The sequence below is a fragment of the Undibacterium sp. GrIS 1.2 genome (assembly GCF_040544435.1).
GTDB lineage: Bacteria > Pseudomonadota > Gammaproteobacteria > Burkholderiales > Burkholderiaceae_D > Undibacterium.
On sequence record NZ_JBEONP010000012.1, the window covers coordinates 57,672 to 113,329 of the forward strand.

A 55,658-nucleotide genomic window follows, 5' to 3' on the forward strand; every position below is an offset into this window, starting at 1 on the left:
GATCAGAAATCATTTCTTTCCACTGCGCGATCCAGCCAACTGTACGAGCCAAGGCAAAAATACCCGTAAATAAGGACGTCGGAATACCGAGTGCACGTTGGACGATGCCGGAATAGAAATCGACATTTGGATACAATTTACGAGAAACGAAGTATTCATCTTCCAGCGCAATTTTTTCTAACGCCATCGCAAGTTTAAACAATGGATCATCTTGCAAACCGAGTTCTTGCAGTACTTCATAGCAAGTTTCACGCATTAATTTAGCACGTGGATCATAGTTTTTATAAACACGATGACCGAAGCCCATCAACTTTACACCAGAGTTTTTATCTTTTACTTGGGCGATAAATTCAGAAATATTATCAACGCTTCCAATCTCTTCTAGCATGCTCAAAGCTGCTTCATTAGCACCGCCGTGTGCAGGGCCCCACAAACAAGCAATACCAGCAGCGATACACGCAAATGGGTTTGCTCCAGACGAACCCGCTAGACGAACTGTGGAAGTAGATGCATTTTGCTCGTGATCAGCATGCAATATCAAAATACGATCTAAAGCACGAACCAAAACTTCATTTACCTTATATGGCTCACATGGCGTAGAGAACATCATGTGCATGAAGTTAGCGCTATATGACAAGTCATTACGAGGATAAACAAAAGGCTGCCCAATGGAATACTTATAAGCCATAGCAACAAGAGTTGGCATTTTTGCGATCAAACGAATTGCAGATACTTCACGGTGACGCGGATTATTAATATCGAGGGAATCGTGGTAGAACGACGCTAAAGCGCCTACTGTGCCCACCAGAACAGACATCGGATGTGCATCACGACGGAAGCCGCGGAAGAAAAATTGCATCTGCTCGTGCACCATAGTGTGATTCGTTACAGTAGCAACAAATTCAGCCTTTTGCTCAACTGTTGGCAACTCACCGTTCAATAGCAGGAAACAAGTTTCTAAAAAATCACCACCATTAACCGCTAGTTGTTCAATGGGGTAGCCGCGATACAGCAGTTCGCCTTTGTCGCCATCAATGTAAGTAATCGACGAGTTACATGCTGCCGTTGACATGAAGCCTGGATCATAAGTAAACATCCCTGTTGCGCCATACAATTTACGGATATCGATTACGTCAGGACCAACTGTACCTTTGTAAATTGGCATTTCTAATGATGCAGAACCATCAGAGAAAGATAGTGTGGCTTTTGTATCAGAATTCGTCATGGCTCTTCCTTCAACATAGAGTTGAGTCGTTAATCAAAAAAACGAGAGAAAATTTTTATCAATAAATCTCTATCAACATCAGGCAATCTGCAAGCGAGCCAAAAGTGCGTGCACGTGCGGCAAATCAACTTCAGCTTCTGGTTGCTTTTTAGCCAGAATAAGGTCCATCAAAGTATTATCAGGCAATTCCATCAATCGACCAAAAGCATCCACTTCATCATCTGTAAGAGATGTCTCATGTAAATCTAAAAAACGAGTGAGTATGAGATCATTTTCCAAAAGACCGCGTCTGGAGCGCCACCTTAGGCGAGCTCGTTTTACGGGGTCACTTTGATGGGATACGATTTTAGTTTCAGACATAATTGCTTTCAATACTGAATTCATATTTCATGCAATTCTTGAGACTGCCGTTTGAAGCAAAACAAAAATTACATAAAATAAGAGCTCCAAATTCAACATTCGTGGAACAACGAACTTGTAGCTCTCGATTGTTTTACTCGATTAAATTCTGCAACGACTAGACAGCTCGCCTAACCATTAACTCTTTAATCTTGCCAATCGCCCTGGTCGGATTAAGACCCTTAGGGCAAACATCAACGCAATTCATGATCGTGTGGCATCGAAACAAACGATACGGATCTTCTAGGTTATCCAAGCGCTCATTTGTCGCCTCATCGCGTGAATCTGCGATAAAACGATAGGCTTGCAATAAACCGGCAGGGCCAACGAATTTGTCTGGATTCCACCAAAACGAAGGGCAAGATGTAGAGCAGCAAGCACACAAAATGCATTCATACAAGCCATCTAATTCTTCACGTTCTGCAGGCGTTTGCAGGCGCTCTTTTTCAGGCGGAATCGACTCGTTCATCAAATATGGTTTGATGGAGTTGTATTGCTTGAAGAATTGCGTCATGTCCACGATCAGATCACGAATGACTGGCAAACCGGGTAAAGGACGCAAAACAATAGGCTCAGTCAACTCGTTCAAATTAGTGGTACAAGCCAAGCCATTTTTTCCATTAATATTCATTGCATCTGAACCACACACACCTTCGCGGCATGAACGACGCAAGGCAAGAGAATCATCAACGTCAGCTTTGATACGTTGCAATGCATCCAGCAACATTTTGTCTGTGTCTTGCAGCTCAACTGTAAGGTCTTGCATGTAAGGCTTTGCATCCTTGTCAGGATCGTAGCGATAAATTTTAAATTTGAGTGTACGTGCCATTTTATTCTCTTCGCAATTCTTAGAAAGTACGTGCTTTAGGCTTGAAGGTCTCTACAGTCAGCGGCTTGGTAACAACTGGTTTGTAATCCAGACGATTAGCCTCCGAATACCATAGCGTGTGTTTCATCCAATTTTCATCGTCGCGCTTCTCATAATCACGATGCGCATGAGCACCACGCGACTCTTTGCGTGCAGCAGCAGATGTGATAGTTGCTTTTGCGGTTTCAATCAAATTATCCAATTCTAAGGCTTCAACACGCGCTGTATTAAACACCTTAGATTTGTCTTTGAACGAGACGTGCTTACGACGTTCATCCAACTCCATGATTTCCTTGACGCCCTCTTGCAGCAACTCATCAGTACGGAATACGCCACAGTGGTACTGCATTGTTTTACGAATCGCATTCGCGACGTCCTGTACACGCTCGGTACCCGTGCTAGTTTCCAGTTTGGCCAAACGAGATAATGCAAGATCTGCTGCATCCGCTGGCAGATCCTTATTGCTGCGAGCCTTCAAATTGCTGGCAACGATATGATTACCTGCTGCGCGACCAAATACTAGTAAGTCCAACAGCGAATTGGTACCTAAACGATTAGCGCCATGCACTGAAACGCATGCACACTCACCAATCGCATATAAACCATTCACTATTTCATTAGGGTTACCGTTTTTAGGGGCAACAACCTGACCGTAAATATTAGTTGGAATACCACCCATTTGATAATGGATAGTTGGCACTACCGGGATCGGTTCTTTGGTCGCATCAACGTTAGCAAACTTATGTGCGATCTCCAGAATCGATGGCAATCGTTTCTGAATGGTATCCGCTCCGATATGACGCAAATCCAGCATAACGTGATCTTTATTTGGACCGCAACCGCGACCTTCTTTTATTTCCTGATCCATAGAACGGGAAACGAAATCGCGAGGAGCAAGATCTTTTAGTGTCGGTGCATAACGCTCCATGAAACGCTCGCCCTGGCTATTGACCAGAATACCTCCTTCACCACGGACGCCCTCTGTAATCAAAACGCCAGCACCGGCAACACCAGTTGGATGGAATTGCCAGAATTCCATATCTTCCAGAGGCAAACCAGCGCGTGCGGCCATACCCATACCGTCACCAGTATTGATAAATGCATTCGTTGAGGCAGCCCAGATACGACCTGCACCTCCGGTTGCAAAGATGGTTTGCTTGGCTTCTAACATCATCACTTCGCCAGTTTCCATTTCCAAGGCAACTACGCCCAAGACATCTCCATCAGCATCACGAATTAAATCAATTGCCATCCACTCGACGAAGAAATGAGTACGAGCACGAACGTTACGCTGATACAAAGTGTGCAATAACGCGTGACCAGTACGATCTGCAGCCGCACATGCGCGCTGTACTGGTTTTTCACCGAAATTTGCAGTGTGGCCGCCAAACGGGCGCTGGTAAATAGTGCCATCAGCGTTACGATCAAATGGCATACCGAAATGTTCTAACTCATAAACTACTTTAGGTGCTTCACGGCACATAAATTCAATTGCATCTTGGTCGCCCAAATAATCTGATCCTTTTACGGTATCAAACATATGCCAGTACCAATTATCCTCGGACATATTACCTAGTGATGCGCCAATACCACCTTGTGCCGCAACTGTGTGCGAACGCGTCGGAAATACTTTAGACAATACAGCGACGTTCAGGCCAGCTTCTGCCAATTGCAAGGAAGCACGCATGCCAGAGCCACCTGCGCCAACGATCACCGCATCGAAGCGGCGGGATGGAATTGCGGGTTTGATTGCTGCCACGGTTATACTCTCCACAAAATCTGTGCCGCATATCCGACACAAGCGATCAGCCACAAAATAGTGGCGACTTGAAACACCAGACGCAATGCAACGCTGTGCGTCACATAATCCATCCAGATATCACGCATACCTACCCAAGCGTGATAAAACAAACACATAAAGACAGCAAAAGTCGCCAACTTAAACCACTGTTGCGCGAAAATACCTGCCCAGCCTGCATAACTAAAGTCGTTTGCCGTTAAAAACAACCCAAGTAACAACAGGGTATAGAGCGCCATTACGATAGCTGTGACACGTTGCGCCAACCAATCGCGCAAACCATAATGCGCACCAGTGACAAACCGATTAGGCCCAATATTGTTATTTGCCATTTAAAATACTCCAAATAATTTAAGAGCAATCAAAGCAGCCAAAGACAGGCTCACCGCGAATACACCAACGGCAGATTGACGTGCAGAGTCTTTATTCAATCCAACATGAAAATCCATGAACAAATGACGAATACCAGCACAAAAATGGTGCAAATAAGCCCACGACAGCGCCAAAATAATCAATTTAACAAAAATACCCGAAGTGAAATTTTTAAGCACTGCAAATGACAGTTCTGAAGTAATGCTTTTATCCAATAAATACAAAATGAATGGTAAGAGCAAAAACATCAGCATTCCGCTTGCGCGGTGCAGAATAGAAACGAATCCAGCTAGTGGCAGCCGATATCCTGTGGCATCAATCAGCCGCATCACCCCGTAGCGAGGTTTGGCTTTTACTACTTCAGACATAAATAATCTCCCCATTAACTAGTCTGTACATGAACTTTATAATTTTCGCCTATTTTGGTGCATTGCACCAACCAAAAAGACATTTTGCTACAAAATAGTCATATTTTACTGCGAAATCTGAATACGTATTTTGACACGTAATGCCAATAATCGTCTTAGATGACCCGCATTAACTCAGTTCATTACGATAATGGTGCTGGTCGGTCAGATAGAGCCCACGTCGTAACTCGACAGGCTTATCGCCATAGGTAAACGAAATTCGTTCCACCTTTAACAAAGGTGCACCAACATCTAACTGAAGCAAATTAGCGGAAACCTCATCAGCACAAACCGCTCGAATTTCTTCGGACGCTCGGATCATGTGAGTACCAAACTCAGTTTCAAATAAACCGTACATCGGGCCTTTGTATTCATTAAGGCGCTCAGCAGTCAATCCCTTAAAGATCACCCCTGGCAACCACAATTCATCCAAAATGGTGGGTACGTTAGAAAAAGATTGAACTCTGCGGATAAACACAACAGAGTCACCTGACTTGATATCTAGTGCACGCGCAACATCAGCTGGTGCACGGAGCCGCTTGACCTCGATAATTCTGTTCTCAGGATAATGTGGAATGCCAACATCTGGCACCAAGCGCAAAAAACGGAATTGGGAACGCGCCTCATGATGAGTTGCGACAAATGTACCCTTCCCCTGTCTGCGTACAACCAAATTTTCTGCAGATAGCTCATCGATCGCCTTGCGAACAGTACCCTGACTTACCTTAAAACGACTAGCCAATTCCATCTCACTAGGGATCAACTCACCAGGCTTCCACTCGCCCGACTGCAAACTCTGTGTAATCAAAGCTTTAATTTGCTGATATAAAGGGCTAAAAGTAGGAGATGCGCCAGATGTCACATAACCAGGCGCAGCAACACCTACAGTCGAGCTATTAGGATTATTACCCTGATTATTGGCGGTTGGCACAGTAGAATTCATAGACCACAATTTCACCACAGAAAGTAGCATTCCGTCCACAACAAATTAACAAGTAATATGTCTTATATAAGACATAAGATATTGATTGACACTTCGTTCCAGCCAACCTAAACTCCCGTACGAACGAGTTGACAAGAACCAACACCAAAGTCGTCAAGCAGTATTAGTTCTTATAGATTCAAAGTAAAGTAGAAATCCACAAACACCGTAGATTGATATAAAGATTGAAGCTTAATATTGATAGATTAAGAAATTAGAGGTCGCTTGTGAATTTGGCTGACGCGCCCTACTTTCAACGGTATCATTGTGTGCTTTTTATGCCTAATAATCGAGTTTGAAATAATTGATTATAAAGCGTTAAGTCGACATAATTTTCACACCACTTCGGAGATGCATCATGGCAAAATCCCCTATGCGCGTAGCTGTAACAGGCGCTGCTGGCCAAATTGGCTATTCCCTTTTATTCCGCATTGCCAATGGCGACATGCTTGGCAAAGACCAACCGGTTATTCTGCAATTATTAGAGATTCCTGACGAAAAAGCGCAAAAAGCACTTAAAGGCGTCATGATGGAAATCGACGATTGCGCATTCCCATTGCTCGCCAGCATGACCGCTCATAGTGACCCGATGACTGCGTTTAAAGATATCGATGTTGCCCTGTTAGTTGGTGCGCGTCCACGTGGACCGGGAATGGAACGCAAAGATTTGTTGGAAGCGAATGCACAAATTTTTACAGTTCAAGGTAAAGCATTAGATGCAGTTGCTTCGCGCAATGTAAAAATCTTGGTGGTTGGTAATCCTGCAAACACTAATGCGTACATCGCAATGAAATCGGCACCAAGCTTACCGTCCAAAAATTTCACTGCAATGTTGCGCTTGGATCACAACCGTGCGTTGTCACAAGTAGCCGCAAAAATTGGTAAACCAGTTGCCGCAATTGAAAAGCTTTGCGTATGGGGTAATCATTCACCAACCATGTATGCTGATTATCGCTTTGCAACTGCTGATGGCGCATCGGTTAAAGATTTGATCAACGATCAAGAATGGAATAAAGACGTATTTTTGCCAACAGTTGGCAAACGCGGTGCAGCCATCATTGAGGCACGGGGCTTGTCTTCTGCTGCATCTGCGGCAAACGCAGCGATCGATCATGTTCGTGACTGGGTACTTGGCACTAACGGCAAGTGGACAACGATGGGCGTTCCTTCCGATGGATCTTATGGGATTCCTGAAGGTACTATGTTTGGTTTTCCTGTCACAACAGAAAACGGCGAATACAAAATTATTCAAGGTTTAGAAATCGATGCATTCTCTCAAGAACGTATCAACCTTACGCTTAAAGAATTGCAAGAAGAGCGTGACGGCGTAAAACACCTGGTTGGCTGATTTTTATCAGAGGCAAGTTGGTCGTAGTCTATGTCCAACTTGCCAAATCACTTCCTCTCTCATAGCGTGAAGATGCACCCTTCCCAAGTTTTATTTCAGGATCAGGAACAACCGACATTTTTGCCGGTATGTGATCACTATGCCGGATCTGAAAAACTCATGCTTAAGTCTATGGCGCTGCAAAATGCGCTGGGTGCTGTATTTGATATTACATTTGATTGTGAAGATGGCGCCGCAGCAGGCAATGAGGTCGCACATGCAAAACTTGTTGGCAATCTGATTGCATCAGAGAGTAATTATCTGCAGCGAATTGGCGTACGCCTACATGATGTCAACAGCCCTTATTTTGAACAAGATATTGATCTGATTGCACCTGTTGCCGCAGAAAAAATTGCCTATTGGGTACTGCCAAAAGTTGATGGCGTAGAGCAAGTCATCAAAGCCATACAGAAAATTAACCAGTACGCGACGAGTTCTCGACAAAGTCCCGCACCCATTCACGTCTTAATAGAAACTCACGGCGCGTTGGCCAACGCTCATCAAATTGCCGCTTTACCTCAAGTCGAGTGCCTGTCATTTGGCATTATGGATTTTATTTCATCGCATTATGGTGCTATTCCGACTAGTGCAATGCGATCACCAGGACAGTTTACGCATCCATTAGTCATGCGCGCAAAGTTAGAGATTGCCGCAGCTTGCCATCGTTTCGGCAAAGTAGCGTCACATAATGTAACCACTGAAATCAAAGACACTGCAATTGTCGCAGGTGATGCTAATCGTGCAGGCATCGAATGTGGTTACACTAGAATGTGGAGCATACATCCTGATCAAATTAAGCCCATCGTCAAAGCATTGTCACCAAGAACTGCAGAAATTAACGAGGCAATTACAATTTTGATTGAGGCTCAACAGAATGACTGGGGACCGATACAGATCAACGGACGACTACATGATCGAGCCAGCTACCGATATTATTGGACTTTGTTAAAAAAAGCCCAGCGCTGCCAGTTAGCATTACCAGATTCTGCGCTGATATTATTGTGATTTATCGTAATCGTTATAAAACTCAACAACGTTCCAAGAACTTATGTAATCAGGAGATATGAATGAAGAAAATTATCTACATCGTCAGCTTTATGGCGCTCACGTCCAGCATTTTGTGTTCGCCACTTTTGTCACAAGCGCAAACAACAAGTACCAGCAAAAAAGCAACTGCCAAAACAAATAAAATTGCGGAAAAACTATCTCCAGTAAAAGCTGTACCTGATGAAGATGATTTAGAACCAGACATCACCGAAAATAAAACTTTCGATTACAAATGTGAACTCGGCAATTTCTTCACTATTTATACCAACGCAGACGATGATAAACACGTTGCGATACGTTGGAAAAAACGTCTATATCGTCTTAGCAGAATTGATACGACAACCGGTGCTAACCGGTTTGAAAATAAAAAAGCTGGATTTGTATTTATCGGTATTCCGTCTAAAAGTATGTTGTTAGATTCACGTCATGGCCAACAGTTAGCCAATGAATGTAAAACACCAGATCAAGTTGTAGCAGAAACCGAACGACTCTCGACCGCATCGCAAGCGAAATAAACAAGCGTTTTGTACATTTCGTATTTAACTGAAGTGATTTAATAAGTAGATTTTTTTGATCATTGATTTTTGTAAAAAAAGGAATAGCCATGAGCCAAAATGCGTATAAAGATGCATTCAAAACCCTGAAAGATTTCAAGATTTCAGATTCTAAAAAAGGCAAATTCTACTCATTGCCAGCACTAGAAAAAAATCTGGGTGTAAAGATTTCGCGCTTACCAATTTCCATCCGTATTGTGCTGGAATCTGTCCTGCGCAATTGTGACGGCAAAAAAGTCACTGACGAACACGTTAAGCAGCTCGCTAACTGGAGCGCTACTGGCGACCGTACTGACGAAATTCCTTTCGTCGTGTCTCGTGTAGTTCTGCAAGACTTTACCGGCGTCCCGTTGCTGGCTGACTTGGCAGCAATGCGTAACGTCGCTGCGAAACAAGGTAAAAATCCAAAAAATATCGAACCTTTAGTACCAGTTGATTTAGTAGTCGACCACTCTGTTCAAATTGATCATTTCCGTGAAAAGAAAGCCTTGGATCTGAACATGAAATTGGAGTTTCAACGCAATAACGAGCGTTACCAGTTCATGAAATGGGGTATGCAAGCTTTTGATACCTTCGGCGTTGTACCTCCAGGTTTCGGCATCGTCCATCAAGTTAACCTGGAATACTTGGCACGCGGCGTACATAAAGTAAAAGACGCAAAGAAAAATGATATCTACTATCCAGACACACTGGTAGGTACAGATTCACATACAACAATGATCAACGGTATTGGCGTCGTTGGATGGGGTGTGGGCGGCATTGAAGCTGAAGCGGGCATGCTTGGCCAGCCAGTTTATTTCCTGACGCCAGACGTAGTTGGCGTCAACCTGACAGGCGCGTTGCGTGAAGGTTGCACCGCAACCGATTTGGTATTAACTATTACAGAATTGCTACGTAAAGCAAAAGTTGTAGGCAAGTTTGTTGAGTTCTTTGGCGAAGGTACACGCACATTATCTCTGACAGACCGTGCAACTATCGCCAACATGGCACCAGAATATGGCGCGACAATGGGTTTCTTCCCTGTTGATGAAGCAACGATTGATTACTTTAAAGGTACTGGTCGTACTAAAGCTGAGATCGATGCATTTGAAGGCTATTTCAAAGCCCAGAAAATGTTCGGCATTCCTAAAGCTGGTGACATTGATTACACAACGGAAGTATCGTTGGCACTGGACACCGTTGCACCATCTTTGGCAGGTCCAAAACGTCCGCAAGATCGGATTGAAATCGGTAACGTCAAATCAACCTTCGCTGATTTGTTTGCTAAACCAACCTCAGAGAACGGCTTCAATAAAAAAGCTGAAGATCTGGATGCGGTATACACCAATGCAGACGGCGTTAAAGTAAAAAACGGCGATATCCTGATTGCCGCAATTACGTCTTGCACAAATACCTCCAACCCAAGCGTACTATTGGCAGCTGGTTTGTTAGCTAAGAAAGCTGTCGAAGCTGGCTTGAAAGTTGCTCCACATATTAAAACATCGCTGGCACCAGGATCGCGTGTTGTTACCAAGTATTTGGAAGCCGCGGGTCTGTTGCCATATCTGGAAAAACTCGGCTTCGGCGTAACAGCTTATGGCTGCACGACATGTATTGGTAACGCTGGTGATTTAACACCAGCCATGAACGAAGCCATCGTAGCAAATGATATCGTGGCATCTGCAATTCTCTCCGGCAATCGCAACTTTGAAGCCCGGATTCATCCGAATATTCGCTCCAACTTCTTGGCTTCCCCTCCTTTGGTTGTTGCCTATGCAATCGCAGGCAATATGACCAGAGATTTGATGACTGAACCAGTTGGCCGCGTAAAAGGTAAAGATATTTTCCTTGGCGACATCTGGCCAACCAGTGCAGAAATCCAGAAGTTAATGAAGTTCGCGATGAACTCAAAAACATTCAAAGAGAACTACGCTGACGTCAAAGGTGCACCTGGCAAATTGTGGGAAAACATCAAAGGTGTGGCAGAAGGTCAAGTCTACGACTGGCCAACCTCTACCTACATCGCCGAGCCACCGTTCTTCGCTGACTTTACGATGGAGCCAAAAGCTGCTGCTACTGGTATTACTGGTGCACGTGCATTGGGTGTGTTTGGTGATTCAATTACAACCGATCATATCTCCCCTGCCGGTTCAATCAAAGAATCTAGCCCAGCAGGTATTTGGTTGAAAGCAAATGGCGTACTGAAAGCAGATTTTAATTCCTACGGCTCACGTCGCGGCAACCACGAAATCATGATGCGCGGTACTTTTGCCAACGTGCGTATCAAAAACTTGATGATTCCAGCGAAAGAAGACGGCTCTCGTGTTGAAGGTGGCGAAACGCTGTTCCAGCCAACTGGCGAGCCAATGGCGATCTACGATGCCGCGATGAAATATGTTGCTGAAGGCACGCCAACGATGATCTTCGGTGGCGAAGAGTATGGCACGGGCTCATCCCGCGACTGGGCAGCTAAAGGCACGCAATTACTGGGCGTTAAAGCTGTAATCGCTCGTTCATTCGAGCGTATCCACCGCTCTAATCTGGTCGGCATGGGCGTATTGCCATTGCAGTTCTTGGGTACTGACAGCGTTGATTCTTTGGGTATTACAGGCACAGAATCCTACGACCTGAAAGGTATCGAAGATGACATCAAGCCACAACAGCAAGTGACACTGGTGATTAACCGTGCCAATGGTGACAAACAAGAAGTCAAAGTCTTGTTGCGTATCGATACACCAATTGAAGTTGACTATTACAAGCATGGCGGCATCTTGCCATTTGTATTGCGTCAACTGTTAGCGGCTTAAGGGTTGAGAAACTGATATTCATCACCTTAGTTACCGACTTAGGCCGGTAACTAAGGAGTGAAATGAAAAGAGGGCTGGATCAAAATCCAGCCCTCTTTTTTTGCGTAGTCAAAAATCAAACAAGCTACAATTGGACTAGGGAGTTTCATATACTCCCTATTTTTTATACTAATTATGCCCGATCACCCAAAGAATCATTGGACAACTAAAATATACTAGCCAGCAGTATATTTAAAATAAATACTGAAAATCAATCATTACTCGTCGATTTGCGGTAAAGCAATACTCCGTAATTGAAAGCGGCCGTCATCATTAAACAACCAAGTTTCAATAATTTCTAAGCGTCCATTACGCACCAGATGTGGTAGAGGCTTGGGGAATGGTGCACTGACTCGCAGACTATTCAAAGCAGTCGCCTCTGTCACTTTGTCGTGATTACTGCGCATAATTTCGCTTTTGATCAACTTACCATCTGACGCCAAAATAAATTTTAAAACGATGACAGACCGCAACAACGCTTGCGGCTGCTCTGAATACGATTTATCCGCATTGTGCTTTGTAATATATTGAGCAAGATCGCGTTTGTATCCATTGATCGTAAAAGCAGTCGAAGAACTGGGAGCGGTCACAGGTTTTGGGGCCGCGGCTTTGCCTGCGTCTGGAGTTTGACCACGCGGGGCTGGCTCTTCTAACGAGCGCGTAGCACAGCCGGTCAATACAAATACAACGAGCATGACCAGTTTTGATTTTTTCATCATGGATACGCCTTTCCAGCAGAATTTACGTCTTTTAAATAATTGAGAAAAGCTGAGTGCTATAAAGCAGACATCGCTTGCGCAATATCAGCAATTAAGTCATCGGCGTCTTCCAATCCAATATTAAAACGCACCAGCACACCTTGATTTGGCCATGTCGTCCGCATCTGCTGAATACGATAGGGTACGCATAAACTATTCGCACCGCCCCAGCTAAAGCCAATTTTAAACAGCTTCAAGGCATCGACAAAGCGGTCCGTTTGCTGCTCGGTATAAGCGCTATCAAATAACACAGAAAACAAACCGCCAGCACCACTAAAATCGCGCTTCCAAATATGATGTCCGGGACAGTCTGGCAAAGCTGGATGCAAAACCTTATCGATCTCCGGACGAGTTGATAACCAAGTCGCGACTTTACGGGCGCTGGCATCATGCGCATCAAAACGTAATTTCAAGCTAGGCAAATTACGCAATATCAGATAGGCATCATCCATACCGACGCCAAAACCCAAACGCATATGGGCTGATTGCAGACGTTGATTCAATAATTTGTCTTTGGTAATAACAGCACCCATCAAGACATCAGAACCGCCACTTTGATATTTGGTTAATGCCTGCATAACAATATCCACACCATGCGCAAAGGCGGGGAAAGCCAATCCACCAGACCAGGTATTATCTAGCGCCACCACCACACCTTGCGCATGCGCTGCGGCACAAATGGCTGGGATGTCTGGCACTTCCATCGATACAGAACCCGGCGCTTCGGTCCAAATCAACTTGGTATTTGACTTGATTAGTGCCGCAATACCAGCGCCAATGAGCGGATCGTAGTAACGTACACTCAACCCAAAACTACTTGCCAGCCAATCACCTAATTCACGATTGGGATTGTAGACATTATCTGGAATCAAAACGTCGTCACCGCTTTGCAACAAAGCCAGATCGATCAGCGTAATTGCAGCCAAGCCACTAGGTGCCAGCAAACAATGGTCGCCCTGCTCTATCTCAGCTAATCGCGCCTCTAAAGTAAAACTTGTGGGCGTTCCATGCAGACCATATGTATAGGCTGATTTATCTTGCCAACTGCGAGCACGCATTGCAGCAACATCTTTAAATAACACCGTAGAAGCGTGATGAATCGCCGTAGGAAAAGCCGCAAATCCATCTGGTGCTACATAATCAGAATGAATTAATGTCGTGTTTGTACCTGGGATTGTCATCATGAACGCTCGCGGAAATTTAGATAGAAGCGCCCAGAGATTAATATAAACTCTGACGCGATGTTGAACCTATTGTTACAGATCACGCGATTACTTGGAAGCACAGCAAGAGACAATTTTATAAGTCCGTTATCTGAGGCTCAGTGCTGGGCAATGCAAATTTTAATATTCTGAGCAGACAGGAAAGCCAGCTTTGACTAGGAATTATTGTGCAGTCTTCAAATGCAACGGAGATGCTCTCTTAGATTTACCAGCCTTACTTACTGCTGGCGGCATTAATTCGAGAATAAAATCTTTGATAGTCTTACCGTCATCGGACTGCCATTTGCCACGCAGAATTTTGCCCTCTAACTTACCATCCCATTGACCAGAAACGTCGACACCATCTTCAGATTCTTCCATAGTCAAGGTGGTCCCATTGACCTCGCCGGCCAACAAGATTTTATTGCCTTTATTTCTGTTTCCACCAAAGACAATGTAGTCACCTTCGACACTGTCAATATCTTCTAGCTTAGGCTGTAGGCGCATTTCAACAACATCTTCTCCCAACTTACCACGCCATCTTTGTGCTTCTTTAAAAATGGACGTGGTAACTCGTGTAGCTGCCGCGTTGGTGACCGTATTAGCAACGTCTTGCTGCGCGTGAACAACAGAGACTGATAAAAACAGCGGCACAAACACTAAGGCTAGGGATAAAGTTCTAAATTGAATATGCAGAGCCGGCATAGATTTAAATCGCCTCGCCCCACAAATCGTGAGCATCAGCTGCCGTGAGTTTGACATCGACAAAGTCACCTACTTTAAGTTTGCGATGTGGCTCGAATGGCGGTTTTACATAGACTACACCATCGATCTCTGGCGCATCTGCAGAGGAACGTCCCACACCACCACTACGATCAAGAGAGTCAATCAACACGCGAATCGTTTTACCAACTTTCGCTTGCAGACGTTTTTTGGAGATACCTTCTTGTAATTCCATGACGCGACGACGACGATCTTCACGGATATTTTCTGGAACTGGATTCGCCAGTTCATTCGCAGTAGCGCCGTCTACGGGCGAATAGGCAAAGCAGCCTAAGCGATCAATCTCAACTTCTTTTAAGAAATCTAACAGGTATTCAAACTCTTCTTCAGTTTCGCCAGGAAAACCGGCGATGAAAGTTGAACGTATTGTAATTTCAGGACACATTGCGCGCCATGCTTTAATCCGCTCAATATTTTTTTCACCGCTAGCCGGGCGCTTCATGCGTTTTAGCACGTCTGGATGGGCATGCTGTAATGGCACATCAAGATACGGTAAAACATGTCCGTTGTTCATGAAGGGAATAATTTGATCAACATGCGGATAAGGATAAACATAATGCAAACGTACCCAGGCATCATATTGTTTTGCCAAATCACCCAATGCCTCGACTAACTGTGTCATATGGGTTTTGACTGGTTTGCCATTCCAAAAACCAGTACGAAATTTCACGTCTACCCCGTAAGCACTGGTATCTTGTGAAATAACGAGTAATTCTTTTACTCCGGCTATGAACAGATTTTCTGCCTCCAGCATAATGTCGGCAATCGGACGAGATACCAGATCACCACGCATGGATGGAATAATGCAGAAACTGCAACGATGATTGCAGCCTTCAGAAATTTTGAGATAAGCGTAATGCTTAGGTGTCAGTTTAACACCTTGAGCCGGTACCAAATCAATAAAAGGTTCGTGTGGTTTAGGCAAATGCAAATGGACAGCATCCATCACTTCACCCAAGGCATGTGGCCCCGTCACCGCCAATACTTTGGGATGGATAGACATAATCATGTCGTTACCATTGGCGTCTTTTTTGGCCCCTAAGCAACCTGTGACGATAACTTTGCCATTTTCGGCCAGTGCCTCGCCAATTGCATCCAGAGACTCTTGAACTGCGGCATCAATAAAACCGCAGGTGTTTACGATCACCAGATCGGCGCCATCATAAGATTTAGCGGTATCGTAACCTTCGGCACGCAATTGCGTTAGGATTTGTTCGGAATCAACCAGCGCTTTTGGGCAGCCAAGAGAGACGAAACCGACCTTAGGATTAATTGCTGAAGGTTTGGCGGAAGTGATAAGAGTATCTGTGGACATAATAAAAAGAGGTACAAAGGAGGGTAGGAACAGGTCATTACTGACCCATTCCCCCCTAAGAACCGTGCTTGCGACTTTCATCGCACACGGCTCAAGCCTACTATAAAAGTTCCCTAGAAAGGAAACGCTATATTACAAAGCAACCCATAAGGGAGCCGGCTTTACTACTTTCAAACTCTTGCTATGCACTTGGGCATGACAGTTTGGGTGCAATAATACGCGATTTCCTAGTGCATCAGAACCTCCATGCACACGATATTCTATGTGATGGTCATGCCAGCCTGTCGCTTTGGTCATCTTGCATTTGCACACAGCACAAAGTCCCCCCTGATCAATGTACATACGAATAAATTGCTTTTTGTGACGCATATTTTCCAACATGCGTTCCTGTTGCAACTGCTCGCCATACATCTCCCATTCGGGATCAAAAGGGTTATACGCCCCTTTAATTTTCTTATGCCGCTTAATTACTGTACCTGACAACTGGTACAGTTCTATCAAGTCTTTACTGCCTTCATCGCTTACTACAGGAACCGCAAACACCCAATTTCGTTCGCCTATGGTATGGAAATATTTCTTCCTAATCCATCCAGTATTCTTCTTCGGATGTCTCCGTTTAGACCACTGCCATAATGCGTCAAAAATTAAATGTTCCATTCGGCTATACGTCATTTTGGCTACTACAGGACTGTGATATTGCGCCCAGCCTCGTAATATCGGATTCAACAAATAAATTAAGTCCATTTGTTTTATCGTCTTATGTTTGTTGATGATTTCCTTTACCTTGCGATAAAACGTTTGCACGTTTTTCTTACTTGGTTTGATGAGTAGTTTCTCCTGATATTTACGGAAATTCCACCCCAGAAAATCAAAGCCTTGATCCATGTGAACAATGCGCGTCTTTTCCTCCGATAGTTGTAGTCCCCGAACTGCAAGAAAATTTTCTACCCAAGGCTTGATCTCATTTTCCAGTATCTCTTTCGAGCTACCTGTAATAACAAAATCATCCGCATATCGAACTACATTTACTTTCAGCCTGAGAGCTTTCGTCGCACCAAACTTCATACCTAAGTATTCAATCAAGCCAGACTCAAGTCCATTCAACGTTACATTCGCCAATGTTGGAGAGATAATTCCTCCTTGCGGCGTACCAGCTTCTGTCTCCTGAAACTGACTTTGATAAATCAAGCCAGACTTTAACCATTTATGAAGAACCGACTTATCCATAGGAACATTGTCGCTCAACCATTCATGGTTAATGTTATCAAAACAGCCTGCTATATCTGCTTCCAATATCCATTGTGCCGAAGCCTTACTGGACAAAGAAACAAACAATTGGGACATCGCATCTGCAGTCGAACGATTACTTCTAAACCCATAAGAATTCGGGTCGCTCGTCGATTCAGATACAGGTTCCAATGCTAACAAGAATAAAGCCTGCATAGCCCGATCTCGCATAGTGGGTATCCCTAAAGGGCGTTTTTTCCCATTCGCTTTCGGTATATAGATTCTTCGCAAAGGCAAAGGTCTATATCCACGCTGCTCCATCCTGCTAACTGCTAACCATTTCTTTTCAGGTGACTCCCACAGCTCACCATCTACACCTGCCGTGCGTTTACCTTGATTTTCAGTAACACGCTTCACCGCCAATAACTTTGCGGATAACGTGCGGGTCAACATCCGTTGCAGGGCTTTCACCTTGCGCCATTTGCCTTCCCGTGTTGCCTTCGCAATTCGTATCTGCATCCCTTTCACGTTCCGTTCAACTTGTCGCCAACTTACAGCGTGCCAGTCTTGCGGTACATGAGAAAGCGCAGACACATCCGTATGGATATGCACTTTCATGCTGCTTTCCTCCTTGTAAATTGAAATTAGAACTTCAATTTCCCAAGTGAAAACTCATAACGCTCCTTGTGGGAGCGTCCATAGCTCCCACAAGTAAAAATATCCGTTCGGTAAGTACCATATCTTGATACTTACCCTTCATCTCATCCAAGATAAAGGGTTGGTCAGCCGTCTTGCGACGATAGACCAGATAGAAGTCTGCCCGCTTTCACGTGGAATAATGTTTCAATTCCTATCTGAACCATTACAGCCCAGCATTCGCTTTCTCTATCCTCCCATGCCCACACCGCCTACAGTGTTCCTTACGGTTCACCTGCCCGACTACAACAACTTGGGCGACGATTTGGGTTTTCCACGTTCCCTACTTATCACACGACTGGGTTAGGGTCTGTCTTTTCTCCGATGGTCTGATGACGACGTATTTCGAAATTGCAACGAAATATCCGACCATACACCTTTTGGTTAATGCCTAACAGCAGTTTTGGCATTTCAATAGTCACGAAGTTTATCGACAATTCACATATGTTACCCATACCAATCAGCCTAGCCTCTCAACCCCATCACCGCTAGGAGTCTCCATACTTTATCTCACGATAGAAGCACGCCCATTAATGGGGAGATACATTGTCAGGAGAGCTTCACACGCTGCCGTTACCAGCAACGCATGTCTCCTTAGGCTACTGTTAGCCGTATAACAGGTTCACTATTCACCAAACCTTACGGCATGATGAATCGAACAATGACAAATAGAGCTTTTTGTCCCTTTACAACTGAACTCAACATCGATAAATTAATGCTTCCCTTCTTTGACAATATCCAATCAAATGACTTCAAGTACAAACTTAAACCACTTACCTTCTATATCGCCCACAGAATTAAAAACTCTGTGCGCGACTCCGGGTACACTTAAAGTCATCGTCGAAGAGATCGACGGTTATTTCTTGCCTATCATTCATTACCTACAACCGAATGGTCATACAAAGTTACTCGGCTTTATTGTGGACAATGAAAATATTTTGGCAACCGTGGAGTTAGCTGATATTGTTACCGCTTTGGAGGAAATACTAGGTGTTGAGCAATGCATATTGACACCTGAAATACCAAATGGCACAACCATGCATTGATACCCCCCTCCTCTACTTAATCCCGAGTTAAACATGGGATAAAACAGCAGACGCCCTCAAAGGACAAATGAGGACAATTTTATTTAAAAGAGTTATTTCTCTTTACACGGGGACAAGTGTCGTGTCGCACGCAATCCGCTATTGTACCTCTTACTCACCTGGCCACCTCAAAAGTGACTGGTTATCACCATTTAATTGGTGAGTTTATTAAATTTATAGCAATTTACTTTGGCTTACCGTCTGGATTGAAAGGAAATGTGCCGAATATATTCTTAGTTTGATTTTGCATTTGCTCTTGCATTTGTACAAATAAGCTTTTGCTTTGTTCAATATAATTACCCATCATTCCCTGCATCATTGGGCCCTGGACACTCATAAACTGCGCCCACATCTCGGGACTAAACGGTTTCCCTTCATAAACTCCCTTAGAGTTTTCTGTCAGTTTATTCTGGATATCGATAAAAGCTTGGATGTTTTTCTCAAGATACGAACCCATCATGCCTTGCATAGCGTGACCGTAGTAGCGAATAATCTGGGACAAAGCAACACTGGAAAACATGGGCGTGCCACCAGCTTCTGCCTCAAGAATGATTTGCAACAAAATACTCCGGGTTAAATCTTCTCCCGTTTTAGCATCTATTACTGCAAAATCATTATTCTCTAAAACGAACTGTTTTACATCAACCAAAGTAATGTAGCTACTTGTTTGGGTATCATAAAGACGACGATTAGGATATTTTTTGATCAAATGCTGCGTCGATTTTTTTGCACTATTCATTGAAGTCTCAATTAACAAATCGTTAAGCTTTTTGGCAAACGAACGAGGCATTACCCGTCGTTTGCACTTATGCCCAATCTAAGCAAACAAATAATGTATTCATTGCAAGTAATGCAAAACATTAAATTTGTTTGTCACCTATTTTCGATAGTACAACTATTTTTGTTTTAAATGACAATGCCTATCGAAATCAATGATTCCGACAGGCATTATTTCGCCGCAATGCGACAAAAGACAAAAACCAACTAGCCCATATGCAAACCACCGTTAATTGAAAAGTCTGATCCAGTGGCGTAGCCACCTTCGTCAGAAGCAATCCAAGCAACGATAGAAGCAATTTCAGACGGTTCAGCTAAGCGCTTGACTGGAATGCCAGAAACGATCTTCTCCAGTACATCGGGACGTATTGCACGTACCATATCAGTACCTACGTAGCCTGGAGAAACCGTGTTAACCGTCACTCCTTTAGTCGCTACCTCTTGCGCCAATGCCATAGTAAAACCGTGAATACCGGCTTTGGCCGTGGAATAATTTGTCTGACCAAACTGACCTTTTTGGCCATTAACAGAAGAAATATTAATGATGCGCCCCCAACCACGATCGGCCATACCATCAATAATTTGTTTGGTTACGTTGAATAAAGAATTCAGATTGGTATCCATTACAGCATCCCAATCCGCCTTACTCATCTTACGGAATTGACCATCACGCGTAATGCCTGCGTTGTTGACCAGAACATCGACCTCACCGATTTCCGCTTTAACTTTATCAAAAGCTGCTTTAGTAGACTCCCAATCAGACACATTGCCCTCAGAGGCATGAATATCATGACCTTCTGCCAGCATATCAGCTAGCCATTTGTCTTTGCGCTGAGAGTTTGGACCACATCCGGCAACAACGATAAAACCCTCCTGGCATAAGCGCTTGCATATTGGAGTTCCAATTCCACCCATACCACCAGTTACATAAGCTATACGTTTTGACATACTAAATCTCCAATTTTTTTATTTAATCTGCTCTTACTTTGACATATCGCCCAGGTGCAGGCTCTATTGGTTTAAAACTGGCATTTCCTGGCTTTACCGGGGCTTTCACCATCTTGCCGCCGTGCTCACTCAAAAAAATTGCCCACTCTGGCCACCAACTACCAGGATGTTCTCTTGCACCATCAAACCAGGTTTGTGCATCTGATCCGATGTTAGAATTAGTCCAGTAACTTCTCTTCTTTTTCGCTGGAGGATTTACCACTCCGGCAATGTGACCAGACGCCCCCAAAATAAATTGATTACGTGATTTCTTCTTGGGGTTAAGCAAAACGCAGGAAGCGTATGCAGCCTGCCAAGGAACAATATGATCCTCGCGCGAACCATAAATAAAGACAGGCGCATCAATTTTACCGAGATCAATCTTGTTTCCAGCAACCGTCAGTGCATTTGGTTTTTTTAATTTATTTTCCAGATAAGTATTTCTCAGGTACCAGCAAAACATTGGTCCAGGCAAATTAGTGCTATCTGCATTCCAGTACAACAAATCAAACGGAGGTGGACTATCCCCCTTCAAATAATTAGTCTGAACATAATTCCAGACCAAATCATTCGCGCGCAAACTGGAAAAAGTACTCGCCAGATCACGCCCGGGCATCAGACCGCCTTGACCAATCGTTTGTTCACGCATGCTTACCTGCATTTCATCGACAAACACATCCAAAATACCTGTGTCTGAGAAATCCAATAGCGTAGTAAGTAACGTTAGACTACTAACGGGATGCTCTCCACGATCAGCCAAAGCAGCTAACGCTGTGGAAATAATTGTGCCGCCAACACAAAAACCAAAAGCATTAATTTTGTCTTGCTTACTAATTTGTTGAACAGTATGGATCGCCTGAATTGCACCCTCCTCTATGTAATCATTCCAACTAACGGTCGCCAAAGACTCATGCGGATTAGCCCATGAAACAAGGAAAACAGTATGACCCTGCTCTACCGCATAACGCACTACCGAATTCTCTGGTTGTAGATCAAGAATATAAAACTTGTTAATGCAAGGGGGAACCATCAACAATGGGCGTTGATGTACAGTTTTGGTTAATGGACTGTACTGGATCAGTTGAAATAGGCGATTTTCAAAAACCACTGTACCTTCGGATGTAGCAACATTTTTACCAACTTCAAATGCAGATTCATCGGTCTGTGAAATGCGTCCTTTTTGCATATCAGCCAGCATATGCGTAATGCCCTTAGCCAGACTTTCGCCTTTACTTTCTATAATTTTTGTTTGAGCTTCAGGATTAGTAACAAGAAAATTTGCAGGCGACATTGCGTCGGTCATTTGCTGCACCGCAAAACGAATTTTCTGCTTCGTCTTCTCGGGAGCCCGAACTGATTCAGCCATTGCCATCAAAAATCGAGCATTTAGCAAATATGACGCTGCGCTATAAGCATGCATGGCATGATTATGCCAATCGGGGGATGAGAAACGTTTATCGTTAAAATCAGGTACTTTGGAGACAGCAAAATCTTGCCACAACTTGCCAAATTCCTGCATATAATCACTTTGCAGTTTAGACATGGTTGCAGGGTCAATTTTTGCACCAACTTCTTTTAGTGACTCCATCATTGGCATGTGATTGATAGCCTCTGCTGGCTTCATCCAATCCTGCCATTTGTCCTGCTTCATTAGCTGTGACATCCAATTGGAGTACATAGCTTGAGGATCAAAAGTCGTCATGCGTGTCTCCTGTTTTTAACTTGTCGTTATTATGTTATTGCAGTTACGTTGTGACACACTAAAATTTTTCAATGGATGTTTTAGTGCGACTTACAAATTACTTATAAATCTCTAATCTCTTCGGAGTAACTTTAAGGCTTAGCAGTATGTATATTATCGCGATTGCCTGGATCTACGTTGTTTTAATGATGTCAATTACTGAAGCATCAGTTGTTGCAGGAATTATGACGTTTTTAATGTACTGTGTGTTGCCTTTAGGCTTATTTTTATACTTGTGGCTGACGCCAGCAAGAAAAAAACAAAGGGCTACGGACAAAGAACTGATGAAAGCCGCACTAGCCAATAATACGACCGCTGCCAATACAAAAGCAGAGGCCTCCAGCCAAGATGCAGCAGAAAGTTAATTTATTCTGCGATCCAAATGAGGCTTGCCATCCGCCCTGTGATGCCATCCCGCCTGTAAGAATAAAATTGAGCTTTTTCAGTCACGGTACAGCGATCTCCACCATACACTTTGTCCACGCCTTCCTTTACCAAAATATAACGAGCTAGCCCATAAATATCGGCCAAATATTTATCTTGCGTTATTCTTCTTTTAAAAAATTTTTCAGATATTCTGCTACTTAAACGAAAAGCGTCCAGCACGTCTTGCCCCACCTCGAATTCATCAGAGCCAATGGCGGGTCCCATCCATGCGACAATATCTTCAGCGCCAGAATCACGCATTTTAGCTAATGTATTTTGCAATACTCCTGCGGCTAAACCGCGCCATCCAGCATGGGCTGCTGCCACCACTTTGCCTTTCATATCTGCAAACAAAACCGGCAAACAATCCGCCGTTAAAATTCCGCAAACAGTATTTGGTTCTGTAGCAAAAACTGCATCACCGACACTTGTATCAATCAACATTGCCGCATCCAACACAACTGTGCCGTGCACTTGCGATAAAAATCTGACATCTTCAGGTAAAAAACGATTTAGTATCTCGCGGTTCTGGGCAACGACTTTTATATCATCCCCTACATGATCGCCAAGATTATTGCCGCCACCTCCCAATCCATTATCGTAAGGAGCTAAACTAAATCCTCCAGCGCGAGTGGTAGAAAAAGCCTGTACGTTAGCAGGCAAGCCCTCCCAATTCGGATGAATAATAGGAAGGCTCAATAAACTTTCATTTATCTGGCCTGAAAAATTCATAGCAACATAGTAGGTGTAATGCCTGCTTGCAGTAACAAGTCAGAAAAATCATCCGCCAGATTCACTTCCCACTCCACATAGTCATGTGTCATCGGATGAATCAAACCCAGCTTACGAGCTTGTAATGCCTGGCGTGGGGAAAACCGTGCGAGATGCTGTTTGCCATACAGAGTGTCGCCAACCAGAGAAAATCCCAACGATTGCATATGCACACGAATTTGATGCGTACGTCCGGTTTCCAGTTGGCAGGCGACAAGACTGACTGGGAAGCGCTCCAGCATACCTGCAGCTTTCCGTTGGAAATGAGTAATCGCGGGCTTAGCCAACATACTCTCAGATACCGCCATTTTGATTCGATCTCTCGGATGTCTCGCCATTGCGGCATCAATCGTCCCAGTTGGTTTAGGTGTCCCCCAAACCAAAGCATAGTATTCACGACTCACAGTACGGTCTTGCAATTGCCTTACCAGCTCAGTTTGCGCAATCAAAGTCTTGGCGACTACCATCAAACCCGAGGTATCCTTATCAAGCCTATGCACAATGCCTGCACGCGGCACACCTGCCAAAGCAGGAAAGCGATGCAATAAGCCATTAAGCAAAGTACCTGACCAATTACCTGCAGCAGGATGCACGACTAAACCTGCTGGCTTATTGATAATAAGAATGGCATCATCCTCATAAATAATATCCAACGGCATTTCTTCAGGCTTGTAAGCACCTTCATCTGGCGCTGCCTGTGGTTGGATAATAATATGTTCGTCACCTAATACGGTGGTCTTACCGCGTACAATCTGGCCATCCAAACTAACAAAGCCAGCCTCTATCCATTGTTGAATGCGGCTTCTTGAATATTGTGGAACCAGTTTTGATAAAGTCTTGTCCAAGCGTTCGCCACAAACGTCTGGGCTTAATTTGAGTTCAATAACATCGATTTGCGGAGGCAAATCATCGATTTCGTCACCATCTTCAAGCTCGACAAGTCCCTCTTTAAATTGAGGATCTAATAAAATCGCTGCTTCAGTTGGTATCACATTAATTGCCATCGGCTATAATCCGTAAATTGTTCTAATGCACACGCAAAAACTTATGCAAATTAAATCTATAAAATTGTTCAGTCTCATCCTCGCCTTGGCACTCACAGGTTGCGGCGTATTCGGCGACAAATCCGACGAAACTAAAACATGGTCTGCTGCAAAATTATACGCTGAAGCAAAAGACGAAATGAACAATGGTGGGTATGAAAGAGCAGTTCAGTACTTTGAGAGGTTGGAATCGCGCTTCCCGTTTGGCACCTACGCCCAGCAAGCACAAATGGAAATTGCTTATGCTTACTACAAACAAGGCGATCAAGCGCAAGCTCTGGCCGCGGTAGAACGTTTTATTAAACTGCATCCAAATCACGAAAGTGTTGATTATATGTACTACTTGCGCGGTTTGATTAATTTTAATGATCAACTTGGCTTTATGAATTTTATTGCCAACCAAGATATTACTGAACGAGATCCTAAAGCATCACGTGATTCATTTGACGCTTTCAAGCAACTTGCTATCCAGTTCCCAGACAGTAAATACACGCCAGATGCGATTTTACGTATGAAATATCTGGTAAACGCCTTAGCGCAATATGACGTTCATGTAGGAAAGTATTATCTTCGTCGTGGTGCTTATCTGGCTGCTGCAAACCGCGCCCAATCAGCCATTACAGAATATCCAGACGCGCCAGCAATTGAAGAAGCGATGTACATCTTGGTTCGATCCTACGATGCGATGGGCATGACAGATCTGCGTGATGACGCTAACCGGGTATTTTTAAAGAACTTTCCTAATAGTCCGTTTTTAACTGGCAAAGCAGCCGGAAAAACTGCCTGGTGGAAGTTCTGGTAAAACTTACTGGAAACTCATTAAGTGAAAAAGCCTCCGACATGGAGGCTTTTTTGTTTGAGTGAGCAGAATGTATACAAGAAAAATAATTAAACGTCCCCTACTTCAGCTTTCCAATTTACGTCTGAATACCCAATGTTGCGAATCAGACTCTTCTTGATTAAAGGAATATCCTTCAAAATCAAAAGTCTTTATTTTTTCTGGGTTTTGTATTTTATTTAATGCGCAGTAACGTGCCATTAACCCTCTTGCTCGTTTTGCATAAAAAGAAATGATTTTGTACTTACCATTTTTCCAATCCTGAAAAATCGGCGTAACGACAGAGCCATTCAACATCGTAGGTTGCACCACTTTAAAATACTCTTCTGAAGCTAAATTCAATAACACTTTGTTTTTTTGCTCCGATAAAACTTTATTTAAAGTCTCCGTCACTTTAGCGCCCCAGAAAGCATACAAATTCTTACCGTTTGGATTTTCCAGTCGAGTACCCATCTCTAGTCGGTACGCTTGCATCAAATCAAATGGCCTTAGCACGCCATAGAGACCGGACAAAATCCGTAAGTGATTTTGAAGATAATTAGATTGAGTATGATTTAATTGTTGCGCTTGTAAGCCCTCATAAACATCACCATTAAAAGCCAAAATAGCCTGCTTAACTTTGTCCGCCTTCGGTAGACGCGTCCAATCTTGAAAGCGATCTACATTTAATTGTGCTAACGCTGGAGAAATATCCATCAACTGCGCCAACTGATCTACTTTGTATTTTTTAGCTACTTTAATTAATTCTGCCGCCTCGTCCATTAATTCTGGATGAGTCACAATTTTACTTTTTACAGGCGTATCGTAGTCTAGGCTTTTGGCAGGAGATAATATAATGAGCATAATAATTTAAAGAAAGATGATTACCTCAATGATACCTAAGCGTGTGGTTCTTGACACTAATGTGTGCCTAGATTTATTCGTATTCCATGATCCAAGATGGACTGCATTATTAGAGGGATTAAAAGATGGCAGCATCAAGGCAGTTACAAGGGAGGATTGCAGGCAAGAGTGGCTAGTCGTACTGACCTACCCTCATCTGCCAATTAAAGAAGATCAGCGTAGCTCTATTATTTCGAGCTTTGATGCACTAATCGAATTACAAGCCGGGATGGAACAAGTCAACATACGACTACCAATTTGTAGCGATAAGGATGACCAAAAATTCTTGGAAATTGCGAGGGATGCAAAAGTGGACGTGCTTATAACAAAAGATAAGGCTTTATTAAAACTAGCTAGAAAAGCGATCCAAGCCGGTTTATATCAAATTGAAACACCTGAAAAATTTTTACTCAGCATACAAACAACTTTTAAAGATAATTAACAATTTCCTTACCTTGTTTTTACTCGATGATTTGCAACAAGCAAGATGATCGATGCATTGTTAACATCGTTATCGGACGTATGTGTGTTGCAGAGTGTTGTAATAACGCTTGCAACTAATCCGTCAAGTGAAATCAATCGGCAAAAACGTGAATAAAAGATGACAAGTTTTATTTCCTAGAGTTATTCTAAGCTCATGTAAGTCCTGTTACTATGGCATGAAGGGGCGTGATTGTAATTATTCATTCGTCACGCGAAATTTGATCTGTATGAGATACCATGATATTTGTGAATACCGTCACAAAACTATCAAAGCGATTATGGAGAATAGAGGACTATGACCGATTCAGCAGATGATCTGGACGCATTATTCGAAGAAATGGCCAATCAACGCGTAGAGGCCGTTCCCCCGCCTCCCGCAGCAAGTGCACAAGGAACTGCTGATACAGCAGAAGTTGAAGATCCATCGCTAGCACTTAAAAATAAATTCCAAAGTACTGAAGATCAATCCGCCAAACCGATGTTTGACCGTCTGGGTGGTTTAGTGCGCATGATGCACGACTCCATGCGAGAACTTGGTTATGATCGTTCACTTTCTGACGTTGCCTCACAAATCTCTGATGCTCAAGGCCGACTAGAGTATGTCGCGTCTCTCACAGAACAAGCAGCTAATAAAGTGCTGAATGCGACTGATGCAGGCATGCCAGAACAAGACGCTTTGGCAAAAGGAGCAAAAGATATCGATACCCGCTGGGCGAGCGTTTTCGCAGGGAAATTAAGTATCGACGATTTTAAAATACTGGCAAATGACTCAAAAACCTTTGCTAACACGGTAATCGCCTCCACCGATGCAGAGAAAGCTCGGCTGCTCGATATTATGATGGCGCAGGACTTCCAGGATTTAACGGGACAGTTAATTAAAAAAGTGCTTATTATTACCCAAGCAGTAGAACGGGAATTAGCACAGATTTTGATCGACAACGCACCGCTAGAGTTGAAAGAGAAAGCCATCGAATTGATGGAAGGGCCTTCCGTTCCAAATGCTGCACTAGAACAGGACGACGTAGATAACCTACTTGATAGTCTGGGCTTCTGATGGATGATATGCTCAAAGAATTTGTCGTCGAAGCTTTGGATCTGGCGACAAACGTAGAAGAACACTTGCTTACCCTGGAACGCAACCCGGGTGACATGAATACGCTTAATGCGGTGTTCCGTTCTTTCCACACCATAAAAGGTGGTGCTGGCTTTATGAATTTGACGGCAATGGTATCTGCATGTCATCTGACCGAGAATCTGTTCGATGCACTCCGAACAGGCCAAGCACCAGTTACTCCGATTGCGATTGAAGCGGCATTAGAGGCCAGCGGATTTGTTGCTGACCAACTAACGGCGCTATCCAATGGCACGCGTCCGGATCAACTGTCTACCATGCCCAAATCGCTGGAACAGCTATTGACTGATGCGATCGAGGGTAAAATTACCTCGCGTAAAAAAACAACGCCGGCAAAAGAAGCACCAGCACCTGCTCCAGCCAAACTCGATACCAGCGTAGCGCCAGCCAGTAGTGACGGCGTTAATTGGGAAGCCTACTTCCGCGCGGTCGTGCCTGAAGGTACCCTCCCCGAGCTAGTTGAAGATGAAAATACACAAGTCATTGAAGAGCACGAGGCAGTTAAAACTTCCTTAGCCTCACCAACAACCGATGTAAAACAAAACGCGCCAGCTAAAGAAGAAAGTATTCGTATCGACGCAGTCAAGCTAGATGTACTGCTAGAAGTTGCAGGTGAATCGGTACAAGCAGCAAACCAGGCTGCGGTCTTGCTGGAAAAACTCTCTCAATTTAAATTTGATGGTCAGGCAGCGCCACTGATGTCAGCATTGACTGAAACCTTGACGAGAGCATCGCGCTACTCCACTGAGCTACAAAGAGCAACGCTAGCAACACGCATGCAGCCGGTGGGTCGACTGTTTCAGAAGTTCCCGCGTTTGATTCGTGAGCTTGCCCGCGATTTGGGTAAAGATGTTGATCTGAATATCTCAGGTGCAGAAACAGAAGTAGATCGCGTCGTAGTAGACAGTTTGTATGATCCGCTTGTGCATATGTTGCGTAATGCGCTGGATCACGGGATTGAAACTGCGGAAGAGCGCGCAGCCACTAAAAAATCGGTAAGAGCGACGATCTCGCTCAAAGCATGGCAAGAAGCTAGCAGTGTCATGATTGAAGTCACCGATGATGGCAAAGGGATGGATGCTCAGCGCCTGCGTGATAAAGCAATTTCTAAAGGTCTGATCAACTCTCATGATGCTCGTACAGATGATGAAGCGTTCCAATTAGTGTTTTTACCGGGATTTTCCACTAAAGAAGTCGCTTCCAGCGTATCTGGTCGTGGTGTCGGCATGGACGTGGTGAAAACGGCGGTAGAGCGGCATCGTGGTGCGATTCGTATTTCATCGCAGTTAGGTACTGGAACCACCTTCTTGATCCGTTTGCCAATCGAATTATCGATCGTACCGACGATGCTGGTTCGTACTGACGGCGCATCTTTAGCCTTACCTATGGCGACGGTTCAGCGTGTGGTGGAATTGCCAGAAACCTTCGAAAGCGTCGGCGGACATCCTGTATTGCGTGATTTAGGCAGACCATTGCCGGTACGCTCCCTCGGACAAATTTTGGGCTATGAAAAAAGTTCAGAACGCGTCGGTATCGTGATTGCAGCGCCAAATCCTTATATCTTATCGGTGGATTCGGTCGATGGAACGGCAGATTTGGTCATCAAACCACTCACATGCATTTCTACTCCGGGTATTACTGGAACGGCACGATCTGCCGAGGGAGAATTAGTGTTAGTCACTAGCCTCTCGTTCTTGCTTGATGGCTGCAAAATTACGGAGAGACTCACCGCTTAAGTTTTACAACTCAGTTTTAATTAAGCTTAATAACTAAGCAATGCTGCGTTCTGGCAAATTGGCTCTTGAAATAGCGATCTATTTCAAGAGTTTTTACTTTCTTAAAAAGAAAATAAATCATTCCAAGTTTAAAACTTCAGCTCATCAGTTTTAGTAACGTCAGCGAACGACTGAGTTATTACAAAATATCCCAAAGTTATATTACGTCCGCCTCGTAATACCGCCGATCAAAATCTAAGTAAGATATCAATGCGATATGACTGAGATTGACCAAAAAAAAAGGTAGAAAATCATATACTCCCCTACTAATTGCCTAAAATTAAGCGCTTAACCAATTAATACTAGGACGATTAAATTATACTAAGGGTCAGTATATAAATACTCAATGTGTTGATCGCTCGAGTAATTCAATTATTTTGCATAAAAATATTCTAAGCAATATCAAAGTAATTGGCGAAAGTGGCTACGGCAATCCACTCTTCAGCCAACAACATAAACAACTCTGATAGATAAAAAACCGACTTTGCTTGAGTCTGTCAAAATGGAGTTCGTTAATATCTATTTCGCACTGGCTGCGACAATTACGCAATGACCAACACCGTTATCAGCACGCAACATAATTCATCTGACTTGCACGATTTCAGCAGTCTCAGCTTAAGTAATCTCAACTTAAGCAATCATTTTGCAACACTGCCTGCCGAGTTTTATACAAAACTATCCCCTACTCCCTTAGCTACACCGTATCTGGTTGGCGCTAGCGCTAAAGTCGCGGCAAGCATAGGCCTGAGCAAAGATAGCTTTGCCGATCCGATATTTACCAGCATTTTTACCGGTAACCAGTTAGCCGGTGATAGCGAGCCATTGTCTGCGGTGTATTCGGGTCATCAATTTGGTGTTTGGGCAGGTCAATTAGGCGATGGACGCGCTATCTTACTGGGCGACGTAGTAGATATCGCACCTGACCAGAAAGAAACAAATCCGTCAGCCCGAATTGAAATCCAGCTCAAAGGCGCTGGCATGACACCTTACTCGCGCATGGGGGATGGTCGTGCCGTGCTTCGCTCATCAATACGCGAATTTTTATGCTCGGAAGCAATGGCTGGACTCGGCATTCCAAGTTCACGCGCACTCTGCGTGACTGGCTCGGATCAATACGTCATGCGTGAAACGCCGGAAACTGCGGCCGTCGTTGCCCGGCTCGCCCCAAGTTTTATCCGGTTTGGCTCGTTTGAGCACTGGTACTACAACAATCAGCCAGAGCAATTGCAAACCCTGGCCGATTTCGTACTGAATAGCTATTATCCTGATTTATTAAAACGGCCCAATCCTTATCAAGCATTGCTCATAGAAGTCACGCAGCGGACTGCACGCTTGATGGCGCAATGGCAAGCCGTCGGCTTTATGCATGGTGTGATGAATACCGACAACATGTCGATTTTAGGACTGACAATGGATTACGGTCCATTTGGTTTTATGGAGGCATTTGATGCCAACCATATCTGTAACCACACCGACACCCAGGGACGCTATTCTTACCGTAACCAGCCACAAATCGGACATTGGAATTGTCATGCACTTGCTCAGGCATTATTGCCATTGATCGGTACCGTAGAGGATGCACAAGCCGGATTGGCGGTATATCAGCCTACGTACAAAGAAGCCATGGATCGCTTGCTGCATAAAAAATTTGGCTTGCCGTTCGTTGAACAACAGGGAGCAGAAAATGGTATTTTATTTGACCAATTTTTTGCTTTGATGCAGGAGAATCATGCCGACTTTACGCAAAGCTTCCGTCATTTAAGTAATCTGACATTAGAAAAATCCGACGCCGACGAGGCGCTGCGTGATGGTTTTATAGATCGTCAAGCGCTGGATCAATGGTTAGTGCAATATAGAACCCGGTTGCATGCGGAGAAAAGCGATGATACAGAACGCCAGCAAGCCATGCGTAGCGTTAATCCCAAATATATACTGAGGAACTATCTGGCGCAAATTGCTATCGAAAAAGCCCAAAAGAAGGATTTTTCAGAGGTCGCCAAGCTGTTAGAAATATTAGAAAATCCGTTTGATGAACAACCAGAGCATGATCACTACGCCGATTTGCCGCCAGACTGGGCACGCGAACTAGAAGTGAGCTGCTCTTCCTGATTTGCAAAAACATAGCGAAAGGCACAAAAATGTCAAAAATCACCAAAACCGATGCGCAATGGCGCGCTGCTTTAACCCCGATTGAATATCAAGTCACAAGACATGCCGACACTGAGCGCGCGTTTACCGGCAAATTTTGGGATCACCATGAAGTTGGTACCTATATCTGCGTTTGCTGCGGTACGCCTTTATTTGAGTCAGACACTAAATTTGATTCTGGTTGCGGCTGGCCAAGCTACTTTAAAGCACTCAATCCCGCCAATGTGTTAGAAAAAGTCGACCGCACACATGGCATGACGCGCACCGAGATATTGTGTAATATCTGCGACGCCCACTTAGGGCACGTATTTCCAGATGGCCCGCCGCCCACTGGCTTACGCTATTGCATTAATTCCGCTTCATTAAAATTCGAGCCAAAAGCCTAGATTTTTAAATAAAATCTTTTAGTAAAGTACCTATGAAATTTTTGTACGACATTTTTCCTGTCCTTCTGTTTTTCGCCACCTTTAAATTAGGTGAAAAATACCCTGCTAACGCACAAGAATTGGTCAACCGCTACCTGTCAGAATTCATCTCTGGCGGGGTAATTGCACCCGATCTGGCACCAATATTATTAGCTACCGCCATCACGATTCTTGCTGCGATCGTACAAATTGGCTTCCTACTAATACGGCGTAAAAAAGTCGATGCGATGTTGTGGATTTCATTCATCGTCATTGCCGTATTTGGTAGCGCGACGATTTATTTTCATAGTGAAACCTTCATTAAATGGAAACCAACCGTCATTTATTGGTGCTATGCAGGCGCTTTTTTGATGGGTCAATTTATATTTAAAAAAAATCTATTGCGCACAGCCATGGGAGCCCAAATAAACTTACCAGAACCGGTCTGGGGGAAGCTTAGTCTGGCTTGGATAAGCTACTTTATCGTGATGGGCTTAGCCAATATTTATGTGGCTTTCTCTTTTCCCACAACGACTTGGGTTAACTTTAAGCTTTATTCCATTGCTGCTTTGCCTGTCTTTGTTATTTTGCAAGGCTTTTACCTGTCAAAATATATGGAAGAGCCGACATGAACGATCGTTTTCAACGCATAGAAAGCTATTTACAAGAAAAATTACAGCCCGTTTCTTGCCATCTGCAAGACGACTCAGCTGCCCATGCAGGACATGCTGGCGCAGCATCTGGTGGCAGTCATTACAGCGTAAAAATAGTTTGTTACCAATTTGAGGGCTTAAATCGTGTTTCCCGACATCGACTGGTGTATGATGCCGTTGGCGATATGATGCATACGGAAATTCATGCCCTTGCAATCACTGCATTGGCTCCGTCAGAGATACCGACCTAACCACTTTGTTTTTACTTACTTTGTTATTTTAGGAACAGATAATGACTTTTAAACCTGCTCATTTGCTGGTAGTACTTCTCGCAACTGCCCTGCCTGTCATGGCTCAAAATCTCGCCGTTGTTAACGGTAAAGCAATTCCTGCTAATCGTGTTGACGCAATGGTCAAACAACTTGCGGAACAAGGTCAGAAAGATTCGCCAGAACTGCGCGAAATGGTCAAGAAAGAACTGATCAACCGTGAAGTGCTGATGCAAGAAGCTGACAAGGCTGCTGTAGCAGCAAATCCAGATGTAAAAACTCAATTGGAAGTTGCGCGTCAATCCATTTTGATCCGCGCCTTAATGGTCGATTTCGTTAAGAAAAATCCAGTCACTGATGCTGAAGTTAAAGCAGAATACGACAAAGCAAAAGCACAAGCTGGTGACAAGGAATACCACACTTACCATATCCTGGTAAAAACAGAAGATGAAGCAAAAGCAATTATTTTGAAATTGAAAGCAGGCGCTAAGTTTGATGAATTGGCCAAGCAATCAATCGATCCAGGTTCTGCAGGCAAAGGTGGCGATTTGGACTGGGCATCACCAGCAACGTTTGTTGAGCCATTCTCAAAAGCGTTAGTCGCTTTGCAAAAAGGTCAGTTCACTGAAACACCAGTGAAAACAGAATTTGGTTACCACATCATCAAATTGGATGATGTACGTACTGCTAAATTCCCAACGATGGAAGAAGTTAAACCACAAATCGTGAATGGCTTGCAACAGCAAAAAGTACAAGCTTATCAACAGTCTCTGTTGAAAAAAGCGAAGATCCAATAAGCAATTTAAGCTGCAATAAAAAAAGACGCTACGGCGTCTTTTTTATTTTCTTGGTTAGATTTTGATAGCGTCAATACCATATAAATTTTATATACTCCAATATGTATATATTATTGTCCATATTTTCATTGGTCAATAGCACGATTTTGAAAAAATTGATGGGGAGTATATGAATATACGATTATTCGAAATAAAAAAACGCCACAGTAAACTGCGGCGTTTTTGCATTACTTACTATGCGTGAACTTATGTTTAAGTCTACGCAAACCCCTTATGCTACCCACTGACGTGCATTGCGGAACATCCGCATCCACGGAGAATCTTCGCCCCAAGCATCTGGATGCCATGACTGCAATACCGTACGGAATACGCGTTCGGCATGCGGCATCATGACGGTAAAACGACCATCTGTATTTGTCACCGCCGTAATACCTTGCGGTGATCCATTCGGATTGTATGGATAAGCTTCTGTTGTAGCGCCGTTGTTGTTCACAAAACGCATTGCCACTTGTGCCGCTTTAATGTCACCAGTAATAGAGAAATCGGCAAAGCCTTCGCCATGCGCCACCGCGATTGGAGTTTGCGTCCCGGCCATACCCTGGAAAAAGATCGATGCTGACTCTTGCACTTCGACCATAGCGAAACGCGCCTCGAATTGCTCTGACTTATTCTTGGTGAATTTAGGCCAGGCTTGTGCGCCAGGAATAATCGATTTTAAATTGCTCATCATCTGGCAACCATTGCAAATACCTAGGCCGAAAGTGTCGTCACGCTGGAACAACTCAGAGAACTGCTCTGCCATCATGGCATTAAACAAAATCGTTTTAGCCCAACCTTCACCAGCACCTAATACGTCGCCATACGAGAAACCACCCACTGCCATCAAGCCTTTGAAATCAGCCAGACGCGCACGTCCAGCGATCAGGTCGCTCATATGGACATCAACCGACTCAAAGCCTGCTTTGTGCATGACATAGGCAGTTTCGATATGAGAATTGACACCCTGCTCGCGCAAAATTGCCACGCGAGGACGAGCACCTGTATTGATAAACGGCGCGGCAATATCTTGTTGCGGATCAAAGCTCAGTTTCGGCTGCATACCTTTGTCACTAGCATCCAGCAAGCGCGCATATTCAGCATCGGCGCAGGCTGGGTTGTCACGCAGGCGCGCTATTTGCCAGCTGGTTTTACTCCATATCTGATGCAAGCTTGCGCGTGACTGGCTATAAATCTGCTTAGCATCGCGGGTAAATTCAATCACATCACTAGCGTTGACTTTGCCAATTATATGGCTGCAAGCACCCAGATTATGCGCGCGTAATACATCCATCACCTCTGAGCGTTGTTCGGTACGGATTTGGATAACAGCGCCTAACTCCTCGTTAAACAAAGCACGCAACGTCTGGTCATTGCGACGTTCTGCTACCTGCCCTGCCCAGTTTTTGGCATCGCCCCAGTCAGCGGCCTCATCCATCGTCAAAATATCCAGATTGACGGATAAACCACTACGACCGGCAAACGCCATTTCGCAGAGCGTCGCATACAAACCACCATCAGAGCGGTCGTGATACGCCAGTAATTTATCTTCACTATTTAATTGTTGAATCGCGGCGAAAAACGCTTTGATATCTTCGGCGCTATCCGCATCTGGCGTCTGATCACCGAGTTTTTGCATGACTTGGGCGAAACAAGATGCGCCAAGACGATTTTTACCTCGACCTAAATCGATCAGTAACAAGCTAGTGTCGCCAGCATCCATACGAATTTGTGGGGTCAAAGTTTTACGCACATCAAACACGGGCGCAAAGGCGGAAATAATCAGCGAGACTGGTGATGTTACTGACTTGTCTTCGCCATCCTCTTTCCACGTTGTACGCATTGACAGCGAATCTTTACCAACGGGAATACTAATGCCTAACGCTGGGCATAATTCCAAGCCAATCGCTTTGACCGTATCGAACAAAGCAGCATCCTGACCAGGCTGACCACAGGCAGCCATCCAGTTAGCGGACAACTTAATGTCAGAGATATCTTTAATCGGCGCAGCAGCGATATTGGTAATTGCCTCACCAATTGCCATACGCCCCGATGCAGCAGCGTTAATCACGGCGAGCGGAGTGCGTTCGCCCATCGACATGGCTTCACCCAAATAACCTTCAAAACTCATGGTGGTGACGGCACAATCCGCGACCGGAACTTGCCAAGGGCCGACCATTTGGTCACGCACTGTACTGGCGCCAACAGTACGATCGCCAATCGTGATCAGGAAGGATTTATCAGCAACCGTCGGCAAGCTCAATACCCGCTCAGCCACGACTTTTAAATCCATGCCAGTTAAGTCAATCGCAGGGAATTTTTTCTCTACATGCTTCACATCGCGATGCATTTTTGGCGGTTTGCCCAACAACACATTCATCGGCATATCAACCGGTACATTGTCGTGTTGAGGATCGATGACTTTTAATTGACGCTCTTCTGTCGCAGTGCCGACTACAGCAAACAAAGCGCGCTCACGTTCGCAGAAATATTGGAATAGCGGCAGACTTTCCGGAGCGATACCAAGCACATAACGCTCTTGAGACTCATTACTCCAGATTTCTTTTGGCGCCATGCCACTCTCTTCCAGCGGGACCTTACGCAAATCAAAAATCGCACCACGTTTGGCATCATTCGTGATCTCTGGAAAAGCATTCGACAAGCCGCCAGCACCGACATCGTGTATCGACAAAATCGGATTAGCATCGCCCATTTGCCAGCAAGAATTAATCACTTCTTGTGCTCGACGCTCCATCTCAGGATTACCACGCTGGACCGAATCAAAATCAAGATCAGCCGTATTCGATCCTGTCGCCATGGACGATGCCGCACTACCGCCCATACCAATACGCATACCAGGACCACCTAGCTGAATCAGCAAGGTACCAACAGGCAGATCATTTTTCTTAGTGTGTTTATCTGAAATGCTACCGATACCCCCAGCGATCATAATGGGCTTGTGATAACCATGTACCGTGCCGCCAACATTTTGCTCATAGGTACGAAAGTAGCCGCCCAGATTAGGACGACCAAATTCATTATTAAACGCAGCGCCGCCCAGCGGGCCTTCGATCATAATTTGTAAAGGTGATGCGATGCGATCTGGCTTGCCGTAGACCTGGCCAGAAGGCGCGCTGCCAGAGCTAGCTATCGTATCTGTTGTGTTTTCCCAAGGTTGCGGCGCATCTGGCAACATCAGGTTAGAAACCGTAAAACCAGACAAACCTGCTTTAGGTTTAGCACCACGACCTGTGGCACCCTCATCACGGATCTCGCCACCAGCGCCGGTCGATGCGCCAGGGAATGGAGAAATTGCTGTAGGGTGATTATGTGTCTCCACCTTCATCAAGGTGTGCGTCAATTCTTCTGACACCTGGTACACATTGCCCTCTGCCGCTCCACGCGGATAGAAGCGTTTTACTGTCGCTCCCTCCATAATGGAAGAGTTATCGCTATACGCAACGATGGTGCCTTTGGGTTGCAGCAAATGAGTATTTTTGATCATGCCGAACAGTGAGATATCTTGCGCGACGCCGTCAATTGTCCAGTCTGCATTAAAAATCTTATGACGACAATGTTCGCTATTGGCCTGCGCAAACATCATCAACTCAACGTCGGTAGGATTGCGCTTAGCGGTTACGAACGCATCCACCAGATAATCAATCTCATCATCGGATAATGCTAAGCCAAGCTCAGTATTGGCTTGCAATAAAGCCTCTTTACCGCCGATCAGCACATCGATAGAAGCTAATGGTTTCGCTTCCAGCTCAGAAAATAGTGTCTGAGCTGACTCAACATCCGGCAGCACCATCTCTGTCATACGGTCATGCAATAAGGCTACCACTGCTTGCTTGGATTCTTCTGCCAGTTTTTTAGCGCCGCCCAGCAAACCCGACTTGACTTGCACAACATAGGAGATGCCGCGTTCAATTCGCTTGATTTGCTTCATGCCGCAGTTGTGAGCGATGTCTGTGGCTTTGCTAGCCCAAGGAGAAATCGTACCAAAGCGAGGGATCACCACAAATACATCGCCCTCTTCTTTTCCGACAAATGCATCGCCATACGTCAGCAAAGCATTCAGACGAGCAATATCATCTTGCGGCAAAGTGCTTGCGGTATCCACAAAATGGGTAAAGCGACCACTAATACCGATAATGTGCGGATCAATAGCTTGCAATTTGGATAACAGACCTTGGGTACGGAAAGCAGACAAGGCATTAGAGCCTGGCAATATCAACATGGCGAGAGAGTAGTTGAGGTAATGCGCACGAAAGTCAGGGATGACATCAGCAACATCACGGGTGGAATCAGAAAGCAAGATTATACCTTGATGCCTGCCTGCACTCCAGCCTGAAACCTAAAGCCAAGCGAATGCATTAGCAATGCATATGTAAAACAAAAGCAGTCTAAGTAATGGTGCATGCACTTGTGCAAAGGATGAGCACAAGACCTTAGTTCAAAAATAGACTTACATTGGCAAATTTTTGACTAAGTCTAAAATTCTTCGCATACGCCTTGGAGGTAAACAAGGCGACGTCGCGGTTCAACACGACTACCGCTAAAGATGGCGTATTTGCTGCATGTTCAAAATCGGAAGAACTCAGTACAATATTATTTTTATGCAGCTTATTCCCCCAGAACAAATCACTGCTACGACTCTCGATTACATAAACTGGTTTTTTTAGATAAAAAGCTAGCGAGGACTGGTCTTCAAATATTTGAAATAAAAATACTTTGCGCTCCGGGTGCTGATTATTAAGAACGCTCGCAAGTGGGCGAGTTGATGTCCACTCAGCAGAAACATGCAAAATATTGAGGAACATAAATAATGTCGTAAGAGGCAACAAAATATAGGCCAAGATACCTATTCGCGGCCAACGCCATGCCATCACGCCAGACATCATGGCAAGTGCGATTAGTGCAAACAAAGCATAGAGAACAAATTGGCTCGCACTCAATCCCATGATCTGTACGGAGTTCAGTTTATCTTGCGGATGATGAAGTAAAAACCATGCCAGACAAGCAAATAAGATCGTCAGTATCACACCAGGTAATAAACGTCCCCATCGACCGCCATATTGTCTTTCTTCTAGCAAGATCGCTAGCTGAAAACTGGCTAAGGGCATGACCGTTACCAGATAATAATTTGCCTTAGCGCTGGAGATAGAGAAAAACAGCATTGGCATTATCCAGGCAAAACTTAAAAACCACTGCAACTGATGACTTATTTTTTTGCTCGATTGCTGACCTGCCTGCTCACTTACTTCAGTTTGGTTTTTTATTTTTTTACCAAAAAATACACCTAGTAATAAAAATGACCAAGGGAAGAGATAAAGCACCATTCTAGGCAAGTAATACCACCACGCACCGGCATAATAATCATGTGGTTCGCGCTTACCTAAAAAACGCAATACATGTTCATTCACAAAATAAAACCAGGCAAAAATTGGCTCGGTAAGAACAGCGATTACATGCCAGGGCAGAACAATTAATAAAAAAATGCCGATCGCTCTCCAATTCCAACATTTACCTAAGCTCGTCAAAAAATGGCCGATGGACTTCGATTGACTTAAGATAAAACTACCGATGACGGCACAAAACAAAATGATGGCAATAAATCCTTTCGCCATCACTGCCAATCCAAGAAAAGCATAAGCAAAACGTAAGGCGCGAGCATCATTACTGATAATAAAAAAATATGCCCACATTAAAGCCGCTGTCAACAAAGCGGTCAGTAACATATCAAACATTAAAGTGCGCGACATCGCGGTGACGCCAAGACCAGACACAAACATGATTGCGGCTAAGCGCACGGTTTGAGGCCGTCCTAATTTGCATCCGAACCAAAGCAATAAGCCGACACAAGACAAAGAGGAGATGACAGGCACCAATCTGGCTGACCATTCAGACTCACCAAAAACAGCAAACGACACTGCTGTAAGCCAATACAGCAAGGGGGGTTTCTCCATGTAGGCGAGGCCATTCAAATGTGGAATAATCCACTGGTGCCAATCGCCAGAGTGCAACATTTCTCGGGATATTTCCGAATATAGACCCTCGTTATTATCGAGAATGGCGTAGCTGCCCAAACCGATACCCACGAATAAAAATGCGATCACCCACACCAGCCAAATTGGGATGGATAAGATAAACGCGTTTTTATTCGTGGTCGCTTGCGAGGTTTGCAGCATTAAAATAATTTAAATATTCTTGATACGGTAATAGCGCATGACTGTATTCATAGGCTGTTGAATGAAGTGCTTAGCCAGCAGGCGTTTATGGTATTGTTTTTTCAGTCGTGTTTTTAAACTGTATTTTTAAGTTATGTTTTGATATTGCGCTTTTCCTTAATCCTCTAGCCTGCTATTTTCGCATGAAGCCCAACAATTCCAAATCAATTAGCGCACTAAATTCTTACTCTCGCAAAGCTTTGATCGAGGCTAGCCTTGAGGTTGCCACCCAAAGTCGCTCTATCTTTACGAAACTCTATCCCGCATCCGCTTTAGCGGCTGCGGCACAGGCTGACAGCATGCGCAGCCTTGGCATGCCTGCGCTATCCCCAGTTGCAGGTTTGCCGATTTCAATTAAAGATTTATTGGACGTAGCGGGAGAGCCAACTTTAGCAGGTTCCGTCGTTCTAAGAAACGCTGCGCCAGCATTGCGAGATGCGCCAGTTGTGCGTCGTCTAAGACAAGCTGGTGCTGCGATTATCGGCAAAACCAATATGACTGAATTTGCTTTCTCTGGCGTTGGGCTTAACCCGCATTATGGTACGGCACCCAATCCAGCGGATCAGACGGTAGCACGGATACCAGGTGGCTCGTCTTCTGGTGCGGCGGTCTCTGTTGCTACGGGCTTATGTATCGCCGCAATTGGCTCCGACACTGGAGGCTCGATTCGTATCCCTGCTGCGCTCTGTGGATTGACTGGATTTAAACCAACTGCCAGCAGAGTCTCTAACGCGGGTACGGTGCCGTTATCATTTACCTTAGACACCATTTGCGCCATGGCAAATAGCGTTGACGACTGCATCGTGATGGATCACATCATTGCGGATCATCCACTTACCATCACTGATTTGCCGTTAAAGGGCTTACGTCTGGCAATACCACAAACATTAGTACTAGATGGCTTGGACAACGCGGTCGCCCGTGCCTTTAGCAATACCCTGTCTTGCTTATCCAAAGCGGGAGCAAACATCATTGAAGTAGAAATGCGTCCGCTGGCTGATTACCGGGCAATGGGCTCATTCTCAGCATCAGAAGCGTATGCCTGGCATCGCACACTCTTAGCGAACAGGTCACATGAATACGATCATCGAGTGGCACAAAGAATCAAGCTCGGCGCAAGTTTATCTGCGGCAGACTATATTGATTTGCACAAAGCGCGCCAACAATGGATACAAATAATGGAAACCTTATTTGCCCCATTTGATGCCGTGCTCATGCCGACAGTACCTATTGTTGCGCCCATCATTGCCGATCTGGAAGCATCCGACGACGTGTTTTTTGATATCAACGGACAACTTCTGAGAAACACTGCGACCATTAATATTTTAAATGGCTGCGCAATATCTATTCCTTGCAACACTCCTGATAGTTTGCCAGTTGGCTTGAGCATTGCTGGTGTGGCGAATACAGACGCCAAAATTTTAGCCATTGCCCGTGCGATTGAAGCCGCGTTAGTTAGTACAAGTTAGCTCGTACAAAATAGATTTTTTCAAGTCAAAAACCAGCGATTGGCTTTATATAAAGCAAAACATATCGAGACGACTAAAATATACTCACCATGGGTATATTTTAATCGACCATACAAAGCCTAGACAATAAGGCATTTGATGAAAAAATTTAGGGGAGTATCCTGATTAGAGCAATGCACTCACGAAACACTAAGAGAAAGTGCCCGACCAGCAGGCAAGGTTTAATCTCCATTTTGCGTAAGGCATTTGCCCATAAGGTAGCGGCAGCTTAGTGCAGCTTCATTAATGTAATTTTAATTAATGTACTGAAACAAAGACAGCGACGATGTTTTCACAAATGATTGCTGGGCAGCTTGCAGAGTAACTTGTTGCTGATTCAGCTCAGTGATTGCCTTCGCATAATCTAGCGACTGGATGTCCGCTAACGATTGTTTGTAGACCAAACCAACGGTATCACCAGCGCTATTCAGATTATCGATTTCTTTGAGGCTTGTGCCAATCGTCGCTCTTGAACTAAGCACGTTAGACAAAGATTTATCAACATTATTATTAGTTTGTGCTAAAACGGCGGTCAAATCAGTTCTAGCGCCTACGGTTATTGTTGGCGTATTTAAGGCTTTAATCACATCGGTCAAGGTTTTAAAAATATCTTGATTGCCAGATTGAATCGTGAATTTATCACCTGGCGCCGGGGCTCCGGGTGTATTGGTCAAGGTGGTACTGATTCCGTCAAATGTGATGGTCTGCGGACTAGTGTAAGCAGTGCTCGGAACTACGGTGGCACCAGTAGTCTTATTCAGTACACTAAAGTTAGCACCGGTATTGTCAAATACAACCTGATAATCATTGCCAGTTAAGGCATTTTGCGTGGCTGGATCAATTGCCGCAGTAGTTACAAGTTGCCCTGTATTAGTCGAGCCGGGGACAATATTGAATTGCCCGGTTGATGTGCGGATATTGCCAAAAATCGCCGAACCTACATCACTCACCGCCAACTGTCTGGACGTATCAACCTGCAACAGCCGTTGACCCTGATCACCGCTATAAGCCGCGCCATTAGCAGTCCTGGTGTAAGGCGCCGTGGTATTAGAGAAACCAGCAAACAAATAACCACCTGTACCGTCCGTTGCGTTGGCATAGCTGATCAAATCATCGAGGCTACCTTGTAACTGGGTCGCGATATAACCACGATCTGCGTCTGACAAAGAACCATTACCTGCACTCACAACCAAGGTCTTAACGTTTTGAACGGTGGTAGTTACGCTTTGTAACACGCCTTCAGCCGTACTCAAGCTGCTAGTCGCGTTTTGTCTGTTCACTGCGTATTGATCATTGATCGCATCTGACTGTGTGATCACCAAGGCGCGCGCAGAACCTACCGGATCATCGGACGGCGTCAAAATTTTTCTGCCTGCCGCGATTTGTTGTTGCGTCTTGTTTAAGCTGACCTGTAAGTCGCTAATCCTCGAGCCGCCCGTGTCGTAAATTGTGCTAGTGCTGATACGCATGATCGTGCTTTCAAGATTTAAGGATTAATATTGAGCAGCACACTAAATAACTGACTAGCTATCTGCATCAATTTTCCTGCCGCCTGGTAGGCTTGCTGATAGCGCAATAAATTAGTTGCTTCTTCATCAAGATTGACACCCGATTGTGACTGCTGCGCCTGTACATTCTGCGCCAATAATTGCGTTTCTGAGGCGCTGGTCACTTGTAATTCATGAGTTTTGTTACCAACCAAACTCACGAATTGTGCATATGCACCTTGATAAGTAGTGGTATTGCCAGCGACATTATTTTTTGTTTGCAGACCAGCGAGTAATACAGCGTTTCTACTATCGCCAGTACCTGTAGTGTTTGCGGCAACGTTAAAGACATCGCCGTTCGCAGGAGAGCCTGAAACTGTAAAACTAGCACCACTAAAACTGATTGTCGCTCCGCTGGTATAGGGAACCGGTGTGTTGGCAACATAAGGACCATACGAGGTCGTCACACCATTATTGGTGACGCTCACATTAGAGCCGACCGGGAAACCCGTAAAAGCGTTCGCAGAAAAAGCCAGTTTTACCGGGCTAGATAAACTTGCTGCAGTGTAGGTTGAGTCAACTACACCAGCACTGATCGCGCCTGATCCTGTATTGGTACTAGGTACCGACGTTGTCACTGGCGATGCAGCTGCTATTTTAGAAATGTCGGTAATTGCAACACTCAGACTGGATGCGCCGTTAACCGTTGGCTTGATTAAAAATTCATCACCTGCTGCTGGCGTACCGGTACCAGCAAAAGTCAAACCGTCTACGGTACCTAATGCCGCTAAAGTCGTCGCCGTTGCGGGTGGCGCAGGGAAAGCGATACCATCAGACAAACGAGTCAATTTGTAATTGGTGCCATCGTATTGCAACCGATAGTCGCTGGTTGTCAACGCACCAGCACTCGCAATGGACGCCGTCACAGTTTCAGTGCCGGTATTGTTGCTACTTGCATTAGTCACTGGCGTTGCAACATTAAAGAAATTACCACCGAGTTGGCCATTCAGATCTTGGCCTAACTTATGCTGATCGTTAAATGTGCTGGCAAGGCTAATCGCCACGCGTCCTAAAGAATTTTGAGCAACATCCAGTGTGTTCGCCCTGAAATCAAACAGACCACCTAAGGTTCCGCCTGGCAAGCTATTTTCACCCAGCAAAACCGTCTGTCCGTTAGCAACATAGGCTACATCTACGCGGGATGGATCGGTTAACGATTGCGCTGCTTGTAACGTATTGACATTATCGCCAACAACAAGCGGCTGACCACTACCGATGAACACGTTATATTTTGAACCGTCAGGGATGACCGACACCTTGGTCAGCTTGCTCAACTCAGTGACTAGTTGATCGCGTTGATCAAGTAAATCGTTAGGTACACCGCCGCTGTTGGAGGCGCTTTGCGCTTTAGAAATGGAATCGTTTAACTGAGATATCTGCGTAGCATAACTGTTGATAGAACCTACCGTTGACTGGATAGAATCGTTCACACCACTACGGATTTGGTCTAACTGACCTTGCAAACTATTAAACCTGGAGCTGAGTGCTTGTGCTGATGACAATGTTGATTGTCGTGCTGCGGAGCCAGCCGTACCATTGGGGCTCGCGGCCAGATCTTGTACAGACTTAAAAAAATCTTGTAATGCAGGCGACACGCCAGCAGAAGGATCAGCAATCAGATTATTGATTTGCTGAATTTGGGAATAATAAGTACTGACCTGGTTACTGCTGGATTGCGAAGCATTAACTTGCTGGCCTAAAAATTGATCGTATACGCGACTAATTTCACTAACCTGGGTACCCTGCCCGATAAAATTACCACCTAAATTTTGCGGTGCATTTGCACTTTGAATAACAACTTGTCTGTTATACCCAACCGTGGACGCATTGGCAATGTTGTGACCAGTCGTGGCAATTCCTATCTGCGCTGCAGCTAGTGCACTCTGTCCAATACTAAGAATATTCGAACCCATGGATGATCCTGCCTGACGCTTTTAATGCTTCTGTTGTTACTCTATTGAGAGGTTTCAAGACTGTTTTCGGAGAAATCCCTCAAAACTTTAATAAGTAAATCTTAGACAAACTCTTTTAAACCAAACACCCTAGCTAAGTTGACAAGGTTTGGTTGATGATTTTTGACAACTTATTGGCATACTGAGGATCGGTTGCATAGCCTGCTTTTTGTAAACCCTGCGCAAAACTGGAGGCATCTTTTGAATTAGCGATTACGCCTTCATAGCGGGGATTATTAGTCAGCAATTTGGCATAGTCTTTAAAGGCGTCGCTGTAAGAATCGTAGGATTTAAACTTTTCTACTTTTTTATAAGCAACGCCATTCACGTACTCTGTAGTAACCGCATCTACCGTCTTGCCCTTCCATTTACTATTGGCCTTCATGCCAAAAATATTATGGCTTGGCGTACCATCGACAGATTTTATTTCTTTCTTACCCCAACCACTCTCCAATGCCGCCTGCCCCAACATAAATTTAGCGGGAATGCCTGTTTCAAGGCTGGCTTGTTCTGCATGGGCGGCTAGCTTCTGCTGAAACTCTTTCACATTTCCTGTGCCGCTAATGGATGAAGTATCAGATGAAGCCGCTTTTTGCCCTAGCTTCATGCTATTTAAATACGAGTCAATTCCCCGGGCGTTGATGCTATTCAGATTATTTGCACCATTGTTTTGGGATAGGCCATCACCTTGCAATGCTTGGCTTAATTGTGTATTGGAAAGCTGTTTTACTAAAGCATCGGCTAGTCCTATGCCGCGTTTTGCCATATTTTGCGACAATTGCTGATCAAGCATGGATGTGTACATCTTGCTTTGCTCATTATCAAAAGGCCCATCCTGACCACCAGCCTGCCGCATCGATTTAAGCATCATCGTCATATATAAAGCTTCAAACTGCTTGGCCGCCGCCTTCAGCGCATCTGGAGAATTATTTTTAGCTGACTGTTTTAAGTCATCTAAGCCTTTGGTATCAAAGGCCAGTTTGTCTGATATGTCTGCGCGTCCTATCATGGCAACACCTTAAATGATTTCAAGATCGGCACGCATAGCACCAGAAGCCTTCATTGCCTGCAATATAGCAAGCAAGTCTTGTGGTGTTGCGCCTATGGCGTTAAGTGCTTTGACGACATCACTCAAAGTGGTGCCGGCCTTCAACATGACGACCTGACCTGCGTCTTTGGTAATACTGATATCAGATTTTTGTGTAACCGCAGTTTGTCCAGCGGACAGCGCATTTGGTTGACTGACTGAGGTGTCGGTATTAATCACTACAGAGAGATTGCCATGCGCAATTGCGCAAGCGTCTAAAGTCACCGCTTGATTCATCACAATTGATCCTGTTCTCGCATTCAGGATAACTTTTGCTGCTATTTGGGCAGGAGTGACTTCTATACTCTCAAGATTGCCTAAAAACGCTACGCGCTGATCGCTGCCAAGTGGTGTTCTGACCTGGATTACCCGACCATCCATCGCTGCCGCTGTACCGGCACCGAACTTTTTATTGATTGCATCAACTACCTTGCTCGCGGTAGAGAAGTCACTGGTATTGAGCTCCAGATGCACTACGCCATCTTGTCCCAATAAGGATGCGACAGCTTTTTCAACAGTTGCGCCGGAAGAAATACGTCCGACGCTAAGATGATTAACCTGCACTTTGCTACCACCAGCAGCGGCACCGACACCACCGACCAACACGTTACCTTGTGCCATCGCATAAATTTGGTTGTCAGCGCCTTTGAGTGGCGTCATCAATAAGGTACCGCCACGTAAACTCTTGGCATTACCCATAGAAGACACGGTGATGTCAAGTGTTTGTCCGGGCTGAGAAAAAGGAGGAAGCGATGCCGTTACCATCACAGCTGCCACATTTTTTAATTGTAAACTGGTGCCGACAGGAATACTCACGCCCAGTTGCTGCAACATGCTGATCACACTTTGCACCGTGAACGGCGTTTGCGTTGTCTGATCGCCACTGCCATCCAAACCGACTACCAATCCATAGCCCAGCAGTTGATTCTGACGCACACCTTGAATGCCAGCGATGTCCTTCAGGCGCTCGGCATGGGATTGCATCGCCACTGTTGATCCCAACAGGCAAATACAGACCATGCTGCGTCTGATCCAATTTGATTTCATCATTTCAAGCCTCCACTCTATTCCACTCAACTACACTGTGCTGCACTTGCATTGCCACCATCAAAGTGGAATAAAGCTTAAGAAAAACCGGGTCAGCAAGGAATTGACCTCCGCACGATCAATTCTGGCGGTCGATCGATATTCAAAACGAGCATCAGCAACCTGCCCTGACGGAACCACATTGGCGGCAGAGATACTAGCTGGCGTGACAACACCTGAAAAACGCACATATTCAGCCCCTTGATCAAAGGCAATTTGCTTCTCGCCGCTAACCAATAAATTCCCGTTAGGCAAAACATCAATTACGGTGACTGCAATCGTGCCCGTAAAATTATTGCTCGCGGTTTGCGCCCCAGCTTCAGCAAATTTGCTTGAGGAAGTACTAGATAAACCCGCATTGCTGGTCAAAGCAGAAGACAAGCCGAGGAATGACGGCACATTGAATGATGTACTGCCGCTCTTATTGGCAGAACTTGCACCAGTCTTACCAGCACTGGTTTTTTCGCTGATGGAGATCGTCAGTATATCGCCCAGCAAACGCGCTTTTTGGTCTTCAAATAAAGGTCTGTAAGAGGCCGATTGATAGATTGCTCCATTAAGCTCTCTTTGCGGCTTGGCTGATTGTGGCGCCATCGTCATCGGCTGATGAATAATTGGCGGCGGCACAACTGCACACCCAGCCAAAAACCATGCGAACAAACCAAATAAGAAGGACTTGAATATCATGAAAAACTCACAATTGCGTTAACTTTTGCAACATCTGATCTGATGTCGTGATCGCTTTACTATTGATCTCGTAAGCGCGTTGAGTCTGGATCATATTCACCAGCTCTTCGGCCACATTGACGTTAGATGTTTCTATAAATCCCTGCGTCAATAAACCAGCGCCATTGGTACCAGGTGTATTAGTACCAGGGCTACCTGACGCTGCAGTTTCTGTATAAAGATTTTCACCATTACCTAATAAACCGGCCGGATTAATAAATGTCGCCAATTGCACTGACCCGACCTGAACCGGCGCTGCAGAGCCTGGCTGCGTCACTGACACTGTGCCGTCACGTCCGACGGTAATGGATTGTGCATTCGCTGGAATAGTGATGGCTGGCTGGATTACAAATCCGCTAGAAGTCACCATCTGTCCTTGACTGTCTACCTGAAACGAACCATCCCGTGTATAGCCAGTAGTGCCATCTGGTAGTAATACCTGGAAGAAGCCTTCACCCTGAATCGCTAAATCTTTGCTATTACTGGTCTGCTGCAAATTACCCTGAGTAAAAATACGCTCCGTCGCAACCGGACGAACACCCGTTCCTAATTGCAAACCCGAAGGCAATTGAGTTTGCTGAGAACTCTGCGCACCCGGCTGACGCAGTGTTTGATACAGCAAATCTTCAAATATCGCACGTGAGCGTTTAAAACCAGTGGTACTGACGTTTGCCAGATTATTGGAGATCACATCCATTTGCGTCTGCTGCGCATCTAGCCCGGTTTTGGCAATCCATAGTGAGCGTATCATTTTATTTCTCCTGAGCACGAAGGCAACAAATCAGTTCTTAAGGACTTACGCAAAATTGTCCCGGCGAGGCGTAGCGACGAAGATAGTACTTTTAGTACAGCGAGGAGCTACAACGCAGCAGGGGCGGTTTTGCGTAAGTCCTATTCTTTAGTTATTTTGAGGCTAATTGAGTCAACTCAAAGCCATAATCTGACTAGCTTTAGTAGCGTTACTCTCAGCGTTCTGGAGTAATTTCATATTCATTTCAAATTGTCTGGCCAAATTAATCATTGTGACCATAGACTCGACAACGCTGACATTGCTGCCTTCCAAGGTACCGCCGGCAACAGTCACCGCGACGTCAGCATCAATCGCACTGCCGTCTTTTGTTTTGAATAAACCATCATCACCGCGAACCAGATTATCTTCTGGCGGATTGGCAAGCTTGAGACGACCAATAGTTTCTACCGCACTCGTTTTGGGGCCATTAGGGACAGTCGAGATAGTGCCGTCTTTAGCGATAGAAATAGTGACATCGGGAGGAACGGTAATCGGACCTGTCTCACCAACGACATTAAGACCAGCCAAGGTTTGCAGCACGCCGTTTTCATTGAGTTTTAAACTGCCATTACGGGTTAAGGCTTCGCTACCATCCTCGCGCTGGACGACTAACCATCCTTTACCCTGCACTGCGACATCTAACTCACGTCCCGTCATCTGCAATGATCCGGTAGAAAAATCGGCACCAACGGTAGCATCCACAACAAAGGCGCGTGTTGGCAATCCGGGGCCAATGACAGGTACCGCACGAAAAGAATCGATCTGCGCGCGAAATCCCGTTGTCGTGGCATTGGCGAGATTGTTGGAATTTGTCGCCTGTTGCTCAAGGATGTGTTTCGCTCCCGTCATTGCGGTATAAATAAAACGATCCATTACACACCTCTCTTTAATAAGCAATACATCAAGAATCTCCGCCGAACTAATGACCAAACTGCTTACCAAATAAAAACTAAAGATTGGCCGAATTTTTACTAAATATCAGCCAGCTGCCCGCCGAATGGTTTAACTTTCTGCGGCTTTGCGACCATTAACATCAATACAAAAATCGTACTAAACAACAAGATAAATACCGTATTTTCACCTTATCTTTACTCTGCTTTTTTTCTTACTTTGGTAGGCTGACATTGGCTAATTCAATATACTCCCCATTATTTTCCTTAAAATAAGCTCCTTAACAAGGAAATACATGGACAGCTAATATATACCTACCTAGAGTATAAAATAATCAATACGTACTAACGGGACAGCATATTGCTGATCATTTCATTCAATTTCAGTCAGACTCGCACGCCTGTATATAGCCATAATATTCAGCAGCGCCTTAGCTTATGCGAGCCACGGGAGGTTATGGTTTATCGTAAATTCACCAATGTTTGCTGAATCTGGTCTTCCGTTTTAATGGTCTGTGCATTCGCTTGATAAACCCGCTGAGCCGTGATCATGTTGACGAGCTCCGCCGTAAGGTCAGTATTTGAGTCCTCGACAGCCGATGAGGTTAACGTCCCTTGACCACTAGAGCCAGGTGTTCCCACCAAAGCGGGACCAGATGTTGAGGTCTCGTTCCACTGATTATCGCCAATTGATTGCAAACCATTTGGATTGGTGAAATTAGCTAAAACAACCTGACCAAGGACGGAGGTTTTACCGTTGGTATAACTACCGACGATAGTGCCGTCTTTAGCAGTAGTAAAACTCGATAATTTGCCTGACGCATATCCATCCTGTTTTAATGTACTGACACTAAAATCAGAACCAAACTGCGTTGAGCCAGTCATGTCTAGCTTCACATCCAAAGGTGTAGAGATTGGCGTTACAGCACCCGACGTGACTGGAATAGCAACTTTTAATGCCTTAGGGTCGTTGACAGAAAATGCTGGAGTTGCCGAAACTAGCTTGCCCAAATTATCAAATGTCAATTGGCCCAGGGCAACCGGCGCTGCTGGCGGTGTGTAGCCAACAGGTATACCGTCACTGGTGGCATACACATTCCAAGTTAAAGCTGCCGGATCTTTCGCAAAGAAAGTTTGCAATACGTGCGAATTACCTAAGCTATCAAAAACAGCAACTGAGGTCGCGTTGTTGTATGAAGTTGGATCGGTAGGAGAAAATACAATCGGTGTAGCACCACCTGGATTTGTTTTACGTGAATCCAGATTAACCAGTGCATTAACAGCAGTAGTTTGCGAAGGCGGAATATCTGCTGTATTAATATTGATCGCAGCAGGAGATCCCGTCGACAAAGTACCATTGGCGTTAGCAACATAGCCTGTCAATTGCGCGCCTTGCGCATTAACGATAAAACCGTTTTTATCCAACTGAAATTGGCCGTTACGGGAATAACTCACCGCTCCATTCGTATTCAACCGGAAAAACCCATTGCCGTTAATGGCGATATCTAAGGGATTATTAGTTGTGCTGACATTACCCTGCGTAAATTGCTGGGCGATCGCAGCCACTTTCGTACCGATACCCACTTGCGCACCACCGGCACCGTTCAGAGAATTGGCATATACGTCAGCAAACTGCACCTCTGCCTGTTTGAAGCCAACGGTACTGGCGTTAGAAATATTGTTACCGATGACATCTAACGATTTTGATGCAGCATTCAAGCCGCTTAAGCCTTGTTGAAAACCCATGATGTTTCCCCTTTTTTACTGGAATAGAATTGAACTAATAAGTTAGCTAATGATTGCGCTAATTTAGGTTAAAACTGATGCTGAACTGAGATCCACACTAATAGATTTTCTTCACATCGGACATACTGATATCGCCAATATTGGCAACACTCAATTTGACCCCTTGCGCGCTTGATGTCACGCTAGAAACTAGCCCAAAACTTAATGCTGTCGCATCTACTGCTTTGCCCGCGGTAGTGGCTGTGACGGCAAATGTATATTGGCCGTCAGGTGCAGCACTGCCCTTATCCGTCGAACCATCCCAAGTCAATTGGCTAAGACCTGCTTCTGTTGATCCAAGGCTGATCGTTTTAACCGTAGCACCAGAAGCATCTTTAATCGCCACATCGACTTTGTCCGCACCTTGGGCTAGGTCGATACCATAAATCGATTTACCGCTAGACAAACTAATTGCACTACCAGGCGCGATAACCCCATGACCAATCATGTTGGCGGCTTGCAAATTTTGCCCTGCAATCATATTGCTGCTTAAAGTTGCGACTGCAGCATTAAGCTGATTGATACCAGTCACAGTTGATAACTGTGCAAGCTGGCTAGTAACCTGAGCGTTATCCATCGGGTTTAATGGATCTTGATTTTTCATTTGCGTTACTAGCAAAGTTAAAAATTGATTTTGCGTATCCGCCACAGTCGATTTTGTCGCCGCGGTGCCGTTCTGCGTCGCCAACAAAGCTGGATCAACGGTATTAGTTATTGTGGTCATTTGATATCCTTCATCCAGTATTGGGGCGGTACAAAAAAAGGGGCGTTACAAAAGTGTTTTATTCGAAGTACTTTATTTAATTGGCTAACTCGTTACTGACCTAAAGTCAGAGTTTTAAGCAACAAGGTCTTAGCGGCATTCATCGTATCAACGTTGGTTTGGTAAGAGCGAGAGGCAGAAATCATATTCACCATCTCTTCGACGACATTCACGTTTGGCATCGCCACATAACCTTTTTCGTCTGCCAGAGGATGCTTTGGGTCATACATCAATTTAGGCGGATTACCGTCCTCAACGACCTCTTTTACCTTGACGGATGTGGCAGTGGCATCGCCAGATGGTACGGCGCTAAAAACTACCTGCTTGGCTTTATAGGGCTGACCGTTTGAGCTGGTTACGCTATCGGCGTTGGCTAAATTACTAGACACCACATTCAAGCGCTGTGCCTGGGCGCTCATGGCAGAGCCTGCGACATTAAAAATATTGAACAAGGACATAATAATTACCCCTGGATAGCGGCTAACATACCGCGAATCTGCATATTAATCATAGTAAGGCTGGCCTCATAACGCAAAGAATTATCTGCAAATTGATTACGTTCCACATCCATATCTACCGTATTACCATCTATGTTGCTCTGCGCTGGATTACGATAAAGTAACTGGCTACCGCCTGCATTATTTTGTCCATCAAGGTGATTTGGTGAGGTTTTCGCCAATTCTGTTGGAGATTGATTTCCCGTTTGACGCATTGCATTGTTTGCTAAATTGCCATTTTGATTGACGGCAGCGCCAGTCGATGTTGCAGTCGTCGCATTATTTAAAGCATTATTCATCGCGGACGAAAAATCGATATCGCGCGCTTTATAATTGGGCGTGTCGGCGTTAGCGATATTGGATGAAATCAATTGCTGACGCTGCCCTCTGACAGATAGCGCAGTTTCTTGAAAACGAAAATAATCATCGATTCTGTTAGCCATATTCCCTCCAATTACGATCTGCTTTAGTGCGGTTTTAGCTTGATAACAACGCGATAATTTAAGTAAAAGCAATATCAGCGGCTGTTTAAACGGTTTTTGATGCTTTGCATGTTATCCCCGCAAAGACAAGTCCAATCATCTAAAAAGAAGACCAAAATACCGTCTATTCCTCGATTTACTTTCCAAGATAAAAACTACAATTTGATTCAATGCTTCCACCGAGAATCCAATGAAAAAGCGATTAATATCAAGATCAATGCTGGCCATCTTAAGCATAATCTTGAGCACGCAAGTCGTTGCCGAGCCAAACAACGCTCAGCAAAATCCCTTGGCGGTGCGGGAGGCAGCAGAAAACTTTTTAAAAACACAGTCCGCAGGCCAATCTGGCGATGTGCGTATTAGCGTTGGGCCACTGGATAGTCGCTTAAACTTAGCTGCATGCCCTAATTTATTGCCATTTTTACCTCAGGGAAGTAAACCCTGGGGCAAGATTACGGTAGGCGTACGCTGCGCAGAACCAACTCCTTGGATTGTGTATCTGACAGCAAATGTGCAAATTACTGGTGATTACTATGTCACTGCGGGATCTTTGGCGATAGGACATGTTCTGACAGCCTCGGATCTAATCAAAACCAAAGGAGAACTATCAAGCCTCCCAAATGGTGTTGTGACAAATCCAGAACAAGCAATAGGCAGGTCAATAACGACATCCGTCACGTCTGGTACTACATTAAGAGGAGACATACTAAAAAGTCCCCCAGTAGTGCAACAAGGACAATCTGTGCGTGTAACCAGCACGGGTAAAGGATTTCAGGTAGCGACTGACGGACAGGCATTAAACAATGCAAGCGAAGGACAAGTAGCAAAAGCGAAGACAATGTCAGGTCAGGTAGTTAGCGGAATAGCCAGAGCTGGCGGAGTTATTGAGGTCACATATTGAACCGGGATTACCTTGCGGAACGATATTTCCTTGCTCAAGGTTAAAGTTTAAAATAACACAGCCGATATACATAACGTAGATGTATATAAATCCGAATAAAGAGGGTAACGCTGTGAAAATTAATGACGCACTACAAAGTACGCCGGCAGTACCAACTGGCACTCAGGTTCGTACTGATCGTTCGCCCGATAAAGCAGAGGTAGCAACAACGCCTTCGCACACGGTGCAGATCTCGCCCCTGTCGACGCAATTGCAGGCTTTACAAAACACTCAGGCTAGCAGCGGTGTGTTTGCAACAAAAAAAGTGGAAGAAATTAAGCTCGCCATTTCTGAAGGACGCTTCCAGGTCAATTCAGAAAAAGTAGCTGATGGCTTGCTTGAGACTGTTAAAGATTTATTAAACTCTAGAAAACAATCATCATGAACCTCTCCAGCGCAAAACTACTCCAATTAAATCAATGCCTTAAAGATGAAGTCGTAGAAATGACATCATTATCTGAGTTGTTGAAATTGGAACAAGCTGCGCTAGTTGAAGCACGTGTGAATGACCTGACAGAAATCACCAAAGATAAAAGTGCGCTACTTGTAAAAGTATCTGAATTAGAAAAATTAAGAGCATCAAGCTTAAAAGATCTGGGATTTCTATCCGATATGTCTGGCATGCAAGCATTGCTGGAGCAAGTACCAACAGAAGTAGAAACATCTAATTATTGGAAAACGCTTTTAGCGATTTCTGAACAAGCGCAAGAAAATAACCGCACAAATGGTATTTTGATTAACCGCCAGTTCACTCGTAACCAAAGTGCACTGAACATACTCCAGCAAAACAATCCTGCAGGATCAATGTACGGTCCAAACGGACAATCAACAGTCAAAAACATGCCGGGTCGAGGCGTAGTGGCAGGTTAATGCAGCTTAATTGAATACAACGGAGTAATCACTTTTGCCAACTTTGGCTTGCCTAGTAAACTCCTGAAATCAAAATCAGAAAATATTCTTTGATAGCTACATGCACTTCTATAAGCTATCAAATTTAACATACTCCCCCATCAGCACCTCCCAATATGGCTTATTGCCCAATGATTGTCTGGACGATTTAAATATACTCATAGTGAGTATATTTTAACCAAGGATTCATATTTGATTGATGATTCCACTCGGCTAAGCAAAAAAACATACGGAGCGACGGGTTCGTCGCTGTATTTTTGTAAGCGACTCTGTATATTCGGTAATCCCCCCAGCAAATAATCGGACTTATAAGTAGAATTTTCTAAATATGATTTTTAGAGGTTTTACATGAAGACATCCCGTTACACCGACAG

50 protein-coding genes (1 of these 50 only partly in view) are annotated in these 55,658 nt (G+C 44.6%); 19 read left to right on the forward strand and 31 right to left on the reverse strand.

The window, feature by feature from the left end; translation table 11 throughout:
• The 7 genes from gltA to AAKU61_RS07260 all read right to left on the reverse strand — a co-directional run.
• Positions 1-1,225 carry the 5' portion of a citrate synthase gene (gene gltA, locus AAKU61_RS07230; RefSeq protein ID WP_354330889.1) on the reverse strand. The gene continues 83 nt to the left of window position 1, outside the view, so only the first 1,225 of its 1,308 coding nucleotides appear in the window; it begins with the start codon at positions 1,223-1,225; its stop codon lies beyond the left edge, outside the window.
• A 78-nt stretch (positions 1,226-1,303) separates the two neighbouring features.
• Positions 1,304-1,609: an FAD assembly factor SdhE gene (locus tag AAKU61_RS07235; RefSeq protein ID WP_503012591.1), complete on the reverse strand. Its 306-nt coding sequence runs from the start codon at positions 1,607-1,609 to the stop codon at positions 1,304-1,306.
• Positions 1,610-1,742: 133 nt separating this feature from the next.
• Positions 1,743-2,453: a succinate dehydrogenase iron-sulfur subunit gene (locus AAKU61_RS07240; protein WP_322118997.1), complete on the reverse strand. Its 711-nt coding sequence runs from the start codon at positions 2,451-2,453 to the stop codon at positions 1,743-1,745.
• A 19-nt stretch (positions 2,454-2,472) separates the two neighbouring features.
• Entirely contained in the window at positions 2,473-4,251 is a 1,779-nt protein-coding gene (gene sdhA, locus AAKU61_RS07245) for a succinate dehydrogenase flavoprotein subunit (protein WP_354330891.1), read from the reverse strand.
• A gap of 2 nt (positions 4,252-4,253) precedes the next feature.
• On the reverse strand, positions 4,254-4,622 hold the full coding sequence (sdhD, locus tag AAKU61_RS07250) for a succinate dehydrogenase, hydrophobic membrane anchor protein (RefSeq protein WP_354330893.1): 369 nt from the start codon (positions 4,620-4,622) through the stop codon (positions 4,254-4,256).
• A complete protein-coding gene (gene sdhC, locus AAKU61_RS07255; RefSeq protein ID WP_354330895.1) occupies positions 4,623-5,030 on the reverse strand; it encodes a succinate dehydrogenase, cytochrome b556 subunit in 408 nt (135 codons plus the stop codon).
• 169 nt (positions 5,031-5,199) lie between these two features.
• A complete protein-coding gene (locus tag AAKU61_RS07260) occupies positions 5,200-6,012 on the reverse strand; it encodes a GntR family transcriptional regulator (protein WP_354330897.1) in 813 nt (270 codons plus the stop codon).
• Positions 6,013-6,409: 397 nt separating this feature from the next.
• Here AAKU61_RS07260 and AAKU61_RS07265 point away from each other — a divergent pair, with 397 nt between their 5' ends.
• The 4 genes from AAKU61_RS07265 to acnA all read left to right on the forward strand — a co-directional run bounded on the left by AAKU61_RS07265 (position 6,410) and on the right by acnA (position 11,825).
• On the forward strand, positions 6,410-7,399 hold the full coding sequence (locus tag AAKU61_RS07265; RefSeq protein ID WP_354330899.1) for a malate dehydrogenase: 990 nt from the start codon (positions 6,410-6,412) through the stop codon (positions 7,397-7,399).
• 72 nt (positions 7,400-7,471) lie between these two features.
• On the forward strand, positions 7,472-8,443 hold the full coding sequence (locus AAKU61_RS07270) for an HpcH/HpaI aldolase/citrate lyase family protein (RefSeq protein ID WP_354330901.1): 972 nt from the start codon (positions 7,472-7,474) through the stop codon (positions 8,441-8,443).
• Between the two features lie 62 nt (positions 8,444-8,505).
• Positions 8,506-9,000, forward strand: a complete 495-nt coding sequence (locus tag AAKU61_RS07275; RefSeq protein WP_354330903.1) for a hypothetical protein — start codon at positions 8,506-8,508, stop codon at positions 8,998-9,000.
• Between the two features lie 89 nt (positions 9,001-9,089).
• Complete coding sequence (gene acnA / locus AAKU61_RS07280) at positions 9,090-11,825, forward strand: aconitate hydratase AcnA (RefSeq protein ID WP_322119005.1); 2,736 nt, start codon at positions 9,090-9,092, stop codon at positions 11,823-11,825.
• A gap of 257 nt (positions 11,826-12,082) precedes the next feature.
• On the opposite strand, the gene AAKU61_RS07285 is transcribed toward acnA, so the two are convergent.
• The 5 genes from AAKU61_RS07285 to ltrA form a co-directional block, all read right to left on the reverse strand.
• Positions 12,083-12,583, reverse strand: coding sequence for a hypothetical protein (locus AAKU61_RS07285; protein ID WP_354330905.1), 501 nt, complete (start codon positions 12,581-12,583; stop codon positions 12,083-12,085).
• Positions 12,584-12,639: 56 nt separating this feature from the next.
• Positions 12,640-13,806, reverse strand: a complete 1,167-nt coding sequence (locus AAKU61_RS07290) for a cystathionine beta-lyase (protein ID WP_354330907.1) — start codon at positions 13,804-13,806, stop codon at positions 12,640-12,642.
• A 201-nt stretch (positions 13,807-14,007) separates the two neighbouring features.
• Positions 14,008-14,529 carry a hypothetical protein gene (locus AAKU61_RS07295; protein WP_354330909.1) on the reverse strand — a complete coding sequence of 174 codons (522 nt, stop codon included), beginning with the start codon at positions 14,527-14,529 and terminating at the stop codon, positions 14,008-14,010.
• A 4-nt stretch (positions 14,530-14,533) separates the two neighbouring features.
• Positions 14,534-15,922: a 30S ribosomal protein S12 methylthiotransferase RimO gene (gene rimO / locus AAKU61_RS07300; protein ID WP_354330911.1), complete on the reverse strand. Its 1,389-nt coding sequence runs from the start codon at positions 15,920-15,922 to the stop codon at positions 14,534-14,536.
• A 132-nt stretch (positions 15,923-16,054) separates the two neighbouring features.
• A complete protein-coding gene (gene ltrA, locus AAKU61_RS07305; protein ID WP_354330913.1) occupies positions 16,055-17,767 on the reverse strand; it encodes a group II intron reverse transcriptase/maturase in 1,713 nt (570 codons plus the stop codon).
• An 824-nt stretch (positions 17,768-18,591) separates the two neighbouring features.
• On the opposite strand from ltrA, the gene AAKU61_RS07310 reads away from it, so the two are divergent.
• Positions 18,592-18,891 carry a hypothetical protein gene (locus AAKU61_RS07310; protein WP_354330915.1) on the forward strand — a complete coding sequence of 100 codons (300 nt, stop codon included), beginning with the start codon at positions 18,592-18,594 and terminating at the stop codon, positions 18,889-18,891.
• 223 nt (positions 18,892-19,114) lie between these two features.
• On the opposite strand, the gene phaR is transcribed toward AAKU61_RS07310, so the two are convergent.
• From phaR to phaC, 3 genes are all read right to left on the reverse strand, one after another.
• Complete coding sequence (gene phaR, locus AAKU61_RS07315; RefSeq protein WP_354330980.1) at positions 19,115-19,669, reverse strand: polyhydroxyalkanoate synthesis repressor PhaR; 555 nt, start codon at positions 19,667-19,669, stop codon at positions 19,115-19,117.
• Between the two features lie 245 nt (positions 19,670-19,914).
• Positions 19,915-20,655: a 3-ketoacyl-ACP reductase gene (locus AAKU61_RS07320; protein ID WP_354330916.1), complete on the reverse strand. Its 741-nt coding sequence runs from the start codon at positions 20,653-20,655 to the stop codon at positions 19,915-19,917.
• A 22-nt stretch (positions 20,656-20,677) separates the two neighbouring features.
• Complete coding sequence (gene phaC, locus AAKU61_RS07325; protein ID WP_354330918.1) at positions 20,678-22,396, reverse strand: class I poly(R)-hydroxyalkanoic acid synthase; 1,719 nt, start codon at positions 22,394-22,396, stop codon at positions 20,678-20,680.
• 146 nt (positions 22,397-22,542) lie between these two features.
• Here phaC and AAKU61_RS07330 point away from each other — a divergent pair, with 146 nt between their 5' ends.
• Positions 22,543-22,800 carry a hypothetical protein gene (locus tag AAKU61_RS07330; RefSeq protein WP_354330920.1) on the forward strand — a complete coding sequence of 86 codons (258 nt, stop codon included), beginning with the start codon at positions 22,543-22,545 and terminating at the stop codon, positions 22,798-22,800.
• A 1-nt stretch (position 22,801) separates the two neighbouring features.
• Here the strand turns inward: AAKU61_RS07330 and pgeF are convergent, their stop codons facing one another.
• Both pgeF and AAKU61_RS07340 read right to left on the reverse strand, forming a co-directional pair.
• Positions 22,802-23,593 carry a peptidoglycan editing factor PgeF gene (gene pgeF, locus AAKU61_RS07335; RefSeq protein ID WP_354330922.1) on the reverse strand — a complete coding sequence of 264 codons (792 nt, stop codon included), beginning with the start codon at positions 23,591-23,593 and terminating at the stop codon, positions 22,802-22,804.
• The gene (locus AAKU61_RS07340; protein ID WP_354330924.1) at positions 23,590-24,636 is read right to left on the reverse strand and encodes an RluA family pseudouridine synthase; all 1,047 of its coding nucleotides are present in this window, start codon (positions 24,634-24,636) and stop codon (positions 23,590-23,592) included. Before AAKU61_RS07340 ends, pgeF begins: the two co-directional genes overlap by 4 nt.
• Positions 24,637-24,679: 43 nt before the next feature.
• Here AAKU61_RS07340 and AAKU61_RS07345 point away from each other — a divergent pair, with 43 nt between their 5' ends.
• Positions 24,680-25,477 (forward strand): outer membrane protein assembly factor BamD, encoded by a 798-nt coding sequence (locus AAKU61_RS07345; RefSeq protein WP_322119016.1) that lies wholly within the window; start codon positions 24,680-24,682, stop codon positions 25,475-25,477.
• A gap of 102 nt (positions 25,478-25,579) precedes the next feature.
• Here AAKU61_RS07345 and yaaA read toward each other — a convergent pair whose 3' ends face one another.
• On the reverse strand, positions 25,580-26,356 hold the full coding sequence (gene yaaA, locus AAKU61_RS07350) for a peroxide stress protein YaaA (RefSeq protein WP_354330926.1): 777 nt from the start codon (positions 26,354-26,356) through the stop codon (positions 25,580-25,582).
• Between the two features lie 16 nt (positions 26,357-26,372).
• Here yaaA and AAKU61_RS07355 point away from each other — a divergent pair, with 16 nt between their 5' ends.
• The 8 genes from AAKU61_RS07355 (at position 26,373) to AAKU61_RS07390 (ending at position 34,056) form a co-directional block, all read left to right on the forward strand.
• The gene (locus tag AAKU61_RS07355; RefSeq protein ID WP_354330928.1) at positions 26,373-26,837 is read left to right on the forward strand and encodes a putative toxin-antitoxin system toxin component, PIN family; all 465 of its coding nucleotides are present in this window, start codon (positions 26,373-26,375) and stop codon (positions 26,835-26,837) included.
• Between the two features lie 336 nt (positions 26,838-27,173).
• Complete coding sequence (locus tag AAKU61_RS07360) at positions 27,174-27,932, forward strand: protein phosphatase CheZ (protein WP_354330930.1); 759 nt, start codon at positions 27,174-27,176, stop codon at positions 27,930-27,932.
• Positions 27,932-29,746 carry a chemotaxis protein CheA gene (locus tag AAKU61_RS07365; protein ID WP_354330932.1) on the forward strand — a complete coding sequence of 605 codons (1,815 nt, stop codon included), beginning with the start codon at positions 27,932-27,934 and terminating at the stop codon, positions 29,744-29,746. The genes AAKU61_RS07360 and AAKU61_RS07365 overlap by 1 nt, the downstream gene beginning before the upstream one ends.
• A gap of 588 nt (positions 29,747-30,334) precedes the next feature.
• Positions 30,335-31,894, forward strand: coding sequence for a protein adenylyltransferase SelO (locus AAKU61_RS07370; protein WP_354330934.1), 1,560 nt, complete (start codon positions 30,335-30,337; stop codon positions 31,892-31,894).
• A gap of 29 nt (positions 31,895-31,923) precedes the next feature.
• The gene (gene msrB, locus AAKU61_RS07375) at positions 31,924-32,319 is read left to right on the forward strand and encodes a peptide-methionine (R)-S-oxide reductase MsrB (RefSeq protein WP_322119022.1); all 396 of its coding nucleotides are present in this window, start codon (positions 31,924-31,926) and stop codon (positions 32,317-32,319) included.
• A gap of 32 nt (positions 32,320-32,351) precedes the next feature.
• A complete protein-coding gene (locus AAKU61_RS07380; protein WP_354330936.1) occupies positions 32,352-32,969 on the forward strand; it encodes a septation protein A in 618 nt (205 codons plus the stop codon).
• The gene (locus AAKU61_RS07385; RefSeq protein WP_354330938.1) at positions 32,966-33,241 is read left to right on the forward strand and encodes a BolA family protein; all 276 of its coding nucleotides are present in this window, start codon (positions 32,966-32,968) and stop codon (positions 33,239-33,241) included. Before AAKU61_RS07380 ends, AAKU61_RS07385 begins: the two co-directional genes overlap by 4 nt.
• Before the next feature lie 41 nt (positions 33,242-33,282).
• On the forward strand, positions 33,283-34,056 hold the full coding sequence (locus AAKU61_RS07390) for a peptidylprolyl isomerase (RefSeq protein ID WP_354330940.1): 774 nt from the start codon (positions 33,283-33,285) through the stop codon (positions 34,054-34,056).
• Between the two features lie 271 nt (positions 34,057-34,327).
• Here the strand turns inward: AAKU61_RS07390 and purL are convergent, their stop codons facing one another.
• Entirely contained in the window at positions 34,328-38,332 is a 4,005-nt protein-coding gene (purL, locus tag AAKU61_RS07395) for a phosphoribosylformylglycinamidine synthase (RefSeq protein WP_354330982.1), read from the reverse strand.
• 211 nt (positions 38,333-38,543) lie between these two features.
• Complete coding sequence (locus tag AAKU61_RS07400; RefSeq protein WP_354330942.1) at positions 38,544-40,283, reverse strand: glycosyltransferase family 39 protein; 1,740 nt, start codon at positions 40,281-40,283, stop codon at positions 38,544-38,546.
• Positions 40,284-40,465: 182 nt separating this feature from the next.
• On the opposite strand from AAKU61_RS07400, the gene AAKU61_RS07405 reads away from it, so the two are divergent.
• Positions 40,466-41,791, forward strand: coding sequence for an amidase (locus AAKU61_RS07405; RefSeq protein ID WP_354330944.1), 1,326 nt, complete (start codon positions 40,466-40,468; stop codon positions 41,789-41,791).
• Positions 41,792-42,084: 293 nt separating this feature from the next.
• Here the strand turns inward: AAKU61_RS07405 and flgL are convergent, their stop codons facing one another.
• The 11 genes from flgL to flgB all read right to left on the reverse strand — a co-directional run bounded on the left by flgL (position 42,085) and on the right by flgB (position 53,396).
• Positions 42,085-43,299 carry a flagellar hook-associated protein FlgL gene (gene flgL, locus AAKU61_RS07410; RefSeq protein ID WP_354330946.1) on the reverse strand — a complete coding sequence of 405 codons (1,215 nt, stop codon included), beginning with the start codon at positions 43,297-43,299 and terminating at the stop codon, positions 42,085-42,087.
• Positions 43,300-43,316: 17 nt separating this feature from the next.
• Entirely contained in the window at positions 43,317-45,290 is a 1,974-nt protein-coding gene (gene flgK, locus AAKU61_RS07415; protein WP_354330948.1) for a flagellar hook-associated protein FlgK, read from the reverse strand.
• Between the two features lie 133 nt (positions 45,291-45,423).
• Positions 45,424-46,338: a flagellar assembly peptidoglycan hydrolase FlgJ gene (gene flgJ / locus AAKU61_RS07420; protein ID WP_354330950.1), complete on the reverse strand. Its 915-nt coding sequence runs from the start codon at positions 46,336-46,338 to the stop codon at positions 45,424-45,426.
• A gap of 9 nt (positions 46,339-46,347) precedes the next feature.
• A complete protein-coding gene (locus tag AAKU61_RS07425; RefSeq protein ID WP_354330984.1) occupies positions 46,348-47,436 on the reverse strand; it encodes a flagellar basal body P-ring protein FlgI in 1,089 nt (362 codons plus the stop codon).
• Between the two features lie 87 nt (positions 47,437-47,523).
• Positions 47,524-48,189, reverse strand: coding sequence for a flagellar basal body L-ring protein FlgH (locus tag AAKU61_RS07430; RefSeq protein WP_354330952.1), 666 nt, complete (start codon positions 48,187-48,189; stop codon positions 47,524-47,526).
• Between the two features lie 7 nt (positions 48,190-48,196).
• Complete coding sequence (gene flgG, locus AAKU61_RS07435; RefSeq protein ID WP_354330954.1) at positions 48,197-48,979, reverse strand: flagellar basal-body rod protein FlgG; 783 nt, start codon at positions 48,977-48,979, stop codon at positions 48,197-48,199.
• 171 nt (positions 48,980-49,150) lie between these two features.
• Entirely contained in the window at positions 49,151-49,891 is a 741-nt protein-coding gene (gene flgF / locus AAKU61_RS07440) for a flagellar basal-body rod protein FlgF (protein WP_354330956.1), read from the reverse strand.
• Positions 49,892-50,370: 479 nt separating this feature from the next.
• Complete coding sequence (gene flgE / locus AAKU61_RS07445) at positions 50,371-51,654, reverse strand: flagellar hook protein FlgE (protein WP_354330958.1); 1,284 nt, start codon at positions 51,652-51,654, stop codon at positions 50,371-50,373.
• A 97-nt stretch (positions 51,655-51,751) separates the two neighbouring features.
• Entirely contained in the window at positions 51,752-52,417 is a 666-nt protein-coding gene (locus AAKU61_RS07450) for a flagellar hook assembly protein FlgD (RefSeq protein WP_354330960.1), read from the reverse strand.
• Positions 52,418-52,509: 92 nt separating this feature from the next.
• Entirely contained in the window at positions 52,510-52,914 is a 405-nt protein-coding gene (gene flgC / locus AAKU61_RS07455; protein ID WP_354330962.1) for a flagellar basal body rod protein FlgC, read from the reverse strand.
• A 5-nt stretch (positions 52,915-52,919) separates the two neighbouring features.
• Positions 52,920-53,396, reverse strand: coding sequence for a flagellar basal body rod protein FlgB (gene flgB / locus AAKU61_RS07460; protein WP_354330964.1), 477 nt, complete (start codon positions 53,394-53,396; stop codon positions 52,920-52,922).
• 280 nt (positions 53,397-53,676) lie between these two features.
• Here flgB and flgA point away from each other — a divergent pair, with 280 nt between their 5' ends.
• The 3 genes from flgA to AAKU61_RS07475 all read left to right on the forward strand — a co-directional run bounded on the left by flgA (position 53,677) and on the right by AAKU61_RS07475 (position 55,245).
• On the forward strand, positions 53,677-54,336 hold the full coding sequence (gene flgA, locus AAKU61_RS07465; protein WP_354330966.1) for a flagellar basal body P-ring formation chaperone FlgA: 660 nt from the start codon (positions 53,677-53,679) through the stop codon (positions 54,334-54,336).
• A gap of 112 nt (positions 54,337-54,448) precedes the next feature.
• Positions 54,449-54,760, forward strand: coding sequence for a flagellar biosynthesis anti-sigma factor FlgM (gene flgM / locus AAKU61_RS07470; RefSeq protein ID WP_354330968.1), 312 nt, complete (start codon positions 54,449-54,451; stop codon positions 54,758-54,760).
• Positions 54,757-55,245, forward strand: coding sequence for a flagella synthesis protein FlgN (locus tag AAKU61_RS07475; protein WP_354330970.1), 489 nt, complete (start codon positions 54,757-54,759; stop codon positions 55,243-55,245). Before flgM ends, AAKU61_RS07475 begins: the two co-directional genes overlap by 4 nt.
• Positions 55,246-55,658 lie beyond the last annotated feature (413 nt).

Excerpts from the sequence above, each read along its gene's own strand:
- AAKU61_RS07235 (WP_503012591.1), bottom strand. The coding sequence starts at position 1,609 with ATGAATTCAGTATTGAAAGCAATTATGTCTGAAACTAAAATCGTATCC.
- AAKU61_RS07240 (WP_322118997.1), bottom strand. The coding sequence starts at position 2,453 with ATGGCACGTACACTCAAATTTAAAATTTATCGCTACGATCCTGACAAG.
- sdhD (WP_354330893.1), bottom strand. The coding sequence starts at position 4,622 with ATGGCAAATAACAATATTGGGCCTAATCGGTTTGTCACTGGTGCGCAT.
- sdhC (WP_354330895.1), bottom strand. The coding sequence starts at position 5,030 with ATGTCTGAAGTAGTAAAAGCCAAACCTCGCTACGGGGTGATGCGGCTG.
- AAKU61_RS07260 (WP_354330897.1), bottom strand. The coding sequence starts at position 6,012 with ATGAATTCTACTGTGCCAACCGCCAATAATCAGGGTAATAATCCTAAT.
- AAKU61_RS07265 (WP_354330899.1), top strand. The coding sequence starts at position 6,410 with ATGGCAAAATCCCCTATGCGCGTAGCTGTAACAGGCGCTGCTGGCCAA.
- AAKU61_RS07270 (WP_354330901.1), top strand. The coding sequence starts at position 7,472 with ATGCACCCTTCCCAAGTTTTATTTCAGGATCAGGAACAACCGACATTT.
- AAKU61_RS07275 (WP_354330903.1), top strand. The coding sequence starts at position 8,506 with ATGAAGAAAATTATCTACATCGTCAGCTTTATGGCGCTCACGTCCAGC.
- acnA (WP_322119005.1), top strand. The coding sequence starts at position 9,090 with ATGAGCCAAAATGCGTATAAAGATGCATTCAAAACCCTGAAAGATTTC.
- AAKU61_RS07285 (WP_354330905.1), bottom strand. The coding sequence starts at position 12,583 with ATGATGAAAAAATCAAAACTGGTCATGCTCGTTGTATTTGTATTGACC.
- AAKU61_RS07290 (WP_354330907.1), bottom strand. The coding sequence starts at position 13,806 with ATGATGACAATCCCAGGTACAAACACGACATTAATTCATTCTGATTAT.
- AAKU61_RS07295 (WP_354330909.1), bottom strand. The coding sequence starts at position 14,529 with ATGCCGGCTCTGCATATTCAATTTAGAACTTTATCCCTAGCCTTAGTG.
- rimO (WP_354330911.1), bottom strand. The coding sequence starts at position 15,922 with ATGTCCACAGATACTCTTATCACTTCCGCCAAACCTTCAGCAATTAAT.
- ltrA (WP_354330913.1), bottom strand. The coding sequence starts at position 17,767 with ATGAAAGTGCATATCCATACGGATGTGTCTGCGCTTTCTCATGTACCG.
- AAKU61_RS07310 (WP_354330915.1), top strand. The coding sequence starts at position 18,592 with ATGACTTCAAGTACAAACTTAAACCACTTACCTTCTATATCGCCCACA.
- phaR (WP_354330980.1), bottom strand. The coding sequence starts at position 19,669 with ATGAATAGTGCAAAAAAATCGACGCAGCATTTGATCAAAAAATATCCT.
- AAKU61_RS07320 (WP_354330916.1), bottom strand. The coding sequence starts at position 20,655 with ATGTCAAAACGTATAGCTTATGTAACTGGTGGTATGGGTGGAATTGGA.
- phaC (WP_354330918.1), bottom strand. The coding sequence starts at position 22,396 with ATGACGACTTTTGATCCTCAAGCTATGTACTCCAATTGGATGTCACAG.
- AAKU61_RS07330 (WP_354330920.1), top strand. The coding sequence starts at position 22,543 with ATGTATATTATCGCGATTGCCTGGATCTACGTTGTTTTAATGATGTCA.
- pgeF (WP_354330922.1), bottom strand. The coding sequence starts at position 23,593 with ATGAATTTTTCAGGCCAGATAAATGAAAGTTTATTGAGCCTTCCTATT.
- AAKU61_RS07340 (WP_354330924.1), bottom strand. The coding sequence starts at position 24,636 with ATGGCAATTAATGTGATACCAACTGAAGCAGCGATTTTATTAGATCCT.
- AAKU61_RS07345 (WP_322119016.1), top strand. The coding sequence starts at position 24,680 with ATGCAAATTAAATCTATAAAATTGTTCAGTCTCATCCTCGCCTTGGCA.
- yaaA (WP_354330926.1), bottom strand. The coding sequence starts at position 26,356 with ATGCTCATTATATTATCTCCTGCCAAAAGCCTAGACTACGATACGCCT.
- AAKU61_RS07355 (WP_354330928.1), top strand. The coding sequence starts at position 26,373 with ATGATTACCTCAATGATACCTAAGCGTGTGGTTCTTGACACTAATGTG.
- AAKU61_RS07360 (WP_354330930.1), top strand. The coding sequence starts at position 27,174 with ATGACCGATTCAGCAGATGATCTGGACGCATTATTCGAAGAAATGGCC.
- AAKU61_RS07365 (WP_354330932.1), top strand. The coding sequence starts at position 27,932 with ATGGATGATATGCTCAAAGAATTTGTCGTCGAAGCTTTGGATCTGGCG.
- AAKU61_RS07370 (WP_354330934.1), top strand. The coding sequence starts at position 30,335 with ATGACCAACACCGTTATCAGCACGCAACATAATTCATCTGACTTGCAC.
- msrB (WP_322119022.1), top strand. The coding sequence starts at position 31,924 with ATGTCAAAAATCACCAAAACCGATGCGCAATGGCGCGCTGCTTTAACC.
- AAKU61_RS07380 (WP_354330936.1), top strand. The coding sequence starts at position 32,352 with ATGAAATTTTTGTACGACATTTTTCCTGTCCTTCTGTTTTTCGCCACC.
- AAKU61_RS07385 (WP_354330938.1), top strand. The coding sequence starts at position 32,966 with ATGAACGATCGTTTTCAACGCATAGAAAGCTATTTACAAGAAAAATTA.
- AAKU61_RS07390 (WP_354330940.1), top strand. The coding sequence starts at position 33,283 with ATGACTTTTAAACCTGCTCATTTGCTGGTAGTACTTCTCGCAACTGCC.
- purL (WP_354330982.1), bottom strand. The coding sequence starts at position 38,332 with ATGTTGATATTGCCAGGCTCTAATGCCTTGTCTGCTTTCCGTACCCAA.
- AAKU61_RS07400 (WP_354330942.1), bottom strand. The coding sequence starts at position 40,283 with ATGCTGCAAACCTCGCAAGCGACCACGAATAAAAACGCGTTTATCTTA.
- AAKU61_RS07405 (WP_354330944.1), top strand. The coding sequence starts at position 40,466 with ATGAAGCCCAACAATTCCAAATCAATTAGCGCACTAAATTCTTACTCT.
- flgL (WP_354330946.1), bottom strand. The coding sequence starts at position 43,299 with ATGCGTATCAGCACTAGCACAATTTACGACACGGGCGGCTCGAGGATT.
- flgK (WP_354330948.1), bottom strand. The coding sequence starts at position 45,290 with ATGGGTTCGAATATTCTTAGTATTGGACAGAGTGCACTAGCTGCAGCG.
- flgJ (WP_354330950.1), bottom strand. The coding sequence starts at position 46,338 with ATGATAGGACGCGCAGACATATCAGACAAACTGGCCTTTGATACCAAA.
- AAKU61_RS07425 (WP_354330984.1), bottom strand. The coding sequence starts at position 47,436 with ATGGTCTGTATTTGCCTGTTGGGATCAACAGTGGCGATGCAATCCCAT.
- AAKU61_RS07430 (WP_354330952.1), bottom strand. The coding sequence starts at position 48,189 with ATGATATTCAAGTCCTTCTTATTTGGTTTGTTCGCATGGTTTTTGGCT.
- flgG (WP_354330954.1), bottom strand. The coding sequence starts at position 48,979 with ATGATACGCTCACTATGGATTGCCAAAACCGGGCTAGATGCGCAGCAG.
- flgF (WP_354330956.1), bottom strand. The coding sequence starts at position 49,891 with ATGGATCGTTTTATTTATACCGCAATGACGGGAGCGAAACACATCCTT.
- flgE (WP_354330958.1), bottom strand. The coding sequence starts at position 51,654 with ATGGGTTTTCAACAAGGCTTAAGCGGCTTGAATGCTGCATCAAAATCG.
- AAKU61_RS07450 (WP_354330960.1), bottom strand. The coding sequence starts at position 52,417 with ATGACCACAATAACTAATACCGTTGATCCAGCTTTGTTGGCGACGCAG.
- flgC (WP_354330962.1), bottom strand. The coding sequence starts at position 52,914 with ATGTCCTTGTTCAATATTTTTAATGTCGCAGGCTCTGCCATGAGCGCC.
- flgB (WP_354330964.1), bottom strand. The coding sequence starts at position 53,396 with ATGGCTAACAGAATCGATGATTATTTTCGTTTTCAAGAAACTGCGCTA.
- AAKU61_RS07475 (WP_354330970.1), top strand. The coding sequence starts at position 54,757 with ATGAACCTCTCCAGCGCAAAACTACTCCAATTAAATCAATGCCTTAAA.